General features: G+C 60.5%; 44 protein-coding genes, 1 tRNA gene and 1 pseudogene (1 of these 46 only partly in view). 32 read left to right on the plus strand and 14 right to left on the minus strand.

Going from position 1 to position 54,974, the window contains the following annotated elements; genetic code table 11:
* Positions 1-593, minus strand: the 5' portion of a protein-coding gene (locus tag OGI63_RS01610; RefSeq protein ID WP_011742650.1) for a YhgE/Pip domain-containing protein. 1,603 nt of this gene lie to the left of the window's left edge; the window shows 593 of its 2,196 coding nt (coding positions 1-593); it begins with the start codon at positions 591-593; its stop codon lies beyond the left edge, outside the window.
* A complete protein-coding gene (locus OGI63_RS01615) occupies positions 590-3,418 on the minus strand; it encodes a YhgE/Pip domain-containing protein (protein ID WP_011742651.1) in 2,829 nt (942 codons plus the stop codon). Before OGI63_RS01615 ends, OGI63_RS01610 begins: the two co-directional genes overlap by 4 nt.
* Before the next feature lie 462 nt (positions 3,419-3,880).
* Here OGI63_RS01615 and OGI63_RS01620 point away from each other — a divergent pair, with 462 nt between their 5' ends.
* Positions 3,881-5,185 carry a putative ABC transporter permease gene (locus OGI63_RS01620; RefSeq protein ID WP_011742652.1) on the plus strand — a complete coding sequence of 435 codons (1,305 nt, stop codon included), beginning with the start codon at positions 3,881-3,883 and terminating at the stop codon, positions 5,183-5,185.
* Between the two features lie 215 nt (positions 5,186-5,400).
* On the opposite strand, the gene OGI63_RS01625 is transcribed toward OGI63_RS01620, so the two are convergent.
* Both OGI63_RS01625 and OGI63_RS01630 read right to left on the minus strand, forming a co-directional pair.
* Positions 5,401-5,637 (minus strand): glutaredoxin family protein, encoded by a 237-nt coding sequence (locus OGI63_RS01625; RefSeq protein WP_003807419.1) that lies wholly within the window; start codon positions 5,635-5,637, stop codon positions 5,401-5,403.
* Positions 5,638-6,176: 539 nt separating this feature from the next.
* Positions 6,177-6,249, minus strand: a tRNA-Lys gene (locus OGI63_RS01630).
* A 103-nt stretch (positions 6,250-6,352) separates the two neighbouring features.
* On the opposite strand from OGI63_RS01630, the gene OGI63_RS01635 reads away from it, so the two are divergent.
* Positions 6,353-7,858, plus strand: coding sequence for a C69 family dipeptidase (locus OGI63_RS01635; protein ID WP_011742653.1), 1,506 nt, complete (start codon positions 6,353-6,355; stop codon positions 7,856-7,858).
* Positions 7,859-8,001: 143 nt separating this feature from the next.
* Here OGI63_RS01635 and OGI63_RS01640 read toward each other — a convergent pair whose 3' ends face one another.
* Together OGI63_RS01640 and OGI63_RS01645 are read right to left on the minus strand one after the other, a co-directional pair.
* Positions 8,002-9,033 carry a glycosyltransferase family 2 protein gene (locus OGI63_RS01640; RefSeq protein ID WP_011742654.1) on the minus strand — a complete coding sequence of 344 codons (1,032 nt, stop codon included), beginning with the start codon at positions 9,031-9,033 and terminating at the stop codon, positions 8,002-8,004.
* A 183-nt stretch (positions 9,034-9,216) separates the two neighbouring features.
* The gene (locus tag OGI63_RS01645) at positions 9,217-10,110 is read right to left on the minus strand and encodes a TetR/AcrR family transcriptional regulator (RefSeq protein ID WP_011742655.1); all 894 of its coding nucleotides are present in this window, start codon (positions 10,108-10,110) and stop codon (positions 9,217-9,219) included.
* A 157-nt stretch (positions 10,111-10,267) separates the two neighbouring features.
* Here OGI63_RS01645 and OGI63_RS01650 point away from each other — a divergent pair, with 157 nt between their 5' ends.
* A complete protein-coding gene (locus OGI63_RS01650) occupies positions 10,268-10,561 on the plus strand; it encodes a DUF2089 family protein (protein ID WP_003833742.1) in 294 nt (97 codons plus the stop codon).
* Positions 10,562-10,876: 315 nt separating this feature from the next.
* Positions 10,877-12,139 carry a signal recognition particle-docking protein FtsY gene (gene ftsY / locus OGI63_RS01655; RefSeq protein ID WP_011742656.1) on the plus strand — a complete coding sequence of 421 codons (1,263 nt, stop codon included), beginning with the start codon at positions 10,877-10,879 and terminating at the stop codon, positions 12,137-12,139.
* An 86-nt stretch (positions 12,140-12,225) separates the two neighbouring features.
* Here the strand turns inward: ftsY and OGI63_RS01660 are convergent, their stop codons facing one another.
* Complete coding sequence (locus tag OGI63_RS01660) at positions 12,226-13,416, minus strand: cation:proton antiporter (protein WP_011742657.1); 1,191 nt, start codon at positions 13,414-13,416, stop codon at positions 12,226-12,228.
* 414 nt (positions 13,417-13,830) lie between these two features.
* On the opposite strand from OGI63_RS01660, the gene OGI63_RS01665 reads away from it, so the two are divergent.
* The 12 genes from OGI63_RS01665 to OGI63_RS01720 all read left to right on the plus strand — a co-directional run bounded on the left by OGI63_RS01665 (position 13,831) and on the right by OGI63_RS01720 (position 27,625).
* A complete protein-coding gene (locus OGI63_RS01665; protein WP_011742658.1) occupies positions 13,831-15,126 on the plus strand; it encodes an ammonium transporter in 1,296 nt (431 codons plus the stop codon).
* 1 nt (position 15,127) lies between these two features.
* On the plus strand, positions 15,128-15,466 hold the full coding sequence (locus OGI63_RS01670) for a P-II family nitrogen regulator (RefSeq protein ID WP_003807443.1): 339 nt from the start codon (positions 15,128-15,130) through the stop codon (positions 15,464-15,466).
* Positions 15,467-15,622: 156 nt separating this feature from the next.
* Positions 15,623-17,449, plus strand: a complete 1,827-nt coding sequence (locus OGI63_RS01675; protein WP_011742659.1) for a nucleotidyltransferase domain-containing protein — start codon at positions 15,623-15,625, stop codon at positions 17,447-17,449.
* Positions 17,450-17,912: 463 nt separating this feature from the next.
* A complete protein-coding gene (gene dnaB / locus OGI63_RS01680) occupies positions 17,913-19,292 on the plus strand; it encodes a replicative DNA helicase (RefSeq protein WP_370866491.1) in 1,380 nt (459 codons plus the stop codon).
* 1 nt (position 19,293) lies between these two features.
* Positions 19,294-20,877 carry a Mur ligase family protein gene (locus tag OGI63_RS01685; RefSeq protein ID WP_011742661.1) on the plus strand — a complete coding sequence of 528 codons (1,584 nt, stop codon included), beginning with the start codon at positions 19,294-19,296 and terminating at the stop codon, positions 20,875-20,877.
* 65 nt (positions 20,878-20,942) lie between these two features.
* Positions 20,943-21,701 (plus strand): type 1 glutamine amidotransferase, encoded by a 759-nt coding sequence (locus tag OGI63_RS01690; RefSeq protein WP_011742662.1) that lies wholly within the window; start codon positions 20,943-20,945, stop codon positions 21,699-21,701.
* A gap of 148 nt (positions 21,702-21,849) precedes the next feature.
* Positions 21,850-22,089: a phasin family protein gene (locus OGI63_RS01695; RefSeq protein ID WP_041777208.1), complete on the plus strand. Its 240-nt coding sequence runs from the start codon at positions 21,850-21,852 to the stop codon at positions 22,087-22,089.
* A gap of 139 nt (positions 22,090-22,228) precedes the next feature.
* On the plus strand, positions 22,229-24,109 hold the full coding sequence (locus OGI63_RS01700) for an ABC1 kinase family protein (protein WP_041777209.1): 1,881 nt from the start codon (positions 22,229-22,231) through the stop codon (positions 24,107-24,109).
* A gap of 258 nt (positions 24,110-24,367) precedes the next feature.
* A complete protein-coding gene (locus tag OGI63_RS01705; RefSeq protein ID WP_041777210.1) occupies positions 24,368-25,033 on the plus strand; it encodes a hypothetical protein in 666 nt (221 codons plus the stop codon).
* The gene (locus tag OGI63_RS01710) at positions 24,987-25,127 is read left to right on the plus strand and encodes an LPXTG cell wall anchor domain-containing protein (RefSeq protein WP_167524178.1); all 141 of its coding nucleotides are present in this window, start codon (positions 24,987-24,989) and stop codon (positions 25,125-25,127) included. The genes OGI63_RS01705 and OGI63_RS01710 overlap by 47 nt, the downstream gene beginning before the upstream one ends.
* 39 nt (positions 25,128-25,166) lie before the next feature.
* Complete coding sequence (locus OGI63_RS01715) at positions 25,167-26,051, plus strand: class C sortase (RefSeq protein ID WP_011742666.1); 885 nt, start codon at positions 25,167-25,169, stop codon at positions 26,049-26,051.
* Between the two features lie 509 nt (positions 26,052-26,560).
* Positions 26,561-27,625: a glycerophosphodiester phosphodiesterase family protein gene (locus OGI63_RS01720; RefSeq protein WP_407918980.1), complete on the plus strand. Its 1,065-nt coding sequence runs from the start codon at positions 26,561-26,563 to the stop codon at positions 27,623-27,625.
* 160 nt (positions 27,626-27,785) lie between these two features.
* On the opposite strand, the gene upp is transcribed toward OGI63_RS01720, so the two are convergent.
* The 4 genes from upp to OGI63_RS01740 all read right to left on the minus strand — a co-directional run bounded on the left by upp (position 27,786) and on the right by OGI63_RS01740 (position 32,990).
* A complete protein-coding gene (gene upp, locus OGI63_RS01725) occupies positions 27,786-28,427 on the minus strand; it encodes a uracil phosphoribosyltransferase (RefSeq protein WP_003807463.1) in 642 nt (213 codons plus the stop codon).
* A 354-nt stretch (positions 28,428-28,781) separates the two neighbouring features.
* Positions 28,782-29,558 (minus strand): hypothetical protein, encoded by a 777-nt coding sequence (locus OGI63_RS01730; protein ID WP_011742668.1) that lies wholly within the window; start codon positions 29,556-29,558, stop codon positions 28,782-28,784.
* 1 nt (position 29,559) lies between these two features.
* Positions 29,560-30,648, minus strand: coding sequence for an NUDIX hydrolase (locus OGI63_RS01735; RefSeq protein ID WP_011742669.1), 1,089 nt, complete (start codon positions 30,646-30,648; stop codon positions 29,560-29,562).
* A 107-nt stretch (positions 30,649-30,755) separates the two neighbouring features.
* Positions 30,756-32,990 (minus strand): RNA degradosome polyphosphate kinase, encoded by a 2,235-nt coding sequence (locus OGI63_RS01740; RefSeq protein ID WP_011742670.1) that lies wholly within the window; start codon positions 32,988-32,990, stop codon positions 30,756-30,758.
* A gap of 858 nt (positions 32,991-33,848) precedes the next feature.
* Between OGI63_RS01740 and OGI63_RS01745 the strand changes: the two genes are divergently transcribed.
* From OGI63_RS01745 to OGI63_RS01780, 8 genes are all read left to right on the plus strand, one after another.
* A complete protein-coding gene (locus OGI63_RS01745) occupies positions 33,849-34,673 on the plus strand; it encodes a P-loop NTPase (protein ID WP_011742671.1) in 825 nt (274 codons plus the stop codon).
* A complete protein-coding gene (locus tag OGI63_RS01750; RefSeq protein WP_011742672.1) occupies positions 34,654-35,646 on the plus strand; it encodes a CpaF family protein in 993 nt (330 codons plus the stop codon). The genes OGI63_RS01745 and OGI63_RS01750 overlap by 20 nt, the downstream gene beginning before the upstream one ends.
* A complete protein-coding gene (locus OGI63_RS01755; protein ID WP_003807479.1) occupies positions 35,634-36,416 on the plus strand; it encodes a type II secretion system F family protein in 783 nt (260 codons plus the stop codon). The genes OGI63_RS01750 and OGI63_RS01755 overlap by 13 nt, the downstream gene beginning before the upstream one ends.
* Positions 36,417-36,547: 131 nt before the next feature.
* On the plus strand, positions 36,548-36,928 hold the full coding sequence (locus OGI63_RS01760) for a type II secretion system F family protein (protein ID WP_249746964.1): 381 nt from the start codon (positions 36,548-36,550) through the stop codon (positions 36,926-36,928).
* Between the two features lie 311 nt (positions 36,929-37,239).
* Positions 37,240-37,482, plus strand: coding sequence for a DUF4244 domain-containing protein (locus OGI63_RS01765; RefSeq protein WP_368099832.1), 243 nt, complete (start codon positions 37,240-37,242; stop codon positions 37,480-37,482).
* Between the two features lie 2 nt (positions 37,483-37,484).
* Positions 37,485-37,850: a TadE family type IV pilus minor pilin gene (locus tag OGI63_RS01770; RefSeq protein WP_003807487.1), complete on the plus strand. Its 366-nt coding sequence runs from the start codon at positions 37,485-37,487 to the stop codon at positions 37,848-37,850.
* A 79-nt stretch (positions 37,851-37,929) separates the two neighbouring features.
* Complete coding sequence (locus tag OGI63_RS01775) at positions 37,930-38,322, plus strand: Rv3654c family TadE-like protein (protein ID WP_227561380.1); 393 nt, start codon at positions 37,930-37,932, stop codon at positions 38,320-38,322.
* 97 nt (positions 38,323-38,419) lie between these two features.
* A complete protein-coding gene (locus tag OGI63_RS01780) occupies positions 38,420-39,535 on the plus strand; it encodes a diacylglycerol/lipid kinase family protein (RefSeq protein ID WP_041777466.1) in 1,116 nt (371 codons plus the stop codon).
* Positions 39,536-39,638: 103 nt separating this feature from the next.
* On the opposite strand, the gene OGI63_RS01785 is transcribed toward OGI63_RS01780, so the two are convergent.
* Entirely contained in the window at positions 39,639-40,235 is a 597-nt protein-coding gene (locus OGI63_RS01785; protein WP_033499555.1) for a TetR/AcrR family transcriptional regulator, read from the minus strand.
* Between the two features lie 265 nt (positions 40,236-40,500).
* Here OGI63_RS01785 and dnaX point away from each other — a divergent pair, with 265 nt between their 5' ends.
* The 4 genes from dnaX to OGI63_RS01805 all read left to right on the plus strand — a co-directional run bounded on the left by dnaX (position 40,501) and on the right by OGI63_RS01805 (position 45,204).
* A complete protein-coding gene (gene dnaX / locus OGI63_RS01790; protein WP_011742675.1) occupies positions 40,501-42,945 on the plus strand; it encodes a DNA polymerase III subunit gamma/tau in 2,445 nt (814 codons plus the stop codon).
* A 116-nt stretch (positions 42,946-43,061) separates the two neighbouring features.
* Positions 43,062-43,664 carry a recombination mediator RecR gene (recR, locus tag OGI63_RS01795; RefSeq protein ID WP_011742676.1) on the plus strand — a complete coding sequence of 201 codons (603 nt, stop codon included), beginning with the start codon at positions 43,062-43,064 and terminating at the stop codon, positions 43,662-43,664.
* 119 nt (positions 43,665-43,783) lie between these two features.
* The gene (locus OGI63_RS01800) at positions 43,784-44,545 is read left to right on the plus strand and encodes an aspartate kinase (protein ID WP_003807502.1); all 762 of its coding nucleotides are present in this window, start codon (positions 43,784-43,786) and stop codon (positions 44,543-44,545) included.
* Between the two features lie 92 nt (positions 44,546-44,637).
* Entirely contained in the window at positions 44,638-45,204 is a 567-nt protein-coding gene (locus OGI63_RS01805) for an ACT domain-containing protein (protein WP_041777211.1), read from the plus strand.
* 215 nt (positions 45,205-45,419) lie between these two features.
* On the opposite strand, the gene asd is transcribed toward OGI63_RS01805, so the two are convergent.
* Positions 45,420-46,514, minus strand: a complete 1,095-nt coding sequence (asd, locus tag OGI63_RS01810; protein ID WP_011742678.1) for an aspartate-semialdehyde dehydrogenase — start codon at positions 46,512-46,514, stop codon at positions 45,420-45,422.
* Between the two features lie 197 nt (positions 46,515-46,711).
* On the opposite strand from asd, the gene OGI63_RS01815 reads away from it, so the two are divergent.
* Positions 46,712-47,344 carry a DUF5701 family protein gene (locus OGI63_RS01815; RefSeq protein WP_035010307.1) on the plus strand — a complete coding sequence of 211 codons (633 nt, stop codon included), beginning with the start codon at positions 46,712-46,714 and terminating at the stop codon, positions 47,342-47,344.
* Positions 47,345-47,412: 68 nt separating this feature from the next.
* Complete coding sequence (locus tag OGI63_RS01820) at positions 47,413-49,956, plus strand: PASTA domain-containing protein (protein WP_011742680.1); 2,544 nt, start codon at positions 47,413-47,415, stop codon at positions 49,954-49,956.
* A gap of 76 nt (positions 49,957-50,032) precedes the next feature.
* Here the strand turns inward: OGI63_RS01820 and OGI63_RS01825 are convergent, their stop codons facing one another.
* Positions 50,033-51,559, minus strand: coding sequence for a metallophosphatase (locus OGI63_RS01825; protein WP_172458541.1), 1,527 nt, complete (start codon positions 51,557-51,559; stop codon positions 50,033-50,035).
* A 198-nt stretch (positions 51,560-51,757) separates the two neighbouring features.
* Here OGI63_RS01825 and leuA point away from each other — a divergent pair, with 198 nt between their 5' ends.
* A complete protein-coding gene (gene leuA / locus OGI63_RS01830; RefSeq protein ID WP_011742682.1) occupies positions 51,758-53,668 on the plus strand; it encodes a 2-isopropylmalate synthase in 1,911 nt (636 codons plus the stop codon).
* 258 nt (positions 53,669-53,926) lie between these two features.
* Positions 53,927-54,974 (plus strand): annotated as a pseudogene (locus OGI63_RS01835) (alpha-arabinofuranosidase); the annotation flags it as partial.

Genomic DNA, 54,974 nt, shown 5'->3' on the forward strand with positions numbered 1-54,974 from the left:
TTGAACTGCGTGAGTTGTTCCTGCGCGGCTGGCTTGTCGAGTTGGTTGGCGAGTTGCGATGCCACACTCAGCGCGGTGCTGGTCAGTGTTTCGGAGAACGTCTCGTTGACCTGCGCGCTGACCGTATCGGCGCCTTGGCCTGTGATCTTCGGAGCCAAGGCGTTCTTCTTTTCATTGTTGTAGTAGGCGATTTCGGCGTGGTCGCCATCGGATGCGAAGAACGTCATCATACGGGTGCTGAAGTTCTTCGGAATCACCACAGCTGCGTAATATTCGCCGGATTTGGTGCCGTTGATGGCTTCTTTTTTGGTGGTGAAGGTCCAGTCGAGCTGATCGTTGGAACGCAGCGTGTTAACCACTTGGTCGCCGATGTTGATCTTCACTGGAATGAGGTCGGACCGGTATCCGTCGTCCTCATTGGCTACGGCGAATTTCAGATTGCCGGTATTGGCGAACGGGTCCCAGCTGGCGGCCACGTTGAACCATGTGAAGATGCCGGGGATCACAACGAGTCCGATGACGATGATGATGGAGACGACGTTGCTGGTGATTCGCCGGATGTCGCCGACGAACAGTTTCCAGATGGTTTTCATGCGTTGCTCCTTTCCTCGGTGTTTTCGGTTGTCTCGGTTGTCTCGGCGGTCTCGGTAGTCTCGGTGGTGTCCGTGGCGGCATCGTTCGCGGCGGCGCTTGGACCGGTCGTCTGCATTTTCTGCACCAGTATGGCGATTCCGTCATCTTCATTGTGGTTGACGCCCGTCACGTTTTCCGTCGTTTCTTTGATGACGCTGGTATTGCGATTATCGGATGTCGTGCGTTTGCCGCTGGTGCGTCTCCGCGTTTTGCGCAGCAGTCTGTTCCGCCGTTCCTGTTGCGCCCGCTTTTTGCGACGGATGCGTGCCGCTTGGCGCTCCACCAGCATGGATTGGATCGATTCATCGCTCAAATGGCCGAGCTCCACTTGACGGTTCAGATTATCGCGCATGTATTCGATGACCATGAGGAAGCCCATGATGAGCAGAATCCAGACGACCCACGTGGCCAGTACCACCACTTTCTCTCCGTTGGTGAACGAGAACACCGCCGCCAGAGTTACCGGAACTACGAATCCGATCACCAGAGCTCCGCGCTTGAGTTTCGGGTACAGTTCCGCGAACCGACTTGCGCGTTCCTCGATCACCTCGCGGTAACCGCCTTTGTCGGCCAGCACCTGAATGGCTTGGGACATGTTGTATCCGCGTTCCGGAAGCTCCACTTCCTCGCCGATAATCATGTCGCTTTCCTTGATTTCGCGGGCGAAGAGTCGGTTGAGGTTGACCAACAGAGGACGGACCACCAGACCGATGACGAACGCCATGGCGGCAAACAGCAGCAGCGTGCCGATCGCCTTGATCCAATGGCCGTCGTAGAAGCCGGCGATGGTCTCGCGGAATGCGTCTATCGAATAGCTGAATGGCACGAACGGATAGACCATGCGGAAGAACTTCGGCATCATCTCGATCGGATACAGGCCGGAAGCGCCTGGAATCTGCACGATCACCAACGCCACGCACAGGCCCTTGCCGATGTGCATGAACGTGGTGGACAGCGCGTACGTGATGCTCAGATATACCAGCGATGTGATCATGCCGGTCAGTATGAACAGTGGCGCGCAAGCCGTCTGTACGCCGAGTATCAGATCGCCAACGGTGCAGATCGCGCCTTGAATGACGCCCATCGTGCCGAGCAACAGGTATCGGGCCAGATACTTTTCGGTTGCGGTCGGATCGAGACCCTCAAGCCCCTCGTCGTCCACCTCCACTTTGTAGATCACCACAAAGGCGAACGCGCCCACCCACAGTGCCAGATTGGTCATCAGCGGAGCCATGCCGGAGCCGTAGGAGTTGACGGGATACACGTTCTTCGTGTCGATTACGGTCGGGGACTCCATGAACGAGGCGATCTTATCCGCGTCAAGCGAACCGCTGCCGGTCAACGATGCGAGCAGATCCGTAGTGCCCAGCGCCTTCAGGTCGGTGCTGACGGTGGTGAGCTTCGTCTCCATCTTCGCCAGCTGCTGGTCGGTTTGCTCAAGGCCGATGCGGGCGTCTGACGCCACTTGGTCGAGTTGGTCGAGCACGATGTTGGTTTGCCTGACCACGCTGTCCTGGCTGGTCACGGTGCCGGCAAGTGTTCCGGCCGTCCCAGCCAGCGAGCCCAGCGCGGAATTCAGTCGCGGCAGTGCGCCTGAATTGATGGCGTTGCGCGCCGTGCCTGCGCTTTTGAGCGAGTTCTGCGTGCCTATGTTGAAATCGGTGGACAGTTTGGATACGCTGCCGGCTGTGTCCTGTGTGTTCTCGCTCAGGGTTTTGAGGTCGGCGAGTGTTCCGGCTGCCGTGTTGTTGGTATTCTCCAGTTTGCTGATGATTTGCTGGTATTGCGCGTTGTCGCTGGCGGATTTGAGCTTCTCGAGCAGTTTCGCATTGCTGTCGGTGATGTTTTGCATGCCGGTCACCGCCTGCTGCGCCGATCCACTTGCCGCGGATACCGCCGACGAGATCTGGTTGATGCTGGCTGTGGATTGCGCCGTCGCTTGGGAAACAAGTCCGGATCCGGTTTCCAGCGCGCTGTTGGCGTTGGACGAAAGCGTGTTGAGCTGGGTTTGCGCTGTGCCGATGGCGGTGGATGCGCCTGCTAGTCCTCTGCCTGCGCTCGCCGCGGCCAGCTGCACGTCGTTCAGGGCATTGCGTGCTGCTTTTGTCTGCTGTGGCACATTGGCTAACTGGGTGTCGAAATCCGCGATTGCGGAGCGGATCGTGCCTACGTTCCGCTTGGTGTTGTCGAGTTCGCCGATGGTTTCGTTGGCGATGGCGTTGGTGTTGCCGCTGATGGTGCCGTTGGCCGAGTTGACGGCTTTGACGAGCACGTCGCTGACGGTGGAGACGAAGGTGTTGTTGACGGTGCGGTCGACCACGGTCGCGCCTTGGTCGGTGATTTTCGGCGAAATCGGACTCGCCTTCTCGTTCACGTAATATTCGAGCGTGGGGCGATGCTTGCTGTTGGTGACGACGTTGGCCAGATCTTCGCTGAAGTCGGAAGGGATGACGATTGCGGCGTAGCAGTCGCCCGACTCCACCGCTTCCATCGCATTGGCTTTGCCCATGAACTCCCAGCCGAGCTGGTCGTTGCTCTTCAGCGTGCCTTCGATTTGATCGCCGAGATTGACTTTGCCAAGCAGCGCGTTGTCTGTGCCTTCGTCCATGTTGGCCACGGCCACTTTGATGCTGTCCGTGTTGCCATAGGGATTCCAGAACCCGTAGATGTTGAACCATGCGTATAGCGGGGGAATGAGAATCAGGCCGATCATAATCACCCACGCGGCGGGTACGGTGACCAATCGTTTGAAGTCACGGCGCAGGATCTGCAGTACGTTGTGCATTGTCTCTCCGGTTTGGCGAATCAATTCCCTTATATGGCGATACGTGTTCCGTAGCGCTACGCGGTTCGTATCGTATACCGTGCTCTTGGACAATCGCCATCGCGTTTCATGGATGACGGAAATCGGGTCGAGTACTGCGGCAAAGCCTCGGCAAAACCATCGCCGGCTGACGTAGCCCCTTCCGCTCACGTCCGTGACAAATCGCCATTTCTGTATGTCCGTGAGCGAAAGGTGGTAATAAATCGCTATTTTCCGTCCGTATTTATACCCCCATTCGCTCACGATGCGCTATACATCGCCATTTCTTGCGGACGTGAGCGAAAGGTGGTGTGCGAATGGCGATTGCAGCCAGCTGACGTCCCCCTCTTTTGCTCGCGTCCGCCAATAATCGCACCTGAACCGCTTTTCTTGCGGCGGATATTGCCTACGTTTGGTAGCGTGGGCTGAAGGAAGGAGCGGCATATGAGCGAAACCGCACAATCTGAATCACGATCCGAGGATTCCGCCGCGGGCAAGACGGATGGAGAAATCAAGGCGATTGCCGCCGAAACCGAAATCGCGGCTATCGAAGAAGGCGGAAAGCAGGGCACTGGCGAAGTCGGCAATCCCGCTGACCGTCGTCTGCCGTTAATCGTTCGCATTTACGGCATCGTCATGCTTATTGAAGGCGTGGTGACGCTGCCGTTCATTGTGTTGGCGTGCCTGTACTCGATTCGCGCGGTGTTTTCCGGCAAAGTGGCGTTCGATGCGCTCAGCCTCACCGCGATTCTGTCGGTGGTTCACGCGGCCGTGCTGCTGGTCGTCACCGCGTGTCTGGCGGTGTTCGGCGTGATGCTTATTATGAACAAGCGTCGGCATATCGCGCAATGGACGTATCTGATGATTCCGCTCACCCTTGCCGAAGGCTTGCTGTCGCTGGCATTGCAGGGACTTGGTGTGAATTTGATCGGCCCGGCTATCCAGCTTGTCGTGCTCATAGCCCTGCATGTCACTGCCGATCCGTCGCTGCGTGAGGAACGTCGTCTCCAGTTCGCGTTGCGACGTATGGATGCCCGTAGCGCATACGAAGACGCCGCTTCCCAGGGTATGGCTGGCCGCGATTTGACCGGCAAGGGCTATATTTCGCTGGATTTCTTCAATTTGTTCTGGTTGTTCGCCATCGGTTGTGTGTTCGGTTTGGTGATCGAGACCATCTACCATTTCGTGCTGTTCGGCGAATACCAGGATCGCGCAGGCTTCCTGTGGGGGCCGTTCTCGCCGATTTACGGCTTCGGCGTGGTGATCGTCACCGTGTTGCTCAACCATTTGTGGCAGTCGAATTGGTTGCTGATTTTCTGCTCAAGCGCGGTGATCGGTGGCGCGTTCGAATATTTCACCAGCTGGTTCATGCAGGCCGCGTTCGGTATTCGCGCATGGGATTACACGGGGCAATGGCTTTCGATTGACGGGCGTACGTCCGGCAAATACATGTTCTTCTGGGGTATCCTCGGCTTGATTTGGGTCAAGTTGATTCTGCCGCGATTGTTGCGATTGATCCAGCGTATTCCGTGGAAGATTCGCTATTCGTTGACGCTGGTCTGTTTCATACTCATTTTCGTCGATGGCGTGATGACGCTGATGGCGCTTGACGCTTGGTATTCCCGCATGGCTGGGGTTGCGCAGAATTCGCCCGTTTCGCAGTTCTTCGCCACGTATTTCAATGACGATTTCATGGCCCACCGATTCCAGACCATGAAGATCGACCCGTCCACTGCCGGTCGTATGTAGGCTGGTTTTTGCGTTTTGCGGGTTTTGCTAAGCGGCTGGTCGGGCGATGTTCCGGCTGGCCGCTTTGCTTTGGGTGGCTGATTTTGAACGATTTCGGACGATTGCAGTGGGGTTTTGTTGCGGGTTTTGCCGCGGGGGATTTGATTCTTCCGGATTATTGCCGTTTGGGATTCGTGCCTTCCGGCTGTCTGGATGCTTGACTGCTGTTGCCGCGCCTACGCCGCGATGCTTTGCGCCAGCTGGCGGATGAGGTCGGGGCGATGTCCGCTCCATGAGGAATTCGGTGAGATGACGACCGGAATTTGCTTGAAGCCGGCGTCCTTGATCTGTTCGAATGTGGACGGATTCTGCGTCAAATCGACCGCCACGTACCGCACTCCCAGTTTGGAAAGCTCTTGTTCGGTGGCCTCGCATTGAGGATTGTTCGGATTGGTGAAGACGGTCACGGTCATTACTTTTCCTCCCTATGCAATCGGCTTCCTTTGGTGCGGAAGATCTTGTCGGCCACGTTTTTCGATTTTGCCCGGCTGAGCAGGCCGTTCATCAGTATACACTACCCGTAGTGGCGTTTCGTGCGTTCGCCCACTGTATATAGTGGGGAATTTCCCGTAATACCGAATCTATGCGAACAAATGTTCGATATATTCGAGTCTATCATTATCCTCGATTGCGCCACGCCGGTTGCATGCGTATGGTCCGTCCGCGAATCGCCCGCGGGCTGTTCGCTATTCATTTCGGAACACATATTGCGATTTCGCTCGTTTTCTTACGATTGTGAGCGAAAGGTGGTGCCGCATAGTGCGGTAGGGGGTATAAATCGCCTTATTTTCCATACTTTTCGGCGCACGTCGCGAAATAATCGACCGAAATTGCGATTCGTGAGCGAAAGAGGGTGCGCGATATGGTGCGTTCCGTATTGAAGTGCTGAGACCTCATCCCGAAACAAATGAAAAAGTCCTGAGAACCATCGGCTTCCAAGACTTCGAACCTGTGCCCCCCGTGGGATTCGAACCCACAACCCACGACTTAAAAGGACGCTGCTCTAACCGTTGAGCTAGAGGGGCAACAGCAACATAGTATACAGCATATTCGGACCAATCGCCACCACGGGCGTCGGACGGGCGTCGAAATGGCCTTCGGAGTGTTGGTGTGCCTACAATCGAAACCATGTCATGTACCACAATTCTTGTAGGCAAAAAAGCAAGTTACGACGGTTCGACCATCATCGCCCGAGATGACGACTCTGGTTCGGGACGTTACGATCCCAAGAAATTCGTAGTCGTCGCACCGCAGGAGCAGCCGCGGCACTACCGCAGTGTGCTGAGCCACGTTGAAATCGACCTTCCCGACAATCCATGCCGGTACAGCATCGTACCGAACGTGCTTCCAAATCGTGGAATCCTTGCGGAAGCTGGCGTCAACGAACGCAACGTGGCCATGAGCGCCACCGAAACCATCGCCGTCAACGAGCGCGTGCTCGGCGCCGACCCGCTGGTCGCACTGCAGCCGGCCGACGAAGCCAATGGTAAGCCGGAAACCCCAGGCGGCATCGGCGAAGAAGACATCATCACCCTCGTGCTGCCGTACGTCAACACCGCGCGCGAAGGCGTGAAACGTCTGGCCGAACTGCTCGAAACGTACGGAACGTACGAATCGAACGGCATCATCATTTCCGACGTGGACGAAATCTGGTACGTCGAAACCATCGGCGGCCACCACTGGATCGCCCGCCGCGTGCCGGACGACAAATGCGCGATCATCCCCAACCAGCTTGGCATCGACTATTTCGATTTTGATGACGCCTTCAGCGACGCACGTGAATTCATGTGTAGCGCCGATCTGCAGGAATTCATCGAAACGCACTATCTTGGGCGCGCGGCGGGTACGCAGGGCGGCATGAACGGCGGCCACTGCAACCCGCGTATCGTATTCGGCACCGCCACCGCGAAGGACCACATCTACAACACGCCACGCGCCTGGTACATGTACCGCTATCTCGATCCGGCCGACGCGGAAAACCTTACCCCTGAATCGGACGATATTCCATGGTGTCTCGAACCGGAGAATGCCGTGACCGTCGAGGATGTCGACTTCCTGCTCGGTTCGCACTTCGAAGGCACCCCGTATGACCCGTACGGCACGCAGGGAACTGAGGAAAGCCGCCATCGCTACCGTCCGATCGGCATCAACCGCACCGGACACATGGTGGCCATGCAGATTCGCCCGTACGCGCCCGTCGAAAGCCGTTCGATCATGTGGATTTCGTACGGTTCCGGCGCGTTCACCACGTCCGCCCCGTTCTATGCGAACGTCGACGACACCCCCGCCTACCTGCGCGACACCACGCCGGAAGTCTCCACGGACTGCCTGTATTGGACGAACCGCCTGATTGCAACGCTCGCCGACGCGCACTTCTACGAGACCAGCAACGCGGTCGAGGGCTTCTCGGAAGATGTCCGTTCCTTCGGCCACCGTCTGGTGGAACGTACGGATGATGCGCTTGCGACTGCCGGCGCAACGGACGCCCCGTCCGTCACCGCCCGTCTTGCGGCGGCCAATGACGAGATGGCGGACTACCTGCGGAAGCGCAATACGAAGCTGCTCGGCGACGTGCTATACACGTCCAGCAACCTTATGCACAACAGTTTCGCCATGTCCGACCGCTGGAACTGAGCGTGATTCCGCGCGCTGAAGCGTTCGATAAGCGTTCAACACGCGTTCGGTAAACGTTGAGGGGCTATCGACTCGTGCCGATGGCCCCTCAACGTTATACGGGAATCAAAACCTGCGAGAACTTCGAAACTCGCGCACGAAGATCAGTTGAACCCGACCACGTGCTCGGCCAGGAAATACCCCTTGCGGATCACGAATCGGCCGGCCGAACCGCGCAGGTTCAACGCACGCGACATCGCCTTCTTACGCACGTCCTTGTAAATCGTCGGCGAATATGCCTCGATATCCGCCCACATGGCCTTCTTCTTCTCGTAATTCTCCGGCTCGCGCGACAGGATCATGAATACGCTCGCCACGGAGCTTTCAATCGCAAGAAAATGAATCATATAGCGGTACAGTCCGTCTGGCACCGTACCACGTTCGGGGGTGGCGTGCACCATGCATTGGTTGACGAGCCGCAGCTGGTCCACGCGTCGGATCATCACGTCCGTCTGCACGCTCTGCCCGTCGCGGCCGATGAAATAGTGATAGAACGGCGTGTCCAGATACTGCAGCGACTTGACCCACGGGAACGGCTGATACGCGTAGATGAAGTCCACGTAGAACGTGTGCTCCGGCAGCTGCATCTTCGATTCGCGTACCACGGCCGTGCGGTAGACAAGCGCGTGCATGAGGATGTATTCGGTCAGTCCGAAATGCCCTAGATCGTCCCAGGTGAGCCGTTTGCCGGGCTCCATAGCGTGACGGAAGTTCACCACGTGCTTGTTGCGCTTGCCCACCTTGTCGTACACGTAGTTGGTGACGAGCATGTCGAGCGGGTCGTCCTTGCCGACCTCGTCGCGCAGCACGGCCAGAACCTGTTCCAGCGATTCGGGACCGACCCAATCGTCCGCGTCCACGACCTTCACGTACATGCCGCTCGCCGCCGCAATGCCGGTGTTGACCGCGCCGCCGTGGCCTTTGTTCTCTTGATGGATCGCGCGGACGATCCCCGGATTGCGCGCCTCGAACGTCTTCGCCATCTCCAGCGTGCCGTCGGACGAGCCGTCATCCACGATCAGCACTTCGATGTCGTCGTTGCGCTTCGACGCGATCAACGATTCGACGCACCGTTCCAGGTATTCCGTCATGTTGTACGCGGGCACCACGAAGGTGAGCGTCTTCTTCTCCTGCATATTCTTCCTCGGATCGGGCTCGTGTCGGGCCGTGCGGCTGGCCGACCGCTCCGGCCAAAAGCATAACGAAACTAACGTAGCACCATGTGCGGTTCCGGGGCACGGTTTTGCACACAAACGGCACCCTGAAATACGCAATCTGCACCTGAAATTTCCCCTAGGGTCATTTCGGGTGACGGTATGTCAGTTTTCGTCAATTGTTGATTGTTTTTGCGATTCGTGCGGGCTTTGCGGGTTTTGCGATTCGTTCGTCTCGTCTGATTCGTTTGATTCGTCTGCCGCTTGCGATTTGCCTACTGCTTGCGATCCGTCCGTCACGGTTGTCCCGTCCGTCGCGTCATCTCCCGCAGCAACCGCCTTCTCCTGCGATTTCGCGGCCTTCTTGCCCTGCTTCTCCTGCTTGGCGATCGCCTTCGCTTCCCGCGCGGCCTGCTTTTCCGCCTCGCGGGCGGCCTTTTCGCTTTCGTAGCGCAGTTCCGGCTTGGCTTCCATGCGGCTCAGCCCATACCATGCCAGGTTCACGATATGCGCGGCGAGCTGCTCCTTGCTGAGCTTGCGTTGGTCGGCCCAGTATTGGCAGGTGTACACGGTCATGCCGATGAGCATCTGCGCGTAATACGGCACGCTTTTGGCCGGCAGATGCTGGCGTTTGAACGCGTCGGTGAGAATGTCCTCGACGCGTACGGCAATGTCTCCAAGCAGCGAATTGAACGAGTTGGACGGGTCGGTTTTCGGCGAATCGCGCGTGAGCACGCGGAAGCCTTCGGCGTTTTCCTCCACGTAGGTGAGCAGCGCAAGCGCGGTGCGTTCCACGATTTGGCGCGGATGCGCCTGCGGGTCGGACAGCGCGTTGATGAGAACGTCGGTGAGCGCGCGCATTTCGCGGTCCACCACCACGGCGTACAGGCCTTCCTTTCCTCCGAAATGTTCGTAGACGATGGGTTTCGACACTTTTGCGGTCGAGGCGATCTCTTCCACGCTCACTGCTTCGAATCCCTTCGACGCGAACAGCGAACGACCAATTTCGATGAGCTGCTCGCGCCGCTGATACGACGTCATTCTGGATGTGTTAGCCATGCTGTCCAGTTTTTCACGTCCCGTGGATAGCTCCTTGACCGTCCGACCCCCACGTATCGTCCGATTCTGGTGAATCGGACACGTGTGTCATATTGACAATGCTTCATTGCAGCTTTAATATATTTAATAAATAATAAATTTTATTAAAGGGGGTGATGTGGACCGTCTACCAGAATGGTTGGCCAACCTTGCGGAGGAGGATTTGGCCTTCATCAAGAACTTCGTGCTATCGTCAGGATCTCTGAAGCAAATGTCCCAGCTGTATCAAGTCTCCTACCCGACCATGAGGCTCCGGCTTGACAGGCTTATCGAAAAAATACGGTTGAACGACAACGAGACGGAGGATCCATTCATCCTCTTGGTGAAGAGTCTCGCCATCGACGATAGATACGACGTCGACACGGCTCGAATACTCATAGACGAGTACAGAAAGAGAAGGGATGAATCATGAGCTGGACATGGATCGCATTGTTGATTGAGATCCTAGGCGTAATCGCCGTATTCGTTCTGGTCTTCCTCATCGCGAGGAGCCTGATTCGCTACGCAAATTCCCTAAAGAAAGGAGGCAGTCCTTCAAAGCAGGCAGCGGAAGACAAAAAAATCACTCTTCATGATTTATAAAAACGTTACCAGATATATCGAAGTCAAAAATCGCATTATCGATGCCCTGCATGGCAGAGCACCTTATTCCCCTGGCGGATCGGACATTCGTGGTGCGTCCGCAGGGCGGAGCCGGAGTGTCCGTTGCGCTTTTTAGGCTGGAGCCATGGATACGAATGTGATTATTGCGATTGTCGCTGTTGTCGTTATTGCGGCAATTCTGGTGATCGGCGGATGGTGTCTCGGTAAGACCCGCAAGAACGCCGTCAACAAGTCCACTGAGGATGCGAAAGCGGCTGCTGATGCCCGTCTTGCTGCGGAAGCAAAGTCGGCTGCGGCTGATCCTTCCACGGTGAAGCCGTCCGTCGATTCCAATGTTGATGCAGCTGAAAAAGCTCCGGCTGAAAGTCAGCAGAAGTCCTCAGCTCAAGCTTCCTCTTCCGAAACGGCGGCTCCTGCACCAGCCACCGAAGCCAAGCCCGAACCGGTTCATGAAACCCCCGAATCCGCCGGCACGCGCATGCAGCGTCTTAAGGCGCGCCTGTCGAAATCCGGCAATCCGTTCGGCAAGGCCCTGTTCAACATCCTCGCCAAGGATCAGCTCTCCGAAGCTGACTGGGAGGACGTCGAAGACACCCTTCTGCTTGCCGACGTGGGCGCGGAAGCCAGCGAACAGCTCGTCGAGGAACTACGCAACGACGCCCGAATCGCAGGCCAGTCCGACCCGGCCGAAGTGCGTGCCGCGCTGAAAGACAAGCTGCTGAAGCTCGTAGGCACTGACACGGATCGCCGCCTCAATGCCAATAAGGAAGGCGCGAACAAACCGAGCGTCATCATCATGGTCGGCGTGAACGGCACGGGCAAGACCACCACTGCGGGCAAGCTTTCCCGCCTGCTTGTTTCCGAAGGCAAGCAGGTCATGTTGGGAGCTGCCGATACCTTCCGCGCTGCGGCCGCCGACCAGTTGGAGACTTGGGGTGCGAAGGTGGGCGTTCCGGTCGTGCGTTCCGACAAGGACGGCGCCGATCCTGCGTCCGTCGCATTCGAGGCCAGTGCCAAGGCCAAGGAAGAGAACGCCGACGTGCTCATCATCGACACCGCCGGCCGCCTGCAGAACAAGGCGAACCTCATGGACGAGCTCGGCAAGATCCGCCGCGTTACCGAAAAGAATCTTCCGGTCGACGAGGTGCTGCTCGTGCTCGACGCCACCACCGGCCAGAATGGCATGACGCAGGCCAAGGTGTTCGCCGAAGCCATCGGCATTACCGGTGTGGTGCTCTCCAAGCTTGACGGTTCCGCAAAGGGCGGCATCGTGATTTCCGTGCAGAAGGAGCTTGGCGTGCCCGTCAAGCTCGTCGGCCTCGGCGAAGGCCCGGACGATCTTGCCCCGTTCGATCCGGAAGGCTTCGTCGACGGCATCCTCGCCTGACGTTCCCATATTTTCCGGATTTGCGATTTCCGTAGCGAAAACCTCCCGTCACGTTCCGTACGTGGCGGGAGGTTTTCGTATTGCGATTACTGCTCAGCGCCAGCCGTACCGGCAGCCGCAGCCCCCACTCCCGGCACCTTCCGGATCGTCAGCTTCAGCAGCAGCGGCGCGACCAGCGTCACCAGCGAAATGATGAAGATGATCGTCGAATAGTATTCGCTGCCGAGCACATGCTCGTTGAAGCCGATTTGCGCGGTAATCAACGCCATCTCGCCACGCGGTACCATGCCCGCGCCGATCATCAGCGCCGAAGCGCCGCCAAAACCGGCCATGCGGCCACCCAAACCGCAGCCGACGACCTTCGTGATCACGCCGAGAACCGTCATGATCGCAATGAACACAATCATCTTCGTATCATCCACGCCTGTGGTCTGCAGGCCGATGCCCACGAAGAACACCGGCACGAACAACGTGTCTCCAACCGGCTCGATATACCGGTCCGCGTCCTCCGCGTAATCGCTGTTGCTTACCGCGATGCCGGCGAAAAACGCGCCCACCGCGTAGCTCAACCCGGCCAGATTCGACGCCCACGCCATCGCCAGGCAGATGATCACGGCCATCACCGCGATGCCGGACGGCGCCTTCAGCACGCCAGCCAGCGTCATCAGCGCCGGCGCCACCCAAACCACCACCACGGCGGCCGCCACAAAGAACAGCACCTGCTTGAGCAGAATCAAACCCAGCCCTGCCACGTCCACGCTGCCGGTGTTGACGAGCGTGCACATCACGGACAGCAGGATCACGCCGATCACATCGTCAGCCACGGCCGCGCCGAGAATCGACACGCCTTCCTTCGAATCAAGCAGTCCGGCTTCCTTCAGCACCGCCACGGAAATCGACACGGACGTGGCGGAGAACACCACGCCGATGAACGCAGCCGGAATCGGCTTGAAGCCAAACAGCAGGCTCACTCCACCCATCACCGCCACGGGGAACACCACGCCCATGCACGCGATGATGACCGCCGCCTTCGAATATTTCTTCAGCAACTGCAGGTCGCAGCCGACACCGCCCAAAAACATGAGGATGATGATGCCGAGGTCGCTGAACAATGACAGCGAATCGCTCATGTGCATCACGCCCAGCAGCGAAGGGCCCACGAGAATGCCGACGAGGATCTGCCCGATCACTTCCGGCAGCTGCGCTTTGCGGCAGATCAGCCCGGAAACCGTGGTCAGCATCAAAATGGCGCACAGTGAAATGATGAACGTTGCCATGGTCCTCGCCGCTCTCTCGTTACGCGCGCCATACGTTCGCCGCACCGCGCGTTCGGTGTACATGCCACGCGCTCGCCGTACGCGGCGTTCTCCCGTCGCGTGCCACGCGTGTTCCGTAAGTTTCAGCTACCTAACTTACTCCGTCCGCAGCGTTGCCCGCCGCTTCCGTCCACCGTCGCAATTTCATATTGCGATTGCCGGGCGATTATGCCTTCCGTATTTCCGTACCGCCAGTTTCGTTGGAATTCCGCCATTTTTCGGCGTAGGTTGACGTTCCGTGCGGATGGCGTTACGTTGGCGTAACACGTCGTAACGTTTTCAAAACGCGGCCGGCGTTCCATATCGTTCTGTCAGCCCCACACGATGGGGACGGAAATGTTGAACCAAATATAGAGAAAGAAAGAGGAGGGTGACATGGGCCAGCTTGATTCTGGAAATGCCGCGTGGATATTGACTTCCGCGTCCCTTGTGTTCCTCATGACGCCTGGTGTGGCGTTCTTCTATGGTGGCATGGTCCGCGCCAAGGCCGTGCTGAATATGATGATCATGGAGGCGGCCGCACTGTCCGTCACGATGATCATGTGGGTGCTGTGGGGTTGGTCGATCGCCTACGCCGGCACCTCGGTCGGCGGCATCTTCGGCGACCCGGCAACCGGCTTCCTGCTGAAGGACACCATGGTTTCCGATAAGGGCGTCTTCACATCGGCCGCACTGAACGGCAACAACTACCCGGTCAGCGTCGACGTGGCCTTCCAGTCCGCGTTCGCCATGATCACCGTCGCGTTGATCTGCGGCGCCATCGCCGAACGTGTGAAGTACTCCACGTGGATGATTTTCGTGGCGCTGTGGATCACGTTCGATTACGCTCCGCTCGCTCACATGGTGTGGAACGGCGGCCTGCTGTCCGCTGACGGCGCCATTTCCCAGGCGATCGGCGCAGCCGCCCACGATTTCGCAGGTGGTACGGTCGTCCACATCAATGCCGCAGTCGCCGCTCTGGTCATCGTGCTGATCATCGGCAAGCGTAAGGGCTTCGGCACGCAGCCGTTCCGCCCGCACAATGTTCCGTTCGTCATGCTCGGCGCCTTCCTGCTGTGGTTCGGCTGGTTTGGCTTCAACGCCGGTTCCGCCTTCGCAGCCAACGGCACCGCCGGCTACGCGTGGGTTTCCACGTCCGCTGCAACCGCTGCGGCAATGCTCTCCTGGGGCTTCACTGAGAAGATCCGCACCGGCCACTACACCGCAATGGGTGCCGCTTCCGGCATCGTCGCGGGCCTCGTCGCCATCACCCCGGCCGCCGATGTGGTCTCCCCGCTGTGGGCCATCGTCCTCGGCGCCATCGCCGGTGTGCTCACCTGCCTGGCCTGCGGTCTGAAGTTCAAGCTCGGCTATGACGATTCCCTCGACGTCGTCGGCGTCCACGGCGTTGGCGGCTTCACCGGCACCGTGCTCATCGGCTTCTTCGGCGAAGGCACCGGCCTGTTCGCAGGCGGCGACTGGAGGCAGCTGGTCGTCCAGATCATCGTCGCTCTCGTGGCCATCGTCTGGTCCGCCGTCATCACCGGCATCATCGCCTTCGCTCTGGAGAAGACGATCGGCTGGCGCGTCACCGAAGCCCAGGAAGTCGGCGGCATCGATCTTGCCGACCAGGGCGAACGTGCTTACGATTTTGCTGGTACCGCCAGCTCCGTCCTCAAGGAGGTGAAGTGAGATGAAGCTCATTACCGCTATCATCCAGCCCCATAAACTCGACGATGTCAAGGAAGCCCTCGCAGCCGCGGGCGTGCACGGCCTGACCGTGTCCGAGGCAAACGGTTATGGCCGTCAGCGCGGCCACACCGAGGTCTACCGTGGCGCTGAATACACCGTGGATCTCATTCCGAAGATCCGCATCGAGGTGCTGTCCGACGACGCCGATGCCGAAACCCTGGTTGGCGTGATCGTCAAGTCCGCCGGCTCCGGCACCATCGGCGACGGTAAGGTCTGGGTGGCTCCGCTTGACTCGGTGACCCGCGTGCGCACCGGCGAAACCGGTTCCGCCGCCATCTGATCCGTCCGGCCTTGTGATCGGGCCGATTCGGACAAGATGAAATAAAGACCCCCGGGCTTGAAGTTCGGGTTATCAATTACGACACATCCCCGTACGTGCCTCGCGCCGTGCGGGGATTGTCATAAGTCGTCATAGGTTTCATAAGGAACGTGCGTTATGACTTCAGCAGTCGATGGTTTCAAACAACGGTTCATGGCCATGAGCCAGCCCGACGCCGACGGCGTCTACCGCAATGGCGCGGCGAAACGCAAAGCCCGCACGGAATTGGCCATGGGCAATCTCACACAGTTGTGGAACGAAGCCTGCGAGGCGGTTTCCTTCGATGTTCCGGCAACCGGCATCGGTCTCGGCGCGGTCGGTTCGCTGGCACGTGGACAGGTGGGCCCCAGCTCCGACCTTGATCTGGCGGTCATCTACGAGCCGCACGCGCTGACCGACCAGCAGCTCAACGAGCTCGCCAACAAACTGTGGTATCCGATTTGGGATTCCGGCCTCGACCTCGACCAGTCGGTACGTACCGTCGCGCAATGCGAGGCCGTCACCGACCGCGACCTGCCCGCAGCTATGGGATGGTTGGACGTGGTGCCGATCGCGGGGGACACTGGACTTATCGAAAGCACAGCCGTATCCATATTGGAACGATGGCGCAAGGCCGCGCGCAAACGTCTGCCGGAACTGCTCGGCTCCGCCAAATCGCGCCTCGACGAATTCGGCCGCATGGCCTACATCAACCAGCCGGACATCAAGGAGGCACGTGGTGGCCTGCGCGACTCCGTATTGGTGTCCGCGCTCGCCGCATCCTGGCTTGCCGACCGTCCGCACGGCACGTATGACGACGCCGTCGAACGGTTGCTGGACGTGCGCGACTGCATCCATCTGGTCGCCGGCAAAGATACGAACATGCTGCTATCGCCCTACCAAGCCAAAGTCGCGGCGATGCTCGGTCTGGCCGATCCGACGCTGCCCGATGGCGAACGTGAGGCGAAGTCGATCGACGATCTGCAAACGTTGCTGGCACGCGTCGGCCGGCAGATCGCGTTCTCCCTTGATTCCACCGCGTCGCGCGCCGAGCATTCGCTGACGCACGACAAGCCGCGATTCGCCTTCTTCCAAGTGTTCCAGCCGCGCGGTGGCGGCAAACGTCAGGCACCGACCTTCGATGTGATTGCCCCCGGCGTGGCCAAGCATGAAGAGGAAATAGTGCTCGCTCCGGGCGCGGAACCGGCCGCCGACCCGAACCTCGTGCTGCGCGTGGCCGTCGCGGCCGCGGAATTCGGCCTGCCGATCGCCCCGGGAACGTTGCGGAATCTCAAAAAGTGCCCTATCGGCGACCGGAACTGGACGGACGAATCGCGTGAACTGTTCATACGATTGCTGGCTTCCGGCCCCGCGCTGCTCAACGTGTGGGAAGACATCGATTTCATCGACGTGCCCGGCAAGCTCATCCCCGAATGGTTGGGCGTGCGCAACCGGCCAAGCGCGTCCGCCGCGCACCGCTATACGATCGACCGGCACATGGTGGAGGTCGTCACGCGGCTCGGCCGTGAAACACCCAGCGGTGGGCGGTACGACGACCGGCATTACGAGGCGCTGCTGCTCGCCGGCATCCTGCATGACATCGGCAAACGACCGGGGGTGGCCAACCATGCGGCGGAAGGCGCTCGGCATGCGACCGTGGTCGTGGAACGCATGGGATTCGACCGCGACATCGTCCGCTGGGTCACGCTGCTGGTACGCGAGCATCTGACATTGTCGGAGTTCGCCACAGGCCGCAATCCCAATGATCCCAACGTCGGCGATGATCTGGCCGGCCGGCTCGACCATAATCCCGTGCTGCTCGACATGCTGTTCGACCTGACCCGCGCCGACGGCTCCTCGTTGGGGGCCACGTCCGGCGAGACCATCTCCAAACAGTACGGGTGGAGCAAATGGCGTGAAACGTTGGTGCGCACCATGTACAACGCCACCCGATACCACATGTGAGCGGGTTTCTCGCATGCGCCAAGCCGATATGCCCCCGTATTTCTCGTCGTTTACGGAAAAGCGGGGTGCATATCACCTTCCGTTCACTTCGGCAAATCGAAATAAGGGAATCGGGGTACATGCTTTAGGATGTCCCCAAGTTGTCCACTCAGTTATCCCCACTCTGTGGATAAGTCGAAACGTTTTCCACATGGTTATCCCCAATATGTGGATAACTCGGCTTTTTTCGACTTTCTTATCCACACCAAAGCCATTCGCGCGTGTCGTTCGGTGGATGCGGAGATTCATCCATAATCTCAATGCAACACCGGTCGTGACGGCACGCACGTATTATGGTTTTCCTCGGTATTGAACACATTCGATTGACTGCTGCGGTTGGAGGGACATGGCGGAGAACGACTCTTGGAACAACGGTTCGGCGCAGAACCGCGGATTTTCGAACGCTGGAAACGGTGCGAACGGCATGAACGGCCGATCCGGCCAAGCCGTGCGCGACGCCCTGTTCGACCGCGTGCCGCCGCATGACGACGCCGCCGAAATGGCGGTGTTGGGCGGCATGCTGATGAGCAAGGACGCCATCGGCGAAGTATCGCAGATGATTGACGTGTCCGACTTCTACCAGCCACGCAACCAAACCGTGTACGAAGCGGTCATCAAACTGTTCTCGGCCTCCCAGCCGGTCGACGCCGTGCTGGTGGCCAACGAGCTGCTCGCCGAAGGCAATCTGGAAAAAGTGGGTGGCTCCGACTATCTGCACAGCCTGGTCGCATCGGTTCCGACCGCCGCAAACGCCACGTATTACGCCGACATCGTGCATCAGCGCGCCATCCTGCGTAATGTGATCGCGGCCGGCACCAAAATCGCACAGCTCGGCTACACCGCAGAAGGCTCGCAGGCCGAAGACGTCGTCAACCTGGCGCAGGCCGAAGTATATGAGATGTCCACCGGCAAAGTGCGGCAGGACTACGCGCCGATCGGTACCGTCATCGCCGATACGCTTGACCAGCTCGACCGTCTGCAAAGCGGCGAAGTGTCCCGAGGCGTGCCGACGGGCTTCCGCGACATCGACGACGTGACGCAGGGCCTGCAGCCCGGCCAGATGATCGTCGTGGCAGGCCGACCGGCCATGGGCAAGTCCACACTCGGTGTGGACTTCGCCCGTTCCGCGGCACTGCATCACGGATTGACGACCATCATCTTCAGCTTGGAAATGAGCAAAAACGAGTTGGCGCAACGTATCATCTCCGCTGAATCCAACATTCCGCTCGCCGCCATGCGCCGCGCGGACGACATCACGCCGGAACGTTGGGCCATCCTGAACGAGTTGCAGGGCAAGCTGCAGAACGCGCCCCTGTTCATCGACGACAGCCCGAACATGAGCCTGATGGAAATCCGCGCGAAATGCCGCCGACTGAAGCAGACGAACGATTTGAAACTCGTCGTCATCGACTACCTGCAGCTCATGACCTCCGGCAAGGCCGTGGAAAGCCGCCAGCAGGAAGTGTCCGACTTCTCCCGTGCGCTGAAGCTGCTCGCCAAGGAGCTGGAAGTGCCGGTGGTGGCACTGAGCCAGCTGAACCGTGGCCCCGAAATGCGTCAGGACAAGAAGCCGCAGCTGTCCGACCTGCGTGAATCCGGCTCTATCGAACAGGACGCCGACGTGGTGTTCCTCGTGCACCGTCCGGACGCCTACGACAAGGAGGACCGCCCGGGCGAGGCCGACATCATCATGGCGAAGCATCGTAACGGTCCGACCGACACGTTCAATCTTGCGTTCCTTGGCGCGTATTCGAAGTTCAAGGACATGCCCCAGGATTACCAGTCCCAGCAGGAGGCGGTGTGATATGGCTTGGAATTCCTTCGCGACCCCGTTGATCGGCAAGGCCGTGCGCGCGGCCTCCCGTTTGGCGCACGGCGGTGGCAGCGCGTTCCCCGGCAAAATCGTGGAACGCATCGACCCGCAATTCCTGTCGCGCACATTGGCGCAACTGCCGCTCGGCGTGGTGCTCGTCTCCGGCACGAACGGCAAAACCACCACCACACGCATGGTGGCCAGCATGCTGCAATCGCTCGGATTGAAGGTGTTCACCAACCCGACCGGCTCGAACTTCACCCGTGGCGTGGTTTCGTCGCTGCTTGCGGAAGTCTCGCTTTCCGGCAAACTCGACGCCGACATCGCGGTGCTGGAACTCGACGAGGCGTACGCCGTGCATTTCGTCAAGCAGGTGCCGCCCGACTACTGCCTGCTGCTCAACGTGATGCGCGACCAGCTTGACCGTTTCGGCGAGATCGACAACACCGCGCGACTGCTGTCCAAAGCTGCGGAAGCCACCACCGGTACCGTCGTGCTCAACCGTGAGGACCCGCGCATCGCCCGTCTTGCTGACGTGGCGCATACGGAAGACGGCGTGGAAGTACGCTACTTCGGCCTTGACGAATCGTTGCGCGGCTTCTTCCCGTCGGATGACGACATGAGCACCACTGTTGACGCGGAAGCGCACGACAGTGCGGAACATGGCGGAAATATTGGCGATTCGGGCAATGCCGGCGATACTGCCGATGCCGTTGCGGCTGCCGCGCCGGCCACATCGCAACCGCAGGACGGTCCCGACGCGCTGCCCGCCGACGTGACGTTGCGCGCCGTGGGCGACCACCGCGCCACCTTCGCGATCGACGGCGAAACGTATGAGACGGCCGTGAAACTGGAAGGCGTATACAACCTGTACAACGCGGCCGCCGCGCTCGCCGTGGTGCGCGCCGTCGCAGCGGACGCGCAGGCGATGTTCCTGCCGTTCGAAGACGCGCTCGCCGACAGTGTCGACGCGGACGGTCCCGATGCCGGTACCGAAACGGACGGCAACGGCTCGCATGACGCCATCGACCAGGCCGCTGCGGACGAGATTCTGCGCGCGGCAGGCGTCTCACCCCGTATGATCGCCTTCGCGCACGCCACCACGCAGGCCATGATCGACACCGCCGGCGAGGTCACACCGGCATTCGGCCGAGGCGAGGTCATCACCGTGAACGACACCCCCGTGGAACTGCTGCTCGTCAAAAACCCCATGGGCTTCCGCCTGTCGCTGGCCTCGTTCAAGCCCGAAGGCTGCGACACCATGATCTGCATCAACGACGAATACGCCGACGGCCGCGACATGAGCTGGCTGTGGGACGTGGACTTCACCTCGCTGCGCGGCACCGGCGTCAAAGCCGTGTCCGGCGTACGCGCGTGGGACATGGCCCTGCGCCTCGAATACGATCAGGTGCCGGTCGAATCGGTCAGCACCGACCTGGAGGAATCGGTCGTGAACTTCGTGAACGCGAATTCTGGCACCCCCAAACACATCTACTGCACGTACACGGCCATGCTGAAAACGCGTGCCGCGCTCGCCAAAATCGCCGACGTGGCCGACGCCGGCGTGGGCAAGTGAGCGCCGCGCGAAACGAAACCGCGCAATCGCAAAGCAAAACAGCGGAAGGAAGACGAGGAGACGATATGAGCCAGGTCATCGACATCGTGTCGCTGTATCCGAAGGATATGAACATCTACGGCGATTCCGGCAACGTGCTCACCATCCAGCGCCGGCTCGCGCTGTACGGCTACGAGCCGCGCGTACACGCCTACAACCAGGGCTGCGACTGGCCCGAGCACGTGGACATGATTCTGGGTGGCGGCGGCCAGGACACCGGCCAGAAGAAGATCATCGACGACTTCTTCCAACGCGCCGACCTGCTGCGTTCGCTCGCGGCGGACGGCGTGCCGATGCTGATGATCTGCGGCCTGTACCAGCTGTTCGGCGAGTATTTCGAAACGGTCGACGGCTCCCGACTCGACGGCATCGGCGTGATCGGCGCGTACACGGTCGGCCAGGAAACACGCATGATCGGCAATCTTACGGAAACCTCCGCCGATTTCGGCAAGATCATCGGCTACGAAAACCATTCCGGACAGACGTTCCTGCGTGACGGCGTGCAGCCGCTCGGCACCGTCGAACAGGACGGCACCGGCAACAACGGCGAGGACCATACGGAAGGCGCGCGCGTCCACAACGTGATCGGCACGTACATGCACGGCTCGCTGCTGCCGAAGAATCCCGCGATCGCCGATTTCCTGATCCGCACCGCCGTCGAACGCCGTTACGGCACGTTCGATCCGGCCGCCGCCGGACAGACGGACGCGCAACGGGCCGCCCTGCATCGCATCGACGAAATCGCCGACCGTGCTCGTCGCGTGGCCATGTCCCGTCCGCGCTGACGGCTGCCATGCCGGTTCGCCGGCAATCGCACCGCCTGCGCTGAACGCCGGATATCCGCCACTTTTTATGCGATTGACCGGTTTCGCTCGGCGCAGATGTGAAGAAAATGCGATAGAGTGGTACCACCATCACCTAAAGGAGGACATCATGGCTGATTTTAATTTTGGTGACGGCCTGCGCAAGGTCTTTCTCGCCGGCGTCGGTGCCTTGGCGACCACTGTTGAGAAGAGCCAGGAAATCGTTGACGATCTCGTCAAGAAGGGCGAGCTGACCGTCGAGCAGGGCAAGGTCCTCAACGCCGAACTCAAGCACAAGGTCGAAGAGGCTAAGGAAGCCCCTGAGGCCAAGGATGCAGCCCCGGCCGAAACCGAAGACAAGGCCGAGTAGCTCCAGTCTTTCGTATCGCCGTCTGCCGCGCATGTGAGCGCCCGGACGGCGATTTGCTATGCCCGCGCGACGCCGGCGAAACGTTCGTCTGGCATCGCGGGCTTTCCAGCCGATTTCCCAACTGTTTGCGAGCAGTGACATGTCTTTGAAACACCCATCCGACAAGCCGGACGCGGCACGCCCCGAAAGCGTGGAGCCCGTCACGCTGTCCGACAGGGTCAACGCGGTCATCGACCCCACGGCCGACCCTTCGCCGGACGCCGCCTCCCAAGCAAACGGACTGACGGATGAGCTTGCCCACGAATCCGCGGACGATGCCGGCGAAACGGACGATACCGGCAAAGCGGCCGGTGCCAACGCGCAATCGTCCGAAACCATCGGCATCTTCGGAGCGCGCAAAGACACGTTCTCCGCGCGCTACCATCTGACCCGCCGCGGCAAACTCCGGCGTCTTGCGCAAATCGCGCAGATCGCCAACAAATTCGACGTGGTTCACGGACTCACGCCCGTCAAAATGCGTCTCATGCTCGAAGCGCTCGGCCCCACGTTCGTCAAGGTCGGACAGATCCTGTCCATGCGCTCCGAAATCCTGCCGCAATCGTTCTGCGACGAACTGTCCAAACTGCGCGCCGGCGCCGACCCCATGCCATACAGCACGGTGCTGCAGGTGCTTGAGGACGAATACGGCCGGCCCGTGGACGAGATCTTCGACCATATCGACCCCACCCCGCTCGGCTCGGCCAGCCTTGCGCAGGTGCATCGTGCGAAACTGCTCACCGGCGAGGACGTGGCCATCAAAGTGCAACGTCCGGGCGTGCGCGAAACCATGGCGCAGGACGTGTCCATCATGCGCACCATCGCGGGAATCGCCACCAAAACCATGCGCAGCGCGCAGGTGGTGGACCTGTCCGGCGTGGTCGAGGAACTGTGGGACACCTTCGAATCGGAAACCGACTTCCTCATCGAAACGCGCAATCTGGCGGAATTCAAACGATTCTGCGAACGCTACAAATACATGGACTGCCCGAAGCCGTACCCGGAACTATGCACCGAACACGTGGTGGTCATGGACTACGTGGAAGGCATCTCCGTCTCCCATCCGGACGAGCTGCTTGCAGCCGGCTACGACCTGAAGGAAATCGGCACCAAACTCGTGGACAACTACGCCACGCAGGTACTCGACGAAGGCTTCTTCCACGCGGACCCGCACCCCGGCAACATCATGGTGCGCGGTGGGCAGATCGTGCTGCTCGACCTGGGCATGACTGGCCGGCTCAACGCCAAAACCCGTTCCGTGCTGAAGGACATGATCTTCGCCGTGGCCGAGCAGGATTCCCCCAAGCTTGCCGACGGTCTGCTGCGTTTCGCCGGAGCTGAGGCCGATCCGGAGGATTATCCGGCATTGCTGGCCGATCTGGACGTGATCGTCAAGGAATTCGGCACAGTGGACCTGGCCGAACTGGACATCGCCGCCATGCTGACGGCCCTGACGCAGATGGCGCAACGCCACGGCATCGAAGTGCCGAGCACCGTCACCACGGTCGGCCGCGCGCTGGTCACGTTGGAGGGATTGCTTGACGAATTCATTCCCGACGTGAACATGATCCAGATCATCTCCGACCACATCGCGTCGAGCACGTCGAAGAAGGATTTCGCCAAGGACGAGACGAAATCGCTGGCTCTCGAAAGCCATCAGGCGCTGCACAGTCTGCTTGCCGCCGCCAACGAGCTGAAAGTGGCGTCCCGCATGCTCACGCGCGGCCAGCTGCGCGTCAATATGGAGATGGTCGGTTCGCAGGAGCCGATCCACCTGCTCGCCAACATGGTGAACAGGCTTACGATGGCGCTTATCGTGGTCGGCCTGTTCATCGGCTCGTCGATTGTGTATTACGCGGGCATCAAGCCGGTGATTTTCGGCATTCCGATTGTCGGTTTCCTCGGCTATGTGATCGCGTTCATCCTGTCCGTCTGGATTGTGTTCGACATCTACTTCAAGGGACGCGATTCGAAGAAGCGGTAGCCGGGCGTCTTGCGTTGCGGGTGGCTTGTGTTGCGGCGCGCTCGCATTCGTGTTGGTGATTGCGTTCATATCTGCGTTTGCGATTGCATTTGCGTTCCCGGATTATTCGATAGGACACGGCTTTTTGCTGAATAATCAGACAGGTTGTCAATGATTTCACTCCCCCTAATATGGACCCATTGACGGGGTACTGTTTTGGTGGCATAATGCTCAATGTCGACGATGACATCACCACCCGGTTCCCATGGAGGAGAGGACATGCAGGCCGGGAAATCCCAGCGAAGCGTGCTCGCGCTCGTGATCACCTGTGCCCTGATTCTTGGATTTGGTATCCCCCTTATTCCCCTTGTCGGAGTGGATTCCGCCGAAGGGACGGAGGTTTCCGCCGCTTCCGACGTTGCCACCGTCTCCGCCGAAAACAGCCTGCAGAACGGCAGTTTCGAACAGCCGGACGCGTACCAGTACCGTGAAACCAGCGATGTTCCGTATTGGAAATCCACCACGACTTCAGGCAACATCGAAATCGGCAGTGTCTTCAAAAACGGCAACGGAGACAATGACTCCCTGCACATGCGCACCGGCGAGAAAGTGGCCGCGGCCGAAGGCAGCCAATTCGGCAAGCCGGCCACGTCGAACGGCAACGACCAGTACGCCGAACTGAACTCCAACCAGGCGAGCTCGCTGTACCAGGTGGTCAACACCGTGCCTGAATCGAAATACGATTGGGGCCTGTACCACCGCGGCAGGCAGGGCAAGGACGCCATGGCGCTGGTGGTCGGCCCGAAACAGAACGTGGCCCCCATGAAGACGTCCGCCACCAGCAACGACCAGCTGCCAGTCCAAAACCGTGAACGAGACCAAGGATTGGCAATACGACGTGACCATCCAGGACACCCGCACCTCCGCCCTGCCGACCACCGGTAGCGTTGGCACGGTGCTGTTCGCCGTGCTCGGCATCGCGCTGATGGCCGGAGCGGTGTGGCTGTACGCCCGTAGCAAGCGCCAGTCCGCCAAGTAAACGGCTGATAACGGAGAATCGCAAGGAAGGGTCCACGGTATGAATCGCAAGACGGTGCAAAGCATCGCCATCATCGCGATCTTCATAACGGGGGCCCTTCTGCTGTTCTATCCGCTTGTCGGCAACTGGTGGAACGAACGCCGCTACGACATGCTCGTATCCGGCTACACACAACGTGTGCAGGTCAATCCGTCCGGCGAGGACTACGCAGAATTCAAACGGATCGACGCGTACAACGCCACTGTGCCCGGCAAAGGCGTTCCCGACGCGTTCGCCGTCACCACGCCCGAAGAGGACGCCGAATACGCCAGCTTCCTCAACGAGGACCCCAACGGCGTGATGGCATACATCAACATCCCCCGACTCAAATCCACCTTGCCGATCTGCCACTACACCACACCGGAATCGCTGCAGAAAGGCGTCGGCCATCTACGTGGCTCCGCCCTGCCCGTCGGCGGCAAAAACACGCACGCCGTGCTCTCCGCACACCGCGGCCTGCCGACCTCACGCCTGTTCACCGACCTTGACAAGGTGAGGAAAGGCGACCACTTCTACATCACCGTGCTCAACCGCACGCTCGCCTACGAGGTCGATCGAATCAGCGTGGTCAAACCCGACCAAACGAAGGAACTCAGCGTCCAGCCCGGCAAGAACCTCGTCACGCTCGTCACCTGCACGCCGTACGGCGTGAACACGCAACGGCTGCTGGTGCGCGGCCATCGCGTGCCATACAACGCGGCGCAAGCCAAACACGAGGCTGCGGATTCCGCGGTCTCGTCATTCACCGTCTACGGTTTCGTCGCAACCTACGGCACGCTCGCCATCGCGCTTGCCGGCATCGCCGTGCTCCGCCGCAACGCAGCGGCCCGCACCTCGCATCACGCCGCCGATTGGCCGCATAGCCTCACCGTCTCAGTCCGCTAATAAAAGGCGATTAGCCAGTCTTACCGGCTCGGTAATCGCCCTTCCGTATTTTGTCCCGCGAAAGTCCGTTCCTGGTAACAAAATGCGAAAGGGAAACGATCGGCGATACCCCCTTTTGCTCACGACTTACGATTTTGCGTATCTTTGGCGGGATGTGCGTCAAAAAAGACGGAAAAACAGGCGATTTATACCCCCTACCATGCTTTGCCGCACCCTCTTTCGCTCACGACTGTGCCAAACCGGCCTAAATCGCAAGTCGTGAGCAACAGGGCGCAACCTGCCAGGCCCCACCACCGACTCGGCAATCGCCCTTCCATATTTTGTCCCGCGAAAGCCTTTCGAGGCCGACGTGGGTGCCGTTAGAGCGTGGGAATCGCCATATGCAACGACGAAACTGAATAATCGGTGAAATCGTGAGCGAAAACCGGCAAACTGGGCTACGCTCGTAACAAGTGGCTCATTGCGCGCGCAAATGCGGTGAGCAGGGTCAATCGCAAGGGAGGATGCCCATGTCAAAGTCGTTTCTCAAGAAAGCGCTGCTCGGTGGTGCGGTGGCGGCGGGAGCCGCGGTGTGGGCGATCGCCCCGCGTTCCTTCTCCGACAAGCGGCGCAACTATGTGCCGGCCGTTCCGGATGTGTGGTACGCGCACCGCGGTCTGCATGACGCCGGTTCCGGCCTGACCGCGCAATACGCCAACGAAAGCGGCGAATACGTGGCGCTCGCCCGCCGCATGGCCATGAAAGCCGGGTACGGCAGCCCTGATACACCCGGCGTGATTGCCCCTGAAAACTCGCTTGCCGCGTTCGCAGCCGCCTGTGAAGCCGGGTACGGTATCGAACTGGACCTGCAGATGACGCGCGATGGCGAGGTCGTGGTGGTGCATGACGGCGACCTGATGCGTGTTGCCGGAGATCCGCGCCGTATCGCCGATCTCACGTATGACGAGCTGACTCGTATTCCGCTGTTCCCGACCGACGCTCCGGGCGCATGCAAGGCCGCGCCGCTGCCGTTGGCATTGGAGGAACCGCCGCTGGTCACCACGCCGGACAACGCGCCGGAAGGCTACTATCAGCATGTGCCGCTATTCGCCGACGTGCTCAAAGTGGTGGCTGGTCGTGTGCCGCTGATTGTGGAATATAAGTTCGATGACAACTCCAAGTGGGATCCGCGCGACGTGGAGCTTATGGAGAAGGGCGACGCGTTGCTGCAGGCATACTCCGGCAAGTACGTAATCGAATCGTTCAACCCGGCCGCCGTGAACTGGTACAAGGAAAACCGTCCGGAAGTGTGCCGCGGCCAGCTGTCTTGGTGGCCGTACGGCGAGGACAAGCCCACCGATCCGGTGGCGCTCGGCAAGGAATACGCGGCCGGCGCGCTGTTGTCCGACTGGATTTCCCGTCCTGATTTCGTCGCCTACGATTGGAAGGGCGGCAACAGCCCGCAGGTGAAGCTGGCCCGATTCATGGGTGCGGTGCCGGTGTCGTGGACCGTGCGCAGCCGCGACGAATACGCGCAGTGCTGCGACCAGTTCGACCGCCACATCTTCGAAGCGTTCGTGCCCGACGAACAGTAGCCGACTGATAGTTGCCCGGCGAGCGACAGCAGCCGGGCGCTAGTCGACGGACTATGATCGACAGGCGACAGCCGGTTTTATATGGTTTCGGCCTGCCATCGCATGATTGGTGCGGTAGCAGGCCGAATTTTTATTCGATTGATTTATTCCGATTGGCAGCTCAGTCGATCACGCCGTACAGACGGTCGCCGGCGTCACCCAAGCCCGGCACGATGTAGCACTTGTCGTTGAGCTTCTCATCGACGGCGCACAGCACCAGCTTGAACTTGATGGACGGGTCGAGGTTTTCCTCAACGAACTTCAGACCTTCCGGAGCGCCCAGAATGCACACTGCGGTGATGTCCTTCGCACCGCGCTCGGCCAGATAGTGGGTGGCCGCAACGAGCGTGCCGCCGGTGGCGAGCATCGGGTCGATCAGGAAGCACTGACGGCCGGTGAGATCCTCCGGCAGACGGTTCGCGTACGTGATCTGCTGGGTCGGGTTCTCCTCGTCGCGCTTCATGCCGAGGAAACCGACTTCAGCGGACGGAATCATCTTGGTCATGCCGTCGAGCATGCCCAGACCTGCGCGCAGCACCGGCACGATAATCGGAGCCGGGGCGGCGATGTGCTTGCCGATCATCGGAGCCACCGGGGTTTCGATGGGCTTGTCCACGACTTCGATGTCGCGGGTGGCTTCGTAGGCCTCGAGCATCACGAGTTCGGAAACGAGCTCGCGGAACGTGGAGGACGGAGTGTTCTTGTCGCGAAGAACGGTGAGCTTGTGGTCCACCAGCGGGTGGTTCAAAACATGAATATCCATGGTTTCTAAGCGTAGTCCATGTATCGGCTGTTCGGCAACGCGCCGGTAGGTCGGTCAAATGAAACCCAGATGAGCGCCGATCGGATGGCAATCGAAAATCGCAAGAAAGCCAGAGAAAAATCAGGAAAACATCAAAAGAGGAGAAAAGCGCCGAACCACGAAAGCGCCTGTCGGCGCAAAGGCCGCTCGCAGCGGCAAAAAATGGAGCCCGGGGCTATGCATGGCCCGGCGCGAATTCCTATTGTACAGTCGCGCTCGACGCTTCGCAGCGCCGTGTCGCGTGGGGTATGAAACGGGGGAAAATTACGGAAAGCGGCGGTGGAAAGCAGTAGTGGAAAACGACAGTGGAACGGCCTATTCCAATCGTCCGCGCCGCCACAGATTCGCCCCGTGGCGGAAATCCTTGGCCGTGGCGAACAGGTTGCCGGCTGTGTGCATCAGTTTCGCAGCCTTCGCGCGCGCCCGCTTCTCAACGGCCGACGGGCGGCTGCCGGCCGCAGCAGACGTAGCGGAACCGTCGGAAACATCAGATGATCCAGCCTCGCTGGAACCGCTCAGCGAAGCCAGTTTGCGCGCTTCGATACGCAATCCCAACGCAACCACGTCGGTGAAGGCGGCGGCCCGCTCAAGTGCCACGGCGAAATCGCCTGTAAACGCGCCGGCCAAAATCGAATCGGCGGTACGTGCGATGTCGTTTTCCGTCGGTGCTTGGTCCACGCCGGCAATCGCGGAAGCGGTGGTGGCGACGGGCTCGCCGACGCGCCACAGTCGCGCGATCGATTCGCGGTTCTTCCGCATCCACGTACGCAGCAGATACAGTCGCCACAGAATGCCCGGCAGCGAGTCGGGGTCGGCATGGCTCCACAGTTCGGCGATCACGTCCACGCCTTCGCGGTCCACCAGCGTCAGCACGCGTTCCACCAGTTCGGCGTCCTGCGTGTGGTGCACGCGGTCAAGCAGCGCCGCGGCCGACGCATGGCACATTTCGTTGATTTCCGCCGGATCGGCGTCGCCGGCGATATTGTCGGCCATCATCTGGTCGAGCTGGCCGGGGCGTGCCGGACGCGGCGAACCGGTGTTCGTGAAACCGGCGGAACGGCTGGGAACGACTGAACCGGAACCGTAGTGCATGTTAGTAGACAATGGGGGAGACCTTCTGAATGTCGATGATGCTGGGGCCTTGCGGTGTGTCGATGATGAACAGCGACATGGCGGTGCCGGTAGGCATGTATGGCGATTTTGCGATGAGCTGCTTGGCAAGCTGCTTACGCGCACACAGGCCGCGCAAATGGTCGTACATGCCGCCGATGACCGGCCGGTGCATGCAGATGGCCGTGGTTTCGCGGCTGTTGAGCGTCTGCGTGATCTGCTCGCGGAACGCCAGCCATGAGACCGCCGGATGCTCGGCGAACGCGTCCTCCGTCAACGTGTTGATGTGTTCCATCGGCCGTTCGGTCTGCCAGCTCAGCACCTGCAACGTCTCCTGGCAGCGCAGCCACGGCGAGGTGGCCAGTCGCGTCGGGTTGAAACAGGCGAGCTCGCGGTTGAGGGCAAACGCCATCGCCGCGCCTTTCGGCGTGATTGGACGGTTCGCGTCGGTGCCCTTCCACGACTTGCGCGATTCAGCCTTCGCATGGCGTACGATCAGCAGATTCTGCGCGGTCGCGGCACCCTCCTGCACGCGGTCCACGAACACTGCCAACGTGTCCTTATCGGTCGAATGGGACAGTATTTTGCGCGCCTCACGTACGGAAACCCAGACGATATCGTTGATTTCGCCCACGTCCGCGCGGTGCACCGGGCCGAACGCGTCCAGCAGATGTTCGGCGTCGTCGGCGGAAATCGGCTGCGCCATCCAATACAACGTGTGCTTGGTGTCGGCCGTGCAATCGTGCGAATGCCGGGTCTTCTTGCCCTCTTCGGACAACGGGTATTCGACTTCGCACAGATACGGTCCGAGTTTGACCGGCGACCCCGTCTCTTCGCCGATTTCACGCACCGCCGCATGCCGATGCGTCTCGTTCTGCTCGAGTTTGCCTTTCGGCCAGCTCCAATCGTCATACTTCGGACGGTGCACGATACATACTTCAATGCTGTCGAGCTGTTCCTGCGCGGATTTGCTACTGGCGATCGCAGGATCGTTCGCGATATCGCTGCCCGCCTTCCATCGCCATACGATGCCGCCGGCGGCTTCCACGATGCGTCTCATCTTTTCGCTCATATTGTCCTATTCTAGGCTGGGCCGGGCTGGCGGCGGCGCGTGACGTCCGAACATACAGAAAATGGCCGGGCCCGCAAGGTGCGGAACCGGCCATTCGCCTCGATCGATCAGTGCCTTACCGGTCGACGCGTGTGTTTCTTGATGAGGTATTCCTGGCTGTCGACCAGCGGTCGACCTTCCTCATCCTTGCAATGGCGCACATAGGTGCCATCGGCCTGCATATGCCAAGACGCGGTGGAATCGGCCATCTGCAGATCGACGTACTTGATGAGCTCGTCGATCTGCTCCGGAGCCACGATGCGGACCAGCGCTTCGACTCGACGGTCGAGGTTGCGGTGCATCAGATCGGCGGAACCAATCCACACTTCCGGACCGGCCGCAGGGCCTTCGCCGATCTGCGGGCCATCGGAGTTGGCGAACGCGTAAATACGGCTGTGCTCAAGGAAACGGCCGAGGATCGAACGCACGCGGATGTTCTCGGAAAGTCCCGGAACGCCCGGCTTGAGCGCGCAGATGCCACGTTCGACGATGTCGATCTTCACGCCGGCCTGGCTTGCACGGTACAGCGCGTCGATGGTCTTTTCGTCAACGATGGAGTTGACCTTGATCTTGATCCACGCTTCCTTGCCGGCGCGTGCGGCGTCCTCCTCGCGGCGGATGCGCTGAATCAAGCCGGAACGCACGGTGCGCGGCGCCACCAGCAGACGGTGGAAGCTCGACTTCGGCGCGTAGCCGGACAGCTGGTTGAACAGGCGGGTCATATCCTGGCCGACCACCGGATCGCAGGTCAGCAGGCCCAGGTCGGTGTAGATACGTGCGGTCTTCGGATTGTAATTACCGGTGCCCACGTGGCAGTAACGACGCAGGCCGTCGGCTTCCTGACGCACCACAAGGCTCAGCTTGCAGTGGGTCTTCAGGCCGACGATGCCGTACACCACGTGCACGCCCGCGCGTTCCAGCTTGCGGGCCCACGCGATGTTGGCGTCCTCGTCGAAACGCGCCTTGATCTCGACCAGCGCCAGCACCTGCTTGCCGGCATGCGCGGCGTCGATCAGCGCGTCGATGATCGGCGAATTGCTGGACGTACGGTACAGCGTCTGCTTGATGGCCAGCACCTTCGGATCGGCCGCGGCCTGCGCCAGGAACGCCTGCACGGACGTCGAGAAGGAATCGTACGGGTGGTGCAGCAGGATGTCGCGCTCGCGGATGGCGGCGAAAATGTCCTGCGCACGGGACGATTCGACTTCGGCGATCTGACGATTGGTGGTCGGAATGAACGGACGGTACTTGAGATCCGGACGGTCGATGCCGCCGAGCTCGAACAGCACGGTCGCGTCAAGCGGCGCCGGCAGGCGGTAGACCTCGTCGGCGCTCACGCGCAGCTGGTCGGCGAGCAGCTGGGACAGGAACGGGCTGGTCTCGTCGGAGATCTCCAAACGGATCGGCGGTCCGAAACGACGGCGCAGCAGCTCCTTCTCCATGGCGTTGAGCAGGTTCTCGGCGTCATCCTCTTCCACGTCGATGTCCTCGTTACGGGTGACGCGGAAGGAGCGTGCCTCCTTGATGATCATGCCCGGGAACAGGGATTCCAGGTGGGCGATGATCAGGTTCTCCATGGTGATGAAGCCATAGCGCACGTTGGTGTTCTCGTCTTCGGTCAGGTCGTCGACCGGCACGAGACGGTTCAGGTTGTCAGGAACCTTCACGCGGGCGAAGTGCGACTTGCCGGATGCCGGATTCTCCACCAGCACGGCGAGGTTGAGGGAACCGCCGGAAATGTACGGGAACGGGTGGGCCGGATCCACGGCAAGCGGAGTCAGAACCGGGAACACCTGCTGGCGGTAGTAGCGCGACAGGCGCTCCTGCTCGGCCGCGGTGAGCTTGTCCCAGCTCAGCAGCACGATCTGTTCCTTCGCCAGGTCGGGGAGGATGTGGTCGATGATGTAGTGCGCGTGCTCGTCCTGCAGGCGGTGGGCCTGCTCGCTGATGGCGCGCAGCTGCTGCCTCGGGCTCAGTCCGGAAGCGGCCGTCACGGCGATGCCGGTGTCGATGCGGCGCTTCAGGCCGGCCACGCGGACCATGAAGAACTCGTCGAGGTTGTTCGCGAAGATCGCGGCGAAGCTCGCGCGTTCGATGACCGGCAGGTCCTCATCCTGTGCAAGCTCGAGGACGCGCTTGTTGAACTTCAACCAGCTCAGCTCACGGTCGAAGAAACGGTCATTCGGCAGCGGTTCCTCGCCTGCCTGAAGCTCGCGCTTATCGTTCTTATCGGTCTCAGCGATATGCTCAGCTATCTGGCTGCGCAGGATCGCCTTTGAGGGTGCGTCAAAAATCTGTGCCATAGTTATCTACTTTATCCTCAAGTGCTTGGAATGTCTTGCAAAACTCAGGAAAATTAAGCAGGAGTTAACATTCGTTCGCCGAGTTGGTGAAATATGCTTCCGACACGCCGTTTTTTCGGGGCAAATGAACGTGAATGAACAAGCAAGCGTTGCGATTCGCACAGCATGGAGCATTTTTGCGATTCTTGCGATCGGAAAGCAACAGTTGCGATAAATACGGAACATCGTCCCGTTTCGGTTTGCACTTGCCGCAATGGCGAGCATAATTACGAAGTACAAGAACAACTGAAGAGCAGAGCCCCACAAGGTGTGTATGACCGAGATAGGTTGTTACGTTGAACGGGCATTGGATAGACTTACCGTTACGACGATGTTGTTGTGCAGCGATTCTGCTCCGAAGATTCTTGCAGGAAGGCCCGCTTCGGCGGGTCTTCCTTTTTTGTTGCGCTGCGCCGTGCTGCGTTGCGTAATGTCTTGCGATGTGCCGAATCGCGTTGCGATGTGGATAAGTGTGGATGACACGCCGAGGGTGTGGATAACCCACATTCTCCGACCACAGGTGCCGTTTCGGCTTGAACCCATGTGCGGTTTCGTTTTTCAATCGGCGGTATGAGCGATGCAATTTCTTCATTACAGGTCCCTCCGGTCCCATTGCCGTCATACGGAGGCCGTGACGTGCGCGTGACGTGTTCGCCGAAAATCCGGTCGCAGCCAGCGGCCAGAGTGCGGCAGCCGACTCGATCCCAGCAAACCGTTCGGCGGGAAACGGTCTCGCCGCAACGGTTCTATACGCCGCAGAACGCCGTGGACGCGCGAACGTCGGCACGATGGGCCGGGCCTGCCGTGGCGGGCGGTTTCATGGGTTCGCCGTTGGAATCGTCGTCCACACGGCTGAAACCCGTTGAAGCGCAACCGGAACCTGCTCCACGCAACGTCGTGGTGGTCGGATCCGCCGTCGCCGGAGTCGGTGCCAGCACGTTGGCGGCGCTGCTGGCCCGCGAACTGACGGAACGTGGATGCAAAAGCGTGCTGGTAGACGCAGATCTCAACGGTGGCGGTCTTGACGTGCTGCTCGGTGTGGAAGACGAAGACGGTTCACGCTTCGGAGACATCAGCGCCCCGCTCGGCAAAGTGGACGGCAAAGCGCTGCTGCGAGAACTGCCCGTGTGGGATGGCGTGCCGCTGCTGGCCTGCAATCCCTGGCGAAGCGAAAACCCGCAATCCTGGGAGATCCAGGCATGCATCCGCGCGCTCGCGCAGGTGAAGGACGCGGTGATCGTGGACGCCGGGCAATGGCGTGGACTCGATGACATTCCGGAACTGGCCCAGGCCACACACATCACCGTGGTCGAAATGACGGTGCTCGGACTGGCCCGAGCCAAAGTGGCCATGCAATCGCGTGGAACGGCGGAACGGCAGAAACATGGCCATATCGTCGGCGTTGAACCGCGCGGCGTGGCACGTGGACGTGGCGTGACCACGCTGGAAGAGACGGAAAACTATCTTGGCCATTCCCTCGCGGCGGTTGTCAAACCGGACGCCAAGCTGTGCGGCGAACTGCTGGACGGCCTGGGCCTGCGCAGGCCGAACCGCCAAACCGTCAAAGCCTTGGCCGCGCTCACGGATGAACTGCAGGAATCGTTGGAAGGCAAGCGGGTGAAGCATGGAACTCGGACCCCTTAGCGCCATCGCCTCGCAGCCGGGCGTCACGGACATCGCGGTGACCTGCGACGGCACGGTTTGGGCGGATTGCGGCCAAGGCATGCAGGAAGTATGTCTGCTGCGCCGATGCTTTCCGTCAGCGCAGTCGATTCGTGAATTCGCAGCGCGATTATGCTCGCAACTTGGCCGACGGCTTGATGACGCCTGCCCGATCGCCGACGCCTCCACCGTGGACGGTCTGCGCGTGCACGCCGTCATCGCACCACTGGTGCCGCAGGGCGCGGCCATCAGCATACGATTGCCCGATGCGGTCTCGCCCAATCTGGAATCGTTGGCGCGCAACGGCATGTTTCCAGCCGAATGGCTGCCCCTGCTGGCCGGACTGGTGTCCCGCAAGGCAAGCGTGCTGGTGACAGGCGGCACCGGTGCCGGCAAAACCACGATGCTCAAAGCCATGCTGATGCGATGCCCGCCGAACGAGCGCATCGTCACCGTCGAGGAAGTGCGCGAATTGGGCATGATCCAACATGCCAACCACGTGTCTCTGGTCACACGCGAAGCCAACACGGAAGGTGCCGGCGGCATAGGCCTTTCCGAACTGATCTGCGCGACGCTGCGCATGAGACCGGACCGCGTGGTGGTCGGCGAATGCCGTGGCGGTGAAGTCGTGGATCTGCTCAGAGCCTTGAATTCCGGGCATCGAGGCGGCATGACCACATTGCACGCCAATCAAGTGGAGGCGGTTCCGGCGCGATTGGTCTCATTGGGTTTGCTGGCCGGATTGGAGCCACGCGCCACGGCGGCGCTCGCCGAGGATGCGTTCGACGTGGTGCTTCATGTGGAACGTATCGCCGGCAGACGGCGCATTGCGCAGGTCGGCAGATTGGAAGCGGTGGAAGGGCGATTGCATGGGCGTCTGCTGGCCGCCTGGGATGGCCGTACGGTCCGTGCCGGCCAACGTTGGGATGGATTCATGAGCCGATGGAGCGCATGATGCGTGATGCGTGTGGTTGGGAATATTGCGCCGCATGGCTGGCGTCGATGGCCGTCTGGCTGTGGCTGAATCGGAACGTGGAATGGGCGGGATTGCGGCGATTACAGCGTGTGCTGGTTCGCTTCGGGCTTCGTTCGGCTGACGATAGCGGCGGGGCCGATGGAGATGGAACTTGTGATGATGAATCCGACGGGCATGGCAGAACAGTCCGGAACGATGGGGAAAACCGGGATGCATCGCCACGGATGCCGACCATCGGCGCTGCCGCATGCGTGGCCGCGCTGCGGGCGTCCGTACGCAGCGGAGCCACCTTGGTCCAAGCGTTCGAGGAATTACAGGGCGCTCCTTTCGCAGTGCCTGAACTGACCCGTTTCCGTATTGACATGGCCGTACGAAGCCGCTGCTCGCTTCAGGAACAACACAAGCATGTGGATCAGCTTGGTGCGGAACTTCATGCGGCCTGCACGTTGAGTCTGCAGTTGGGCTGCGAGATGAGCCGATGCCTGGAGGCCGTCGCGGCGTCGTTGAAGCGGCGACGGCTGCTCGACGACTTGCGTGCCAACGCTTTTGCCATGCCGCAGGCCACGGTGAAGCTGCTGATGGCATTGCCGTTGCTGACGGTGATGCTAGGGGAATGCATGGGAGCCCATCCCTTGCGATTCCTTGTGGAAGACGTGAAAGGATGGATGTGCCTCGGCTTCGCCGGCTGCTGTTATGCCGTCGGCTGGTATTGGATTCGCAGGCTGATGCGGCAGGAGCATGTGCGATGAGCTTGGCATGGCCGATGCTGGCAGCGGTGGGCGCCGCTGGCGCGACATGGCTGTATGAATGGTCGCCAGCCAGAAATCCGCCCGATTCCGACGTGCGGTCATGCAATCTGCCATTGCCCTTGATATTGGAAATGTTGAGCGTGGCGATACGTCAAGGAGCGTCCATTCCACGCGCGCTGATTACGGTCGGAAACATTGTGGAAGGCGAGTTCGGCGGTGGATTGCGCTCGGCTGGAGAACGGCTGAATAGTGGCATGCCATGGAATGAGGCATGGCCTGACGATGATGATTGCGCCGTGGTCCGTGACGCGTTCTCCTCATCATGGTCGAGCGGCTCCTCGCCGGTGAATCGGTTGGCAACCGCAATCGAGCAGCTGGATTGGGATGAACGGTCGCGGATTGAACAGTCGGCGGCGAAACTGTCGATTCGGTTGTTGCTACCGACCGGCCTGTGCATGCTGCCGGCCTTTGTCGCCATTGGCGTGATTCCGGCGGTGATGTCGTTTCTGTAGCGGCCGATTCGCCATGGGGTAGTGCGGGTTGGTGCGAATTGGCTCAAATTTGCTCGAATCGGACCGCGGTCGGAATGACGGATGATGCGCGGTCCGTTCCGTCATGCCCTAATCGCTTGTGGATAAGTGTGGATGACACGCCGAGGGTGTGGATAACCCACGTTCTTCGACCACAACCCACGAAAACCATGCCATCGCCGATGCCAATACCTGACACTGAGCGTACCCGGTCAATCGGCCGGGATTAGCCGAATGAAAGGAGCGTCATGAACGACGCAATGTCAATCAATGTCGATGGTTCGCCGGGTCTGATGGGTCGCGTCGGCCAGAAGTTATGCGCGGCCAAGGAACGTGCCAATAAGGCGGTCTGCCTATTGGACGCGCGCATGCGCCTGCTGACCGCCGAGCCGGAGAAGGGCGCGGTCACCGCCGAATACGCGGTGGTGCTGGTGGCGGCCACGGCATTCGCCGCGGTTCTGATCGCCATCGTGAAATCGGATGTCGTGAAAACGCTGCTGACCGGCCTCATCAAGAAAGCGTTGAGCGTGGGGTAACCATGCTTGCGCGATGGTGGAGACGCCATGCCCGTGACGCCGATTGCGGAACCGTCACCGCCGAATTCGCGGTGGTGCTTCCCTGCGTGGCCGCGGTGGCGATTCTGGTGCTGTGTTTGGGGCGTGCCTCCATAGTGTCCATGAACTGTCAGGACGCTGCGGCCGCCGGTGCGAGGGCCATGGCGATTGACGCCGGCGGCGAAGCGAAAGCCCGCGCCGCGGCGCAAACCATTGCCGGTGGCGGTTCCACGGTGTCGTTCGCCGCCAATGCGAACAGCGTCACCGTTGTGGTGCGTTGCCCGGTTGCGGCGGATCCGACCGGCGTGCTGCCCGCCAGCGTCGTGGGCAAGGCAACTCGGTATTTCTGATTGCGATGTTCATGACAGCGTGCTGTCCGTAACGGTTTTTGAAAGGCTTCCAATGCGCGGCAAGAAAGGAACGACTTCCGTGAAACATGACGTGAAACAGTATGTGCGACGAGTGTTGCATGTGCTGAAAGGCGCGGACGAAGGTTCCGGAACCATATCGGGAGTCGCGCTGATCGCAATCGTCGCGGCCATGCTCGGTGCGGTCGCCATGGCAGGCAATCTGCTGCTGTGCGTGCATCGCGCGCAGAATACGGCCGACCTGGCGTCGGTGGCCGCCGCGCAGTCGCTGCGTGACGGTGCCGCCGACCCGTGCGCGGCCGCATCGCGTACAACGTCGGGCAATGGAACCCGGCTCGAATCCTGTGCCATTGAAGGCGAGGATGCGGTGGTCGCCGTGCAGGCGGCCACGCAGGTACCGTTCGCACCGTGGGTCGTCCGGCAGTCACGTGCGGGGCCTATTGCCTGTGATTAGGAGATTGCCGGACAGTCGTTGCATGACGACACGGAATGTTCAGCTGAAGGTAATGGGCAATCTGGCGCTTGACGTGAAACATGGTTATCGTACAAGTATGAGCAAGACGTCACATGCGAATACGACCGTTGCCGTGGTCTGCAATCCGACATCGAACAAAGGCAAGGGCGCCCAAGTGGGCGGTCATGTCATTGATCTGCTGCGCGGAGCCGGACGCAAGCACGGCTTCGACGTAATCGATGTGACCGGCACAAGCTTCGACGATTCCCTGGCCAACGCCCGCCGCCGCGGCGACGAATACGATTATCTGGTCGCGGTCGGAGGCGACGGCATGGTCGCGTTAGGCGCCAACGCAGTCGGCTGCTCCGGCAAACCACTCGGCATCGTGGCCATCGGCTCCGGCAATGATTTCGCACGCGGACTGGATTTGCCGGTCAATCGCGTCGAAACCGCCGTTGAAGGCATTGTCGGTGCGATTGTGCGCGGCACGCATATCGACGTGGACATGGGCTTGGTGACTTCGTTGCCTGACGGTCATGCCATCGATTCGACCGACGGAACCGATGTTTCACAGTCGCGCTCGCCGATCGACCGCTATTATGCGGGCATGCTGTCGTGCGGTTTGGACGCAAGCATCAACGACCGCGCCAATCATTCGCATCTGCCGAATGGCTCGCTGCGGTATTTCGCCGCGGTCATCGTGGAGCTGACACACATGAAAAGCTACGGATACCACATCAAGGCCACGCTGGCCGACGGTTCGGTGGAGGAGCGGGATATCATCTCGCCACTGCTCACCGTGGCCAATTCCCGCCATATCGGCGGCGGCATCGAGGTGTCCCCGTATTCACGGTTCGCGGACGGACTGCTTGATCTGGTGTGGCTTGACCATGTGCCGAATTTCCGGGAGTGCGTGGACGCGGTGGCACGCGCCTACCACGGCCGACTGCTGGGCAGCCATGCTTTCGGATGGAAGCGGGTGCGCGACATTGAAATCACCCGCGCCACCGAAGGGGATGAGCCTTCGGTGTTGATGGCCGATGGCGAATACGTGGGCCATTTGCCGGTGAAGGTCTTAGCCAAGGACAGTGCGCTGCGTGTGCTGGTGCCGCCGGCCGTGGCGGAAGCGCAGGCGGCCGACAGCGAGGAACGGGTGTTGGAAACCATCAAACGTGACGGTCGCGACCCTCTTACCGGTAGATTCCTCGCCTGACGTCGTTTTCCGTCAGCCAGCCGGTGCCGCTCGATGCCCCTCCGGACGTTGAACGGCCGTTATATGTTGCTTGCCGGCGGAAATGACGCGTGTGGGAGCACCGTCACAGATATTCGTCCAAATGCAGCGTCTGTGCCGCCACCTGCCTGACAATGTCATCGTCAATGTCAGGATGCAGTCTGATCAGCGAGATCAAGCCGACGATCAGCGTGTAGAAGGTCTCATGCTCGTTGCGGATCGGCATGCCGTGCTTTTCCTCGAATTCACGTACCGTGGAACCGCACAGGTATTCGGAAATGCGGTCCGCGGCCCGGTCGATGAACCTCAGATACAGTGCAGCGTTGCCATCCTCGATGAGACGTTGGCTGAACGGGCCTTCATCGGCGATGAGCGAACGGGTCAGCCGCACCACATCGTCAAGCGCCTTCGAGATGTTGCCGGCCTCGCGATGCTCGTTCCACTCTTCCAGGCGGGCGATGACTTCGCTGATGACATCGTCGAGCACGGCATCCGCAACCTGGTCTTTGTCTTGGAAATAGTGGTAGAAAAGCGATCTGGTCATGCCGACCCGTTCGGCGATATCGCTGATCGTGATCTTCGAAAACCCTTTTTCCAAGCAGATCTCACGTGCCGCCTGCACGATCTGCAAGCGACGCGCGTCTCCAATGGTGCTGGTGGACGCTTCCGGTTTCCCGGTCATGGCTCTCTCCTCCCAATCGCGTGGCAACGCCTTGTGCGGCATGGTGGTGACGCACGGGTTTTAGGCGCGCAACAGTCAGCGTTCGTGACCGACGGTACGCCGATCACACGGTTCATGTCTGATTTCCAGAGTACCGGCTGCGCCGGTTGTAGATCAGACAGACACGCGATGGACTTGCGGAGATGGTCGGCCTCGGCGCTTCCCGATTGGCGAACGTGTCGTAATTCATCGATACTCTAGAACACTACGGCGGAAGGAATTTGCGATGGCACTGGCACTGTATAGAAGGTATCGTCCCGACACGTTCGATGGCGTGATCGGACAGGATCAGGTCACGGTTCCGCTGATGCGTGCGCTTGACGAGAACAAGCTCACGCACGCCTATCTGTTCTCCGGACCGCGCGGCTGCGGTAAAACGAGTTCCGCGCGTATTCTGGCCCGTTGCGTCAACTGCGCCAAAGGTCCGACCTCGCATCCGTGCGGTGAATGCGCCAGCTGCCGTGACCTTGCCACCGGCGGCCCCGGCTCCATCGACGTGGTGGAAATCGACGCCGCCTCCCATAACGGTGTGGACGATGCCCGTGAACTGCGTGAACGTGCCGGATTCGCCCCGGCCCGCGATCGCTATAAAATCTTCATCCTCGACGAGGCCCACATGGTCACGCCGCAGGGCTTCAACGCGCTCCTGAAAATCGTGGAGGAGCCGCCGGAGCATGTCATGTTCATCTTCGCCACCACCGAACCGGACAAGGTGATCGGCACCATTCGCTCCCGCACCCACCACTATCCGTTCCGTCTGGTGCCACAGGAGGTCATGGGCCCGTATCTTGAGCAGATCTGCGCCGACGAGCATATCGAGGCCGAAGCGGGTGTGCTGCGCTTGGCCATGCGTGCCGGCGGCGGATCCGTACGTGACACGCTGTCCGTGCTCGACCAGCTGATGGTCGGTGCCGTCGACGGCAAGATTCCTTACGATTCCGCGGTCGCGCTGCTTGGTTTCACGCCGGACGCGCTTATCGGCGAGGCAATCGACGCCGTCGCCGACAAGAACGGCGAGGCGCTGTATGGCGTCATTCAAAAGGTCGTGGTCGGCGGATTCGACCCCCGACGTTTCGTTGAGGACCTACTGGCACGCGTGCGCGACCTGCTGGTGCTCACCTTGGGCGGTGAGCGTGCGGAAAGCGTGCTGTCTGACGACACCGCGACCGAGAACATGGACGATCTGCATCGCCAGGCGGCTTCGTTGGGATTGGCCGCGCTTACGCAGATGGCGGATACGATCAACGCCACGCTGGCCAACATGACCGGTGCGATTTCGCCGCGCATGCGCCTGGAACTGCTCGCCGCCCGCCTTCTTGCCGGTCGTGAGACAGGCGTGGTCGCGCAAGCCGCCGCACCATCGTCCGGCATGCCGGAAGCTGGACATGCGGGCGGTGCCGCAGCGTCTGAATCGCAGCGTCCGTCCGGTTCCCGTAGGTACGCCGCGCAATCGGCACGTGGAAGGCATGCCGTGGAACCGTCCGCGGCTCCCACGAATCCAGCCGATGCCGTCGTTTCCGGAGCGGCCTCCGTATTGGCGGAAGTCCAGCAGGCGATGGGTGGACCTCTGTCGGAAGGCAGCGAGCCGGCCGCTTCAGCCGAGTCCAAGCCGGTTGAAACGCAGTCTGCGCCATCCAAACTATCCAATGCCGAACCATCCGCTCCCACCCAGTCCGTGACTCAGTCCGCGCCCCAGCCTGCGGCAACGGACGATCGCACTCCCGACCAGAAGTGGGACGCGATCGTTGCCGGCCTGCCTGAGGATGTCCGTCGCTACGTGGACCGCGAGAAAGTGCCCCGCGTGCTGCTGGACGGGGTCAAAGGCCGACTGTGGATTAAATTCGACAAGTCGTTGAGCAAATACGCGTTCGCCAAGGCCGTGGCCAAGGAAGCGGTCGACGGCACCACCAATGTGGTGCAGATCGTGCGCGGCGAAGTGCATAAGGTGTTCGGCCCTGATGTCACTCTCGCGCCGGCCAAGAAGCTTGCCGACGGTTCCACCGCGGTGCCGTGGAGCAAGCTCAGCCCGGAAGAGCAGAGCAAGATCAACGCGCAGCTGGTGCAGGAACAGCTGAAGGCCGCCACATTGCTGACCGCGAACCTCGGCAAGGAGGTTGCCAAGGAGCCGGAAGACGACGATCCGTGGAACACCCCAATTCCGCAGACGCCCATCGCCGAAGGCAACGCCAACGACGTACAGCCGCCGGAACACCACGTAAAACATGTGGACGTGCCGGATGTGAGCGATGACGTCGATCCGTGGGCCACGCCACTGCCCACGCCGCAGACGGACGATCGGGAGCAAGGCCAACCGAATGGGCCGGAGCAGCCGCGGCAAAACCAGCCGGAACAGCACAGCGAACGACATAGCGCACGGCAAAGCGCCCGCGAAATGCAATCGCAACAGGCCCAGCAGCCGGCGTCATCGCCGGCAGGATTCGCGGATGACCCATGGGGAGCCCCCATGCCGGTGCAGGCGGGACCGCCGGAGCCTGAAGTCGCCCCGGAAGACGACGAATACTCCATGAGCGACGAATCGATCGGCGCATCGAACGCTTTGGACATGAACGACCTGAACAGGGTGTTCGAAGTGAAGAAAGTCGAGGAATTCAGCTCGGACGATCCGCATAATCCGCGCAACATGCAGGTGAAGAAAACACTTGACGACTGACACCGGCCACCGCACGTCGCATGTCGCTTATCGTACGGCGAGTACCGGGCGCTGGCCATCAGACGTCAGTTGTCCGGAACGTGGCTGCGGCAACCAGTCAACGAAAGGTATGAACCATGGCTTTGGCCTATGACGGCGCCATCCAACGACTCATCGACGCGTTCGCCAACCTGCCCGGCATCGGGCCGAAAGGCGCGCAACGCATCGCCTTCTACCTGCTCAACGCGCCCGATGAGGAATCGCAGGCACTGATCGACGCCATCACGGAAGTCAAGGAAAAAGTACGGTTCTGCGATATCTGCGGCAACGTGTGCGAAACCAGCCCATGCCCGGTATGCGCCGACCCACGCCGCGACCACAGCGTGATCTGCGTGGTCGAAGAGCCGAAGGACGTGATGAGCATCGAACGCACCCGCGAATACCGAGGCATGTACCATGTGCTGGGCGGCGTCATCAACCCGATGGCCAACGTGCAGCCAAGCGACCTCAACATCGCCAAACTCATCGAACGGCTTAAGGACAGCGAAGTCAAGGAGGTGATCCTCGCGCTCAACCCGAACGTGGAAGGCGAGGCCACCACCAGCTTCCTTTCGCAGCTGCTGAGCCAGACCGACATCAAGGTGACGCGCCTTGCCAGCGGCCTGCCGGTGGGCGGCGACCTCGAATACGCCGACGAGATCACCCTGGGCCGTGCGCTCGCCGGCCGTCGCGCCGTCTGAACGGGTCCCGAATGTTCCGTATGTTGGGCGCGTCCGGACTTGACAAATCAGGTTTTTCCTATAATGAACTTCACTTGCCGAATCAGGCAGGTGATACGTTGAAGAAGATTGGATAAGTTGTGGCTCTCATCGTGCAGAAGTTTGGCGGCTCTTCCGTAGCCGACCCAGAATCGATTAAGCGCGTGGCCCGACGCATCATCGAAACGAAGAACGCCGGCAATGACGTGGCCGTCGTGGTCTCCGCCATGGGAGACACCACCGACGACCTGATCGATCAGGCGCTCAGCATCGATTCCAACCCGCCGGCGCGCGAGATGGACATGCTGATGACCGCAGGCGAGCGTATTTCGATGAGTTTGCTCGCTATGGCGATTCATGCGGCCGGTTCTCATGCATACTCGTTCACCGGTTCCCAGGCTGGTTTCATGACCGACGCGCAGTTCGGCACCGCGCATATCAAGGCCGTGAAGCCCGATCGCGTGCGTCGTGCATTGGATAAGGGTTCCGTGGCGATCGTGGCCGGCTTCCAAGGCGTGAACGAAGGCGGCGACGCAACCACGCTCGGCCGTGGCGGTTCCGATACTTCCGCAGTCGCGCTCGCCGTGGCGCTGGACGCCGACATCTGCGAAATCTACACCGACGTCGATGGCGTGTTCACCGCCGATCCGCGTATCGTGCCGACCGCCCGTCGCATTCCCGTCATCGACTACGAATCGATGCTGGAAATGTCGTCCTGCGGTTCCAAGGTGCTGGCATTGCGTTGCGTGGAATACGCGCAGCGATTCGGCATGCCGTTGCACGTGCGCAGCTCCTTCTCCCACCGTCGCGGCACGCTGATCGTGCCGGAAGGCGTCGATCCGCGCACCCTGCCGAACATCTGAACGGCAGCCGGGCAGCGTAATCGCAGGCAATCGCAAATAATTGCAAGACAACGCGAAAACGAAAATAAGACTTTACAAACAAAGGTAAGAACATGAGCGAAGACAACAACCAGTCCATGGGCGACCTGTTCCCCGACCTGGGGCCGGAAGTGCCGATCATCTCCGGCGTCGCGCACGACAGCACCGAGTCGCTGGCCACCGTGCGCCGCGTGCCGAACGAGCCGGGCATGGCGGCGAAGGTGTTCACCATGCTGGCCGAGGCCGGCGTGAACGTGGACATGATCGTGCAGGCCTCCGCCTCCACCGGCACCGCCGACATCTCCTTCACCGTGCCGGGCACCGCCGCGGCCAAGGTCCAGGAAGTGCTGCAGGAGAAGCAGGGCGAGCTGGGCTTCCAGTCCTTCGACGTCGACCCGAACGTCGGCAAGGTGGCCGTGGTCGGCGTGGGCATGAAGACCCATTCCGGTCTGGCCGCGAAGTTCTTCAACGCGCTGAGCGACAAGGGCGTGAACGTGCTGATGATCTCCACGTCCGAAATCCGCATCGCCGCGCTTGTACCGCTCGAGCAGCTCAACGACGCCGTCAAGGCGCTGCACACCGCCTACGGTCTGGACGCCGACCAGGTGGAAGCCGTGGTGTACGGCGGCACCGGCCGCTGATAGTGCTGGCTTCAGTTTCCCAGTATTTTTAAAGGGCATGGTTTTGCGACCGTGCCCTTTTCGTTTGCTTTTTACGATTCACGCCGTACGTTGCATACCGTGCCAAGCAGTCCCCAAACAAGCAAAAGGCCGGCTCCGAAGAGTCGGCCTTTTGCTTGGCTATGGCTCGTTTATGCGGCTTACGGTTTAGCTACCCAAGCCGCATAAACGTCGCATCACTTCTTGGTGATGTAACCCAACGCCTTAAGCATTTCTGCGCTTTCCAGCGCGCCACCGGCGGCGCCACGCAGGGTATTGTGCGCCAATCCCACGAACTTCCAATCGAAAATGGAATCCTCACGCAGACGGCCGATGGAAACACCCATACCACCCTCGTAATCCACATCCTTGAGCACCTGCGGACGGTCATCCTCGGTCAGGTACTGGATGAAATGCTTCGGAGCGTGCGGCAGGCCAAGCTCGGCGGCCTTGCTGGTGTAGTTGACCAGACGGTCGATCAGCTCGTCCTTGGTCGGGTTCTTACCGAAGTTGATGAACACGGTGGCGGTGTGGCCGTTGAGCACGGGCACGCGGATGCACTGCGAGGTGATGCGCAGCGGACCGTCGAACGGCACAATCTCGCCCTTGGCCTCGTCCACATGGCCGAAGACCTTCAGCGGCTCCTTCTCGGACTTCGCTTCCTCGCCGGAGATGAACGGAATGATGTTGCCCACCATTTCCGGCCAATCCTTGAACGTCTTGCCCGCGCCGGAAATGGCCTGGTACGTGCTCACGATGACCTCGTGCGGCTCGAATTCCTTCCACGCGGCCAAAGCCGGAGTATAGGCCTGGATGGAGCAGTTCGGCTTGACGGCAATGAAACCGTGCGTGGTGCCCAGGCGCTTCTTCTGATGTTCGATGACCTCATAGTGCTCCGGATTGATCTCCGGCACCACCATCGGCACGTCCGGAGTCCAGCGGTGGGCGCTGTTGTTGGACACGACCGGGGTCTCGGTCTTCGCGTATTCCTCTTCGATGGCGCGGATCTCGTCCTTCGGCATGTTCACCGCGGAGAACACGAAGTCGACGTCCTTGACCACGTCCTCGACGTCGGCCACGTTCTTGACGACCATGTGCTTGACGAACTCCGGCATCGGGGTTTCCATCTTCCAGCGGCTGCCGATGGCCTCCTCGTAGGTCTTGCCGGCGCTGTGCGCGGACGCGGCAAGGGTGACCAGTTCGAACCACGGATGGTTTTCGAGCAGCGTCACGAAGCGCTGTCCGACCATGCCCGTAGCTCCGAGAATGCCAACCTTAATCTTTTCGGACATAACAACCTTTCGCTTATGCTGGAACGGTTTTCCAAGTTTTGCAAGTTTGATTTTGCTTACGCTTGAGGTCGACCAGCCGGCCCAAAACGACGTCGCGGGCGGCCACACGCGTTGTTCAATCTTACGAAAACCCGCCGTCATGTCCGCCGAGCTATCCGTATGCTGGTCGGTAAACGCGCTCGCGTACACTGGTAGACATGTCGAAGGCATCAGAAGAAGCGCAGAAGCAGCTGGATCGTATCGTGGCGTTGGGGTATCCGGATGTGGCCGATATGTCGGCAGCCGCGTTCCGCTCGCTTGCGCGCCCGCTTATCCGCGCGCTTGAGGATTGCGATGGTTCCGCCGATTTGGGTACGCAGATCCTGTTGGTGCCCACGCGCGAACTGGTGACGCCCGAATCGCTGATCGCCCGAACCTCCATCAACCGCATGGCGGGGTTCACCACCATGCCGCCGCGCGATATCGCCAGCTTCCTGCCGCAGGATGGTTTCGAACCGCCGGAAGGCCCGTTCTATCTGGTGATCGAACCGCACACCGGCACCTGCTATATCAACCGCGAGCCGGACGTGGCACGCAAGCTGATCGATTCCGACGAGCGATTGCCGTTGACTTTGGAAGAGGGGCTTGCGATCGCCACACAGCATCCGGAATGGCTGCTGGAAAAGAACGGTTTCAACCTGCTGGGCTCGCGTTCCGCTGACGGCCGCGTACCGAGTATCTGGATGAGCCAGAATGCTCCGCGATTGGGCGCGGTGTGGCCGAATTCCCGTCATACGTGGCTGGGTAACGCCTACTGCATGGCCCGTCGAGGCGTGAGCCTGTTCCGGTAGTCTTTCGGCTTACCGCGCCGGCTCCCTATAATCGATTTCAGAGAAGAAACTGAAGCAGGGGAGAAGCCATGTTCTGTACGCAATGCGGTTCGAAGAACGCTCCGGAGTCGAAGTTCTGCACGAACTGCGGCAATCCGTTGGTCTCCGTTCCGGTGCAGCCTGATGCCGGACAAGCACGGATTTCGGATGATTTTTCCGTCGATTCCACGGTGGCGGAAACCCCTGCATCGCAGCTCGCACCGCAGTCTGCGGAGCAACCCGAGGAACAGTCTGCGGCACAGCACGAGGAACGCCCTGCAGAACAGCTCGCTTCGCAGCCGGCAGACGCGATTCCGCCGGTCCCGTTGCCGGGCGGCGGCACGCTGCCCGTAGCGCAGTCCGCGACTTCGGCTGCATCGCAATCCGTTCCGTCGGTGTCGGAAACTCCTGAGCCAAAAAGCGACGGAACTGTGCGTGACGCTTCCCCGAATCGCAAGCTCATCATCGGCATTGCGGTGGCCGCGATGCTGCTGGTCGCCGCTGTGGTGGCCGGCATCGTGACATACAACATGGAGTTGTGGGGTGGCAAGTCGTTGCCGGACGTGGCGGTGGCGTCTCCCAAGGACTCGTCGAAGACTCCGGATGCGAAGGTCGTGGTCAGGCAGCTTGAAGGCAAGGGTCTCAAAGTCAAGCGCGTCAAGGAATTCTCCGGCGTGAAAAGCGGCAAGTTCCTTGGCTATCAGGGAATTCAGTCCGGTGACCGCGTAAGAGCGGGCAGTGTGGTGACAGTGCGCGAATCGGCCGGCCCTGGCGTGCCGGAAGGTACGGTCGGCAAGAAAGCTGAAAGCGTGGTGACAACGTTCTCGCAGATGGGCGTGCCGGTGCATTACAAGCAGGTGATCGTGTCGGACACCAGCAAAACCACCGAGGGAAGCGTGATCAGCACGTACCCCGCGCAAGGCCAAGGCGTGAAGGATGATAAGAAAGGCATCTACATCGGCGTGGCTACGAAAAGCGACGGCGGCCTGCCGTCGGACATCGTCGGCCAGGAAATTTCCGACGTGAAATCAAGCCTTGAATCCAAAGGCTACGACGTGAAAGTGGAGAAACGTCTCTCATCGAAACAGTACATCGGCAAGGTCTCCGGCTCCGAACCTGGGCCGGGCAGCCAGCTGAACGAAGGCCAGACCATCACCCTGTATCAGGGTGTGGATGCCAAGGGTGCCAAGCAGACGTTCATTGACCACAGCGGAACCGGTGGAGATGGGTTGCTGATGGGCACGAGTGACGTTGCTTCTGGCCAGTGGTGCAATAAGGCCGGCGACTGCATCACGCTAGGACAGGATGACAGTTATTCCAGCGGAGACATCGTTTTCCTGAAAGTGAAAGATGGTGCTGCGAACACGAAGTACAGCATGACCGGTGAGTCTTTGATTTCCTGCGATGCGGTGCAACAGCCGTATTGCAGCAGCAAGAAAGCCGACTATCTGTTGACTGGAAACTCTGGAGCATTTGAATTGTTCCCACACAAAGCGTTCGAAACGTATTGGTGTGGCGATTCCGCCTTGGGTGGGGAAGGCGATATGCGGAGTTGTGTTGCCGGAAAGGTCCATGACATTGATTCCGACTCTTCGGATGCGTCCGATTATGAGCCGGACGGCAGCGGTAAATTCCATATGATGGATTTGTTCGCGGTGTTCCCAGTCGGCTCTGATGTGGAATCAGTAGAGAAAATTGGCTATTTTGACGCGTCTGCACTCGCGGCTGCCCAAAAGCAAAAACCTGTCGATACGGACCGTCCGTTCTTGATGTATCGTGACGTGAACCAGTACAAGAACGGCGAGAAGGAATCAACCTATACAAGGGACTGGTTCGATCCATTCATGCCTTACAACGGCTACAACGGCTCCAAGGATGACACCGTCAAAATGAAGCCCGCCCCCAGCGACGAAACCGCCTACTATCTGGTGGAGGACGTCCAGCCCGACTGGGATTCCCTCGAAGACGCCAACATCAAGGGCGTGTCCGCCAAGAGTCAGAAATCTAACGGCAAAAATGCAAGCAGGAACGCAGACACCAAGAAATCTGATTCGCAATCGGATGCCGCCACTCGGTCTTTGATGAAGTCCATCGCCGGAAAGTACGGTTTCGCTTCCGGTTCCGGCGGTTGGAGCACCACTATGACGGTGGCGTCCGATGGCACGTTCAGCGGAACATATCATGATTCCGACATGGGCATTACGGGAGATGACTATCCGAACGGATCGGTCACCATTTCGAATTTCAAAGGCCGTTTCAAGGATGCCAAGAAGAACGCGGACGGCAGCTATACGATGCAATGCGACAAATCGGCGCTGAAAATCGATGGCAATATAGGAGACACGTATATCAAAAACGGTAGTAAATATACGGTTGCCGACCCCTACGGCATTGCCCCCTGCGGTGCATTCACGGTATATCCGGCGGGATACGACAGTTCGCAGCTCAGCGAAGCGATCGTCGGCTGGAGCCATGCGTGGTATGACAGCATGCCCGCCAAGCTGGAAACGCCGATTATCGTGAATGCCGAGGACACGAATCTCGGTAGCGAATCACAGCAAGACGCCTTCTTCCAATCGAAATATCTTGAGTGATATTCGATAAGGTCGCGTTGTCGGCGGTGCTGCCGCCGAGTCGCTGTCGATTATTGCGATTGCCACGAGCATCGCATTACTGCGATTTGCGCAACAGCCCCCGAACCGCGTATCCGATCGCGCCGCACGTCACCGCGCCCGCCCCTAGCAGCGTGGCGCTGACCTGCGGCCTGCGCAGCTCGTTGCGCACGCCGATCAGGTCCGTCACGCAATGGTCCTCGAAGAACACGCGTAATTCGTTGCTGGAATAACGGCCGACCAGATCGCCCCACGTCAGCATGCGCGTCACGTACGCCATCGGATTGTCTTCGCGGAATTCAAACAGCCGGATGCCGCGGAACCGCGATTTCGGGCCGTAGCATTCAAAACCACAGGTCGGCGCGTACCCCAAATCGATGTCGTGCACATGCCCGACGAACGAATTCTTGTGGTCATGCCCGCAGAACAGCGCGAAATAGCCGCCCGCCTCACGCAGCGCGTCCACTTCGCCCACGTTCACGTCGGCGCAGCCAATCGCCTCGCCCAGCCGCGAACCGGGTCGGCACACATCGCGGTCGAGCACATAGCAATGTCCTGCGAATTCGCGCGCGCCCTCCACGGCGTTCGGCGTGTAGGCGGGCACTTCGCGCAGGCAATCGTAGAATTCCTGCGGCGGAATGTGCTGGAAGGCGATCGCCGGCACCGCCTGCCCGTCGCCATTGCGCCTGCCCAACTCGCGTTGCACGCGCTTCAGCCATTCGACGGCTTCCGGCGAGGGGGTGCCGTAGCCGTCGGAGTCGGCCAAATCCCAGCCGCGCGAATTCGCCGCGTATTTCGCGTATTCGGTGACCGACTGCCGTCCGTTGCCGTCACCCGCGTCTGCCGTGTCGGCGTAATCGCCCGAATTGACCATCATCACGCTCATTGTGATGCGCCCCGAACCGTCGGACGCTTCGATCGGCAACGCGAACGTGCCCGGTTCGAGCGCCAACGGCGACGAGCCGGCGACGGGATTCATACAGCCGGCAAACTCGCGGTAAAGATCGTCCTGTTCGTCGGCGAGGATGCCGCATTGGAAATCATGGTTGCCGTACGTCGCAGCGAAGGGGATACGCGATTCCAACGCCGGCCCCAAAAACGCGGCGAACGTGTCGCGCACTTTCTGCCGTGTCTCGTCGAGCAGCGACGCCGCGGTGGCGCGATTGATGGCTTCCGCCCACGATTCCAGCTTGCTGGCAGAACCGTTGCGACCTGCGCTTTTCACCAGTTTCGGCGAATCGGTGCCGATGCCGTCGATCATCCACCGTTCGTCGGAGGGCTGCGATTTGGTCAGTGTTTTGGCGATCGGATGACGTTTGATGCCGCGGATTTTCGCTTCGATTTCGGTGACCGCGCGCACGTGCGTACCGGGCTGTTCGCCACGGCGACGTAGAAACGTATCGATATATGCCGGATCGTAGCCGCGGATCTGATCGCCGGTGAGCACGATGAGGTCGGGATGTGCCTTCCTGATAGCGCCTTCGATCAGCCGAATCGTGTCTTCGCGCACGTCCGGACCATCCTGAATATCAGCCATTTGCAGCACCCGGAACGTACCGTCGCTGTTGAATCGCAAGCTCATGATGCCCACTGTACTGCGGCAAATCTGGATATGGGGTGAAATAAGGGCGCGAAAATCGCAAACCATGCCGTCATATCGCGGAATACCGGCAAAATATGGGATTGGTTGTCGCTAGTATGGGCGGCAGTGCAGGTAGGTAACATGCACGTAACAATGTGGATTGGCAGAAGGCCGATCCGACTTTACAGATAAGGAGGAGTGATGGGTCAGGATCAATCGTCAGTGTTTGATCTCGCGGCAGTCGCCGCGGCGTCCAACGGAGGGAACAACGACCCGCTGCTGCCTCCGGCGCGTTACATTGGAGCTCCGCAAAAGCCCAGCAAGATGCCGTACAACAAGTACGTCGCATACGATAAGCAGGTGCCGTTTGATTTCCCGGAGCGTACGTGGCCGGGCAAGCGACTGCAGCGTGCACCGCGTTGGTGCTCCGTCGATCTTCGCGACGGCAACCAGGCCCTCGTCAACCCGATGGATTCCGAGCGCAAGCTGCGTTTCTGGAATCTGCTCGTGTCGATGGGCTTCAAGGAGATCGAGGTCGGCTTCCCGTCGGCTTCCGAAACCGATTATGACTTCATCCGCATGCTGATCGAGCGTGAGCTCATTCCTGACGATGTCACCATCGTCGTGCTCACCCAGGCCCGCGAGCATCTGATTCGCAAGACCTACGAGTGCCTGAAGGGCGCCAAGCGCGCCATCGTGCACTTCTACAATTCCGTGTCCGTGCTGCAGCGCGAGGTCGTGTTCCGCAAGGACAAGGCCGGCATCAAGAAGCTTGCCACCGACGCCGCGGCGCTGTGCAAGGAGCTTGAGGGCGAGGCCAAGGGCATCGACCTGTACTACGAGTATTCTCCGGAATCCTTCACCGGCACCGAGCCGGAGTACGCAGTCGAGGTGTGCAACGCGGTGATCGACGTCATCAAGCCGACGCCGGAACATCCGATGATCATCAACCTGCCGGCAACCGTGGAAATGACCACGCCGAACGTCTTCGCCGACGAGGTCGAGTATGTGTCCAACCACCTCGTACCGCGTGACGCCGTGGTGCTCTCCCTGCATCCGCACAACGATGAGGGCATGGGCGTTGCCGCCACCGAGCTGGCCGTGCTGGCCGGTGCCGACCGCGTTGAAGGCTGCCTGCTGGGCAACGGCGAGCGTACCGGCAACGTCGATTTGGTCACCCTTGGCCTGAACTTCCTGACCCAGGGCATCGATCCGCAGATCGACTACTCCAACGTTCCGGAAATCCGCAAGACCGTCGAATACTGCAACCAGATCAAGATCTCCGAGCGCCACCCGTACGCCGGCAACTTCGTGTTCACCGCGTTCTCCGGCTCCCATCAGGACGCCATCAAGAAGGGTCTTGAGGCCCGTCAGGTGGCCGCCGACCGTGCTGGCGCCGATCTGGACAGCTTCGTGTGGCTCGTGCCGTACCTGCCGATCGACCCGAAGGACATCGGCCGTTCCTACGAGGCCATCATCCGCGTGAACTCCCAGTCTGGCAAGGGCGGCATGGCCTACCTGCTCAAGACCAACCACAACCTTGATCTGCCGAAGCGTCTGCAGGTCGAGTTCGAGAAGGTCGTGCAGAACTACGCCGATGAGACCAAGAAGGAAGTCAAGGACGAGGACATCTGGCGTCTGTTCAAGGACGAGTACCTGCCGGTCGAGGAATCCGGCGCCACCGCGGCTGGTGTCGTGGTCGGAGACAGCAAGGACGAGACCCTCGAGCAGTGGGGCCGTCTGAAGCTGCTGAAGGTGTCCGTCTCCTCCGGCGAGGATGGTTCCGACACCGTGCTCAAGGCCAGGATTCTCGACCGCGGCGTGAACGTTGGTGTCGACGAGCCGGTGGAGCGTGAGGTCTCCGGCATCGGCAACGGTCCGATCGCCGCCTTCCTCAACGCCGTGAGCAACTTCGGCATCGAAGCGTCCGTCATGGATTACGTGGAGCACACCATGTCCGTCGGCACCGATGCCATGGCCGCTTCCTATGTGGAATGCCAGATCGGCGAGGAAGACAACACGAGCATCGTGTGGGGCGTCGGCATCGATACCTCTATCGTCACCAGCTCGCTGAAGGCCATCATCTCGGCCATCAACCGTTCCGAGCGCTGATTGCGCTGATTGCACGGACGCGTTGAGCAAACGCGCCGGATATGATTCGAGGGGCTTCCCAGGGTAACCGGGAAGCCCCTCGTCGTTGTCATGTGCCATGCGATGCGCCCGCTCACAAGTGCGACAAGCGCGTTCCATGATGCTTCCTCTCCGCGGATGAAGGGTGTCGCAATGCCGCCACACCAAGTTGTACAACGATGTAAAACACGGTATAGTACATCGTTGTAAAACCTGTATCTGCTTACTGAAGGATCTTCCATGTCGGCCAATTATTCCCTGCTGTGCTATACACGCGAAGCCACCGGACGCGAAGAGGCGAACAACGAGGACATCGCCTACAGCATGCATTTGGCGCTACGTTCCGGCGATGACGCCGAGTGGCAGCCGCTGAACGAAAACTATGGCATCTTCTTCGCGGCCGGTGTGCCGATCGCCGCCGCGACCGCGGAATCCCGCCACGCGTGCACGGCCGCGGCGCACTTCGCCGCCGACCGGTTCGACGCGCCTCGCCCCGCCACCGACGCCGTCGCCCATGGCGTGGTCATGCCCGGTATGGATATCACGCTGAAATCGCTGAAGAATCCGTTCCTGTTCCGCCTCGCGGACGGACGATTCGCCATCGCCGCGACCCGTACCGCCCGCGGCGGTGAGCCGGATGGTTCCGAACGGTCGGCATTCCTGCTCGCCATCAGCGATGATCTGACGGCGTTCGACCAGCGGGGGCTGGTGCTGTTGCGCACCACCGGTGGGGTCAATCACCCGTCCGTCTCTTTCGACGCCGCGGACGCGTGCTACGTCGTCTCCTGGACCGGTGACGATGGCAAGGCACGCACCGCGCGGACGGCCGATATCGTAGCCGCCGCCGGTTCGGGCAGGCCGCTTGATGTCGTGGAATCGGCGTCGTCGCAGCCGTTGCGTCAGACCGGGGATTGCGGCATTCCGAACGCCGTCGTCGGCAACAGCATCGCCATCAGTGAGCCGGAGGCCGAGCGCCTGATAGAGCGCTTCGGCCGCATCCGCAATACCGGAACGTCCGTGCCCGCCCAGCGAATCGATGCGGGCCTGCATGGTGAGGATGCCCGGAATGCGGTTCTGGCCTTGGCCGCAACCCGTGCGGAACTGTCATACAGCGACGGTTCGCAGGCCACGCGCGCAGTGGATTGGAACATGGCCCAGCTTGAGGCCATCGCCCAGGAAGCCTCCGAGGGAACGCTCAAGGCCGGCCAGACCCGTACCGTCGAAGGCGTGATCCGCCAGAGCGTCTATCCGGTGCCGTTCGCGGTGGAACGCGCCGACCCGTCGGTGT

It is taken from the genome of Bifidobacterium sp. KRGSERBCFTRI, assembly GCF_025908335.1.

Excerpts from the sequence above, each read along its gene's own strand:
- OGI63_RS01615 (WP_011742651.1), bottom strand. The coding sequence starts at position 3,418 with ATGCACAACGTACTGCAGATCCTGCGCCGTGACTTCAAACGATTGGTC.
- OGI63_RS01620 (WP_011742652.1), top strand. The coding sequence starts at position 3,881 with ATGAGCGAAACCGCACAATCTGAATCACGATCCGAGGATTCCGCCGCG.
- OGI63_RS01625 (WP_003807419.1), bottom strand. The coding sequence starts at position 5,637 with ATGACCGTGACCGTCTTCACCAATCCGAACAATCCTCAATGCGAGGCC.
- OGI63_RS01635 (WP_011742653.1), top strand. The coding sequence starts at position 6,353 with ATGTCATGTACCACAATTCTTGTAGGCAAAAAAGCAAGTTACGACGGT.
- OGI63_RS01640 (WP_011742654.1), bottom strand. The coding sequence starts at position 9,033 with ATGCAGGAGAAGAAGACGCTCACCTTCGTGGTGCCCGCGTACAACATG.
- OGI63_RS01645 (WP_011742655.1), bottom strand. The coding sequence starts at position 10,110 with ATGGCTAACACATCCAGAATGACGTCGTATCAGCGGCGCGAGCAGCTC.
- ftsY (WP_011742656.1), top strand. The coding sequence starts at position 10,877 with ATGGATACGAATGTGATTATTGCGATTGTCGCTGTTGTCGTTATTGCG.
- OGI63_RS01660 (WP_011742657.1), bottom strand. The coding sequence starts at position 13,416 with ATGGCAACGTTCATCATTTCACTGTGCGCCATTTTGATGCTGACCACG.
- OGI63_RS01665 (WP_011742658.1), top strand. The coding sequence starts at position 13,831 with ATGGGCCAGCTTGATTCTGGAAATGCCGCGTGGATATTGACTTCCGCG.
- OGI63_RS01670 (WP_003807443.1), top strand. The coding sequence starts at position 15,128 with ATGAAGCTCATTACCGCTATCATCCAGCCCCATAAACTCGACGATGTC.
- OGI63_RS01675 (WP_011742659.1), top strand. The coding sequence starts at position 15,623 with ATGACTTCAGCAGTCGATGGTTTCAAACAACGGTTCATGGCCATGAGC.
- dnaB (WP_370866491.1), top strand. The coding sequence starts at position 17,913 with ATGAACGGCCGATCCGGCCAAGCCGTGCGCGACGCCCTGTTCGACCGC.
- OGI63_RS01685 (WP_011742661.1), top strand. The coding sequence starts at position 19,294 with ATGGCTTGGAATTCCTTCGCGACCCCGTTGATCGGCAAGGCCGTGCGC.
- OGI63_RS01690 (WP_011742662.1), top strand. The coding sequence starts at position 20,943 with ATGAGCCAGGTCATCGACATCGTGTCGCTGTATCCGAAGGATATGAAC.
- OGI63_RS01695 (WP_041777208.1), top strand. The coding sequence starts at position 21,850 with ATGGCTGATTTTAATTTTGGTGACGGCCTGCGCAAGGTCTTTCTCGCC.
- OGI63_RS01700 (WP_041777209.1), top strand. The coding sequence starts at position 22,229 with ATGTCTTTGAAACACCCATCCGACAAGCCGGACGCGGCACGCCCCGAA.
- OGI63_RS01705 (WP_041777210.1), top strand. The coding sequence starts at position 24,368 with ATGCAGGCCGGGAAATCCCAGCGAAGCGTGCTCGCGCTCGTGATCACC.
- OGI63_RS01715 (WP_011742666.1), top strand. The coding sequence starts at position 25,167 with ATGAATCGCAAGACGGTGCAAAGCATCGCCATCATCGCGATCTTCATA.
- OGI63_RS01720 (WP_407918980.1), top strand. The coding sequence starts at position 26,561 with ATGTCAAAGTCGTTTCTCAAGAAAGCGCTGCTCGGTGGTGCGGTGGCG.
- upp (WP_003807463.1), bottom strand. The coding sequence starts at position 28,427 with ATGGATATTCATGTTTTGAACCACCCGCTGGTGGACCACAAGCTCACC.
- OGI63_RS01730 (WP_011742668.1), bottom strand. The coding sequence starts at position 29,558 with ATGCACTACGGTTCCGGTTCAGTCGTTCCCAGCCGTTCCGCCGGTTTC.
- OGI63_RS01735 (WP_011742669.1), bottom strand. The coding sequence starts at position 30,648 with ATGAGCGAAAAGATGAGACGCATCGTGGAAGCCGCCGGCGGCATCGTA.
- OGI63_RS01740 (WP_011742670.1), bottom strand. The coding sequence starts at position 32,990 with ATGGCACAGATTTTTGACGCACCCTCAAAGGCGATCCTGCGCAGCCAG.
- OGI63_RS01745 (WP_011742671.1), top strand. The coding sequence starts at position 33,849 with ATGGGTTCGCCGTTGGAATCGTCGTCCACACGGCTGAAACCCGTTGAA.
- OGI63_RS01750 (WP_011742672.1), top strand. The coding sequence starts at position 34,654 with ATGGAACTCGGACCCCTTAGCGCCATCGCCTCGCAGCCGGGCGTCACG.
- OGI63_RS01755 (WP_003807479.1), top strand. The coding sequence starts at position 35,634 with ATGGAGCGCATGATGCGTGATGCGTGTGGTTGGGAATATTGCGCCGCA.
- OGI63_RS01760 (WP_249746964.1), top strand. The coding sequence starts at position 36,548 with ATGTTGAGCGTGGCGATACGTCAAGGAGCGTCCATTCCACGCGCGCTG.
- OGI63_RS01765 (WP_368099832.1), top strand. The coding sequence starts at position 37,240 with ATGGGTCGCGTCGGCCAGAAGTTATGCGCGGCCAAGGAACGTGCCAAT.
- OGI63_RS01770 (WP_003807487.1), top strand. The coding sequence starts at position 37,485 with ATGCTTGCGCGATGGTGGAGACGCCATGCCCGTGACGCCGATTGCGGA.
- OGI63_RS01780 (WP_041777466.1), top strand. The coding sequence starts at position 38,420 with ATGAGCAAGACGTCACATGCGAATACGACCGTTGCCGTGGTCTGCAAT.
- OGI63_RS01785 (WP_033499555.1), bottom strand. The coding sequence starts at position 40,235 with ATGACCGGGAAACCGGAAGCGTCCACCAGCACCATTGGAGACGCGCGT.
- dnaX (WP_011742675.1), top strand. The coding sequence starts at position 40,501 with ATGGCACTGGCACTGTATAGAAGGTATCGTCCCGACACGTTCGATGGC.
- recR (WP_011742676.1), top strand. The coding sequence starts at position 43,062 with ATGGCTTTGGCCTATGACGGCGCCATCCAACGACTCATCGACGCGTTC.
- OGI63_RS01805 (WP_041777211.1), top strand. The coding sequence starts at position 44,638 with ATGAGCGAAGACAACAACCAGTCCATGGGCGACCTGTTCCCCGACCTG.
- asd (WP_011742678.1), bottom strand. The coding sequence starts at position 46,514 with ATGTCCGAAAAGATTAAGGTTGGCATTCTCGGAGCTACGGGCATGGTC.
- OGI63_RS01815 (WP_035010307.1), top strand. The coding sequence starts at position 46,712 with ATGTCGAAGGCATCAGAAGAAGCGCAGAAGCAGCTGGATCGTATCGTG.
- OGI63_RS01820 (WP_011742680.1), top strand. The coding sequence starts at position 47,413 with ATGTTCTGTACGCAATGCGGTTCGAAGAACGCTCCGGAGTCGAAGTTC.
- leuA (WP_011742682.1), top strand. The coding sequence starts at position 51,758 with ATGGGTCAGGATCAATCGTCAGTGTTTGATCTCGCGGCAGTCGCCGCG.